Origin of the sequence: Fangia hongkongensis FSC776 = DSM 21703, from assembly GCF_000379445.1 — a bacterium.
GTDB lineage: Bacteria > Pseudomonadota > Gammaproteobacteria > Francisellales > Francisellaceae > Fangia > Fangia hongkongensis.
In genome coordinates, this window is record NZ_KB902273.1 from 1 (window position 1) to 57,671 (window position 57,671).

The following is a 57,671-nucleotide window of genomic DNA, read 5'->3' on the forward strand; positions in this document are numbered from 1 at the left end:
TTAAAACATTACAGCATTTTAAGGTAAAGTGCTTTTTCAGTGATGACTGGGGCAGCTACACGAAATATATTCCTGAGAGATATCATGAGATAGGGAAGCGAAATACACAAAAGATTGAGCGTAAGTTTCTAACCTTTAGGACAAGGATTAAAAGGCTTGCTAGAAAGAGCATTTGTTTTTCAAAAAGCGAGTTTATGCATGACGCTGTGATTGGTCTTTACATCAATCGAGTCGAATGGGGAAGAAACATATAAAAGACAAAGGGAAACACCACCAATAGTGGGAACATTCTTGTGTTAGGGATTACTTTCACAATGTTATCTCGTATAGTGACTGTTGCATACCCAGAAGAAAATAATGAATATGCAAATGCTACAAAAAGAAATATAGGCATACATCTTTTCATCTGACTGCTCTATCTAGAATTGAGTGAGATAATTGATTTTGCAAGCCTTGGATCCATAAAATCAATATAAATGATATTTGGGCGCTGTTCTCTTGCCTTACCTTGAAGCTGATGAATCTCCTCGGGTAAATGAGCATTTACCCTCACCGCATTTTGCTCAATATCTCCTTGATTTGCAAGGACTTCATTTAAATTAGGGGTCAAAGTCCATGACAGTAAAAATAGCCAATCTTTTTTTAATCCACCATGTTGTGAAAGCTTATTTTCCTGATCGTTTTTCATTCTTGAAAAGTTAAGAGTGTTACTATAACTGTTATACACAGGAAGCCCCCCATATGCTTTATCGGTTTCCCAATACTCAAATATTCCCTTTTTGACATTGATAAATTTTTGATATTCATAGCCAAAAGTTGCTATCATTTTCCCTCGTACCTCTCCTAGTGTTACCGAAGGCAAACTAACGTTTGAAGTTGCTTTGAATAGGTCAGACTGATAGCGAGAAATTAAATTAATCACTTTTTGAGCAATTTCACTTTCATGATGACCATGATCATCTCTTGTGTGAGTAAAGCTTAATATAACCGTCTCACTTGGATGAGCATGCAGGAATTTACTTAAACCATTTAACACTGATTTTAATGGCTCACCACCACACCCAACACCACTTGAGCTATCTCTGTGATATGTTACAAGCTCACCGTGATCATAATCAATCCTCAGATCAAAAAATCGAGAACCTGCTTCTGCTTGCTTTTCAACATTGAACATTTGTGTCTTTGTTTCATAGCCATCTGCAATAAAAGTACAATGATTTGTCTGTGACATCCCTGCATCATGACTGCCTGGCACAATGATATTATTAAGTGTGATATAGTAGGGAACAAATGCCATCCAAGAGCTCATTGTATTCATAATATCAGCACCTGATTCATGAGCGTCATATAAAGTATAAAAATTACTTCCATAGCCTGACCTAACATCATAGTCCAGAGACTCGCTTACTTGAATTGCTGAGTTTGCCCTTTTTTGATTACTTTTATTTTGCTCAATATTAATACTTCCCTGAACTGGCGAAATAACTTGTACATTAAGGTTTAAACGCTTATCCATATATTCACAATATGAAGCTAAGCTTGGAATATGAAGTCGTTTACTCACAACTCCTTGCCATAAAATATTCATATCTTGGAAGTAAGCCTCATTATAAAGACACAACTGACTATCTGGTTTTGCAACCGTAATACTATAAACATTAAGCGAATTATCACCACGATAGAAGGTCAGATGCACTACTTTACCATTTTTATCTTTTCCCTCGCAATCTACTCCATTACTGCCAGATAGTTTTTTACAGGTTTTGCCTCCAAACCACCAATTGTTTGATGTACCTGAATGCCCTTGAGCTAAAAAGATATCGGGAAAAGTATAAGGGGAAACATACCCTAAAAAATCTTCTGCATCAAGGCGAAGTACTCCTTCAAATGCAAAGTTTAGAGCACCTGCATTGTGGCCAAATGTGCTTCTATCAGATGGGCTTAACATCCCATTAAACCAATCTGCTACCTGCCCTGAATGATGACGTCCGACATGAAAAGTGAATTTCCCACCACCATATTTTTGGTTAATATCATAAAGATATTTAGTAAGCCCTCTATAGATATCACCGTGAGGATCTTGGCCGTTAGTAACACTGAAGTCTTTAACGATAAAAGCTCCACCCTTTATATAAAGATTTTGCCCACCAAATTCAACACTATTATCATGATACTCCATAGCGTAAAGTGAGCCTATACTCCCCAAACCTACTATCATATATTTGTACAGATTCATTTATTCTTCTCTCTTATCTTCTCTACCACGCTTATTAAGCCATTATGGTAAGGGAAAAAATTCGAAAATATTACTGCCAAAATAGCAGTAGACAAATCAATACTGCTACTATTAGCGCTTTGTTAACCAATGTTTAAATGTCGGAGATATTCAACCCACAAATTGATGACTCCAAAACAATTTAGGTTTAAAATGTAAAGTGAAAAATAAGTGTCCCAAAAAATGTAGGGGGAACTCAGAAAAATGAAACTTAATACCAACACTACAAATAAGAGCACCACTGATTACAAGTTATTTAGAGAAATATGCCCCACTATATTCGCTGATGTGAAGCCCACTGTTCAGGCGATGGCATTTGATATTCGTCCTATCGTCCCGAAAATTGATAGAATTGCAGGTCCTGCGTTTCCAGTACAATGTTCAGATGGTGATATCTTATCATTACACAAAGCAGTTTACCTCGCTAAACCTGGGGATGTATTGGTAGTTAAATCCGACGCCAATAATTATGCAGTTCTGGGTGGAAACTTTGCAATGTTAGCAAAAAAGCGTGGCATTGCAGCAATCATTGTTGATGGGGTTATTCGTGATCTTGATGAGGTTCGCGCGAGCGGTATTGCTGTGTTTAGTAAAGGAATTTTCCCAATTGCCGGAACCAGAAAGCATGCCAGTGAGTTTCCAACCTCAGTCGTATGTGGCGGAATTACAGTTAATCGCGGTGATGTCATCGTTGCTGATGAGGAAGGAGTTATTGTCATTGCACAGAGTAAAGCACAAGAAGTATTACAACAAGCGCAAATGCGAGCAGAAAAAGAACAGCAACAATCATTTGAAGCATGGGAAAGCGCACACAGACAATTAGTAGAGTCCGCTTGGAATCAGTAGTTATATCTTACAATGATTACCTATTAAAAAGACTGTGATCTTGGCCTCACAGCTATGCTATGGCTAGAGAGTCTTTGAGGCCTTTTTCTCTCATGTAGTGATTTGAATATATAGCACTTATCACACACATCATGACTCCTATCTAACATTGGCTCAGGCGGTGGCAGAGGGATAGAGTTCATTGGTGGTGCAGGGTATCTAACTTCCTTCCCTTTTCGCCTAAAGAGTTTACTATCTGGCTTCTTGGGTGGTGTTTGTTGATACTGGGCAAACAGCTTTTGATTCCTTGCTTTTAGATCTTCAGTACCCGTTTGTGGTAAGATCGGTGATTTCAGGTGCATACTCATTGTTGAACACTGCTGACAAACAAGATCACCACAACTTTTACAATGTATTAGATTATTGCTCGCAGAGAACTTTTCTGTACAAATATGACAGTTTGCGACATAAGATTCTAACTGCCATGATCTTTTCATTTGCATCGGCTGATCAGAAAGTTTATCAATAAAATTTTCATGTTTAATCTCATCAAAATATGGTGAGGGAGATGACCATACCTGTAATTGATATTTTTTGATTTTCTGTATTGCTTCTCTACACACTTTACTATTTTCTTGAGTAGATAGATTATAATGAATGGTACCTGACAAACAAAATATCAGCGATTTAATGGCAATAAATGCTGGGGGATAAGGAGGAGGAAACTCATCGAGAGCGTCAATTGTGCGTATTAAATTACCAAAGCTTCCTTTTCGAACACAATATACTCCAAATAGAATATCTTCTGGTGGAACCACTTTTGCTGCCACTTCTTCAGCAAATGCATTAGGGCTTTCTCTTGATCTTTGTACTTCATTAACCTTAGATGAATACTCAAGTTTAACAGCATAGATATACATGTTTGACCACAGCGAAGATGGATTAAGAGGGAAAATAGGACAAACTGAGGGTTTTAAGCTTAAACAGACAGCGGTAGAAGGTTTTACATCATTGTTATACTCACGATATTCTGGCGTATCAAATAGATCAAGAGCTGCTTGACCATCAATCCCAAAATTCATTACTTTATCGTGATCTTTTGGGTGAAATCCTTCTTTAAAAACTATCTCTGGAGGCCTTGTATCACTTCGAAATGCTACAATATCTTCTTTTTTAAGGGGTAATCTTGGCATAGTTCTCCTTTACACATGACTTTATTAATAATCCCTTATTTTGTCAGAGAGGATATAAGATCCACATGAGCTGTCAAATGAAATATTTAAAAAGATAATATCTGGTACTTATTTAATCAGCAATATAAAAAGTCTCAATGACAACATTCAAGCCAGCTACATAATTTGCTAACCAGCTTGAATATCAAAACACCCAAACAGAATTAGTGTTTGAAATACAACCACTTACTCATCACAACATTCATATGTGAGTAACTGGAGTTATAACCACCAACATCTGAGCTAACCAAATGATCATATGCCATATCATAAAGCGGCAAAATTGCATAATCTTCCATTGCTGAATGGATGGCTTTTGTCATATAAGGAATAGATGCCTTTTCAGTCGGCTGACTCACCGCCTTTTCAAAATATTTTGTTGTTTTCATATTACAAGACTGACCATAGTTATTGCCACTGCCACAGGTAACAAGTTCCACCCAGTCGCTGGCATCATTATAATCCGCTTTCCAGTCCAAAAGCCCCATCTGGAACTGGTGATTATCCATGCTTTGTAAGAAAACTTTCCATTCTTGGTTCATGATAGAGACATTAATCATCTTACCAAATGCCTTTTGCCACATGCCAATCACAGATAAAACAAGTCGTTTTTTCCACGGCTGTGTATCATATAAAATGGTAAAGGTTAATGGATGTGCGCTGGAGTAGCCTGCCTCATGAAGAAGCGCTCTTGCCTCTTTTGCTCTTTGCTTCATAGATTGATCTACCCACTGATAGCCCTTTGCTCCTTGATAGACATCCTTATAAAGTCCGCCTTGCACCCCTGCTGGCAGCACAGTATATGAAGGCATTTGCCCCATTCTTAAAACGTTATTGACAATCGCTTTTCGATCAACTGTCATTGTAAGCGCTTTTCTGACCTTTAGCTTGGCAAAGTTTGGATCTTTAAAGTTAAACCAGAAATACTCATTGCCAAGCTGAGTGTTACTATGAAACTCATCCCCAAATTTTTTCATATAATGGCTTGCACTTTCCCCTAAAGGAACTGCCCATGTGAAATCCAAACTGCCTGCTTCAAAGTTATTCAACTCTGCTGAAGGTTTGACAATCGGCAAGTATTTCACCTCATTAATTCTGACATCTTTTGCATCCCAATAATATGGATTTTTCTTCACCAAGATATGCCCATTTGGAATCCACTCTACAAGCTCATAAGCACCATTTGATATCATATGTCCAGCCTGAGCCCATGTATCTTTATATTTATCCAAATCTGGTTTATAAAGCGGATAAGATGATGGCATAAACATCAGCTGCAAGAAATACGGCTGAGGGTGTGAGAGTTTAAATTGCAGTGTCCATTTATCAATCGCTTTCACACCAAGAACTTTTGCTGGCAGTTTGCCTTTCATCACCTCAGGGGCATTGACAATTGACTTATAAAACGTATTAAATAAATTTGGTGTTGTTGGCGTTAAATTTCGTCTAAAGGCATAAACAAAGTCATGAGCAGTCACAGGCTTCCCATTTGACCACTTGGCATTATGCCTTAAATGAAAAGTATAGGTTTTACCATCTTTTGAAATATCCCAAGACTTCGCTACCGCTGGAATGATCTCATCATTTTGATTAATCGTGACAAGACCCTCAAAAAGATCATAAGCGACCCTCGCAGAGCTTACATCTGATAAAATGCCCGGATCGAGTTTTGGAACAGCTGCCCCTACACCAACTGTAAGGACTTTTTGGTGCTCTTTACTGGTATTATCTGAGGCATGCGATTTTGAACACGCCGTTAGCGCGTAGCCTGTAAGCGCCATCAGTGAAGCCAAAGATAAGACTTTAAGTTTATTATTCATTATATCCTCCCCCTGTTTATTTGTCGGATCTAGTTTCGTATTCTCCTTTTATCATTAAACATAACTTGCCTCCTTGTTAACTCTTAAAATAAAGCCATTTTGAATAGATATGATCTAAGTGATTTCCGCTGTAGTCATACCCCCCAACATAAGGCTTAACCAAACGGAAGTAAGAATAATTATATACCGGCAAGGTATAATAGTTATTCATTGCCACTTCCATTGCTTTTGCCATATTTTCATCATAGACCTTTGTATTGGTTGCAGCCATTCCCGCATAATAATATTGATCAAGCTTTTTGTTACAGAACTGCCCACGATTACTGGAGCTGCCACAAACATACATACTGACAAAGTTGCTCGCTGTGTTGTAATCTGCAATCCACCCCTGTCTTGCAATTTCAAAGTTACCTTTGTTCAGTGTTTGCAGATAAACCTTCCACTCTTCATTTAACATCTTCACCTTTACTGCACCATCAAAGGCACTATTCCACATTTGAGCAATTGCTTGCACGATTAATAGATGCGTTGGATCAGTATTGTAAGAGATGGTAATCTCAAGTAGATTGTCTTTAGAGTAGCCAGCCTTTTCTAATAGTTTTCGCGCCTCTTGATCACGCTTATCCATTGACCATGAAACCCAATTATAACTTGGCAATTTTTTATATAAATCAGCATAAATACCATCTTGAATGCCATCTGGCACAATTCCATAAAGTGGTGTTTGTCCCATCTGCAAGATATGATTCACAATCGCTTTTCGATCAATACTCATCGTCAACGCTTTTCTGACATCAAGCTTATCAAGTCCAGGCCTTTTAACATTCATCCAATAGAAATAAGTACCCAACTGCGTCACATTGACAAATTGATCGCCATATTGTTTTTTATAATGCTCACTGGTGGTATTTTGTGGCAAAGTATACGTCATATCCAAACGGCCAGAGCGATATTGGTTATAGGCATCTGACGGCGATGCAATCGGATAGAAGTGAACCGTTTCAATCTTGACGTTTTTGGCATCCCAGTAATATGGGTTTTTAACCACAGTCATCACGCCGTTTGTCACCCATGTTTTAAGCTTATAAGCACCATTTGTGACAATATGCTCTGGTAAAATCCAAGATTTCCCATACTTTTTCACTACTGGCGGATAGACAGGATAGGCAATTGATTGCGCCATCACGGACAAGAAAAATGGCTGCGGATGAGCAAGTGTAATCTCTAAAGTTGTCTTGTTAATTGCTTTAACCCCTAGCGTGCTCGGATCCTTTTTACCGGCAAGAATCTCCGTTGCATTTTTAATCGCATTTAAATACACCCCCATCACTGCAGTTGTCTTTGGCGTCACTGAGCGCTCTAAGGCAAAAACAAAATCTTCAGCGGTCACAGGTTTGCCATTTGACCACTTGGCATCCTCTCTTAGAAAAAAGGTGTACACAAGTCCATCATCAGATATCTTCCAAGATTTGGCAACGCCCGGAACCGGATTGTTATTTTGATCTTCAGAGATAAGTCCCTCAAATAAATCATACGCCACACGCGCTGAAGTTGTATCACTAATAAGCGCAGGGTCAATCGTCGGGATATTCTCACCCAAAGCAACATTCAGTGCACTTTTCCCTGCTGGTAACGTGCTAGCACTTGAGCTTGAGCTGCCCTCTTTATTGCCGCTGCCACAGGCTACAAGCGACAGTGCCAGAGCAACACCTGCTCCAATACGCAATATATTTTTGACGCAATTCATCTTTTCTCCTTCTCTATCCAATAAAAATCAATAAGTCCCCCTGTTTGACTCATTCATTAATCTATCATATAAACACACATTTTCAAAACGCGCTTGTCAGCAATTACTTAAAGTAAAACCACTTACTATAGGTATCATCCATATAGTTTTCTTTTGGATGATAACCGCCAACATAACGCTTAACCAGCCGGCTATAGGTATAACTGTAAATTGGCAAGGTAACATAATCACCCATTGAAATTTCCAGTGCTTTTTTCATGTAGTCATCTGCTTCTTTTGCTTTTAGGGAATGCATCGATTGCAGATAATACTGATCAAGCTTTTTGTTACAGTAACCACCATAATTCCCCGCATTATGGCACAGATAACTCTCAACAAAATTGCCCGCAGTATTTAAAGTTGCAATCCCACCCATGCGACCAACTTGGTAATTTCCCCTTTGTAACGTTTGCAGATATACTTTCCACTCTTCATTCAAAAGCGTGACTTCAATGAGTGATCCAAAAGCTTTTTTCCACATCTCAGAGATTGCCTCAGCAATCAGCTTATGACCATCTTGGGTGTTAAAACTGATGGTGATTTGTAAGGGGTTTTCTTGAGAATATCCGGCCTTTTTTAACATCTCTTTTGCTACTTGAATTCGCTTAGAGATGGACCAATCAACCCAAGCATACCCTGCTACATCCTTATAAAGATCCTTAAATGCACCTTCTTGAATTTGTGGCGGTACTTGACCATAAAGTGGCGTTTGTCCGAGCTTTAAAATTTTATCAACAATAAGCTTACGATCTACGCTCATTGTTAATGCCTTTCTTACTTCAAGCTTATCCACCCCTTTTGCTTGCATATTAAACCAATAAAAATAGGTACCAAGCATTGGAACATTATAAAACTCATCACCAAATTGTGCTTTTAACTGCTCTTTTGATATTCCTGTCGGCACGGTGTAGGTCATATCAATCTGATTTGCCATAAACTGACTATATTCTGCTTGTGGCGTCATGGGCATAAACTTTACATTCTGAATTTTTACTTTGTCTTTTTGCCAATAGTATGGACTCTTACTCACCAGAATATGACCATTTGGAATCCACTGTTTTAACTCATAAGGTCCATTGGATACCATCTTCCCAACTTGTATCCAACCATTTCCCCACTTTTCTATAGCAGGCTGATAAAGTGGATAGGTAATTGGGTTTAAAAGTGATGGAATAAAATAAGGATATGGATAGGCCAGCTTAATTTCCAAGGTGTTTTTATTCAGCGCCTTAATGGCTAATGTATCAGCGGATTTCTTACCAGCAATAATGGCATTTGCATTCACAATCGGACGAAAGACATCTAGCTGCTGGGCACCGGTTTTAGGGTTAATATTGCGCTTAAAGGCATAAACAAAATCTTGAGCAGTTACAGATTTGCCATTTGACCACTTGGCATCATCTCTTAAATGGAAGATATAGGTTTTTCCATCTTTTGAAATATCCCAAGATTTAGCAATTCCCGGCAATACTTCATCTTTTTGATTTTCAAAAACAAGCCCTTCAAATAAATCATGCAAAACGCGAAGTGATGTAGTATCACTCCACTTGCCAGGATCAAGCGTCGGCACTTCTCCCGCGCCATTACCGATAACAAGCGTGTTTTTTCTTTGATCTACTTTATTAGTACTATGATTGCCACAGGCATTTAGCCCTATAATGAATAAAGCATATACTACTGGCATAAAAAGGCGCTTTAGCCACTTAAGTTGCATCCTTAAAAGGTATTTTCCCATCTTATCTTCTATTCCCTAATCTGTCTTGAAAAACAAACTATACGAGATTTTAAAGAAGTTGAGAAGGGGTGTTATTCTGGTTACTTTTAGTGTTTAAAATGCATCCATTTTGTATATACCACATTTAACGAGTTATGCTTAGGATCATAACCACCTATGTAGCCCTGCATTAAAAATGAATAGGTATAACTATAAACTGGTAAAATGTAATAGTTTAGCATTGAAATGCGAAGCGCCTCTTTCATATAATGCCGATAGGTTTTGATATCTGGCGCTTTTACACCTAAGTGATACGCCCGATCAAGGTTTTTATCACAAATATTGGCATCATTATTACTGCTATTACAGACCAGGTTCTGTAAAAAATCGCTGGCTTCATTAAAATCTGCTGTCCAACCCGCATAGGAAAAATCAAACTCTTTAGATTGCATTGTTTGAATATATACCTTAAATTCCTCATTATCTAACTTAACATCAATTAAACCACCGAAAGCTTCCTGCCATTGACCTATAATCGCTTCATTCAATATCAAGGATATACCAGTGCCTCCACCACCTGAAGTTGGGTATAAGATATTAAACCTCAAGGGGTTTTCCGCATTATATCCTGCCTGTATCAAAAGCTTTTTGGCTACTTTTTGGCGTTTTTCAAGAGGCCAGTTTACCCAGTCATATTCAGATAATGTTGTATAAAAGTTTTTATAGGCACCATCCTCAATATTATTTGGCAGGATGTTATAGCTTGGCGTCTCTCCCATCCGAAGAATATCAGTGGTAATTTCCTCTCTACCCAAGACCATTGTCAGTGCTTTTCTGACACGCATATCACTAAATGCGCTATTTTTCATGTTATACCAATAGTAGTAAGATGCTAATAACGGCACATTGTAAAATGATCTACCAAAGGTTTTTTGATACTCTTTTTTGCCCACCCCTGCAGGCACTGTAAAGGTAATATCAATCTCGCCTGAGCGAAATTGATTAAACTCAGCGGTTGCATCGCCAATTGGCAAGTACTTTACTTTGCTGATTTTGACACTTTCTTGACCCCAGTACTGGGAATTTTTTGTCGCACTAATATAGCCATTCTCCACCCACTCATCTAAATTGTAGGCCCCATTTGAGACAATTTTCCCAGAAGTTGCCCAATTCTCCGCATATCTCTCAACCGTTTTTTTATGAACTGGAACAAAGGTTATTATTGCTAAGATATCAAGAAAATAAATCTGCGGATGCTTTAGGGTAATCATAAGTGTTTTATCATTTATTGCTTTTATACCTAAGTGATCTTTTGGCAATTTCCCTGTAATAATTGCCTCAGCATTGACAATGGCATCAAGAAAAATAGCGCCAAATGGTGAAGCAGTTTTAGGATCGACAATTCGCTGGAAACTATAAACAAAATCATCCGCTGTTACAGGTTCACCATTTGACCACTTGGCATTTTCCCTTAAATGAAAAGTATAAGTCAGCCCATCTTTTGAAATATCCCAATAAGAAGCAACGCCGGGAGAAACTTTGTTATTTTGATCCAACACCGTTAAGCCTTCAAATAAATCAGAAGCCACACGCATCGAAACTGCATCTGCAATTAATGCCGGATCAAGTGTTGCCACTTCAGCACCAACACCAATATTAATTGTAGTTTTACCTTCTGGAACCTTTGTAATAACCTCGTGCTTTTCATCAGCACAAGAGGTAATAAGTAAACCTACTACTGCCAAGGAAAATATATAAAAATACTTTTGAATATATAAAAGATATTGCATCTAAATTCTCATCATTCACCGTATTTTGAGTATAGATTAGATGCAACAAAAGTCTAAATTTTAATACAAGCTGCCTCGCGTGTATCAAACAAATGATGAAGCTTCGGTTTATCCTCAGCACAACTTCCATCTGCAATTGGGCAGCGTGTACGAAAAACACAGCCAGAGGGTGGATTAATCGGAGACGGTAAATCCCCCTCTAGAATTTGAATTTTCTTGTTACGCTCGAGCTCAGGATCAGGCAAAGGCACAGCAGACAGAAGCGCCTTTGTATAAGGGTGGGAGGGATTATCACAAAGCGATTTTGATTCTCCAACCTCCATGACATTACCTAAGTACATCACCATAATGCGATCCGAAATATGCTTTACCACACTTAAATTATGTGCAATAAACAAAATGGTTAAGCCAAGGGTTTGCTGTAGCTCTTTTAATAAGTTGACTACCTGCGCCTGAATTGAGACATCAAGTGCACTGACTGGCTCATCACAAACAAGAATGGAGGGGCGCAAAATCAGCGCCCTTGCAATACCAACGCGCTGACATTGTCCACCTGAAAACTGATGTGGATAGCGGTTGATGTGCTTAGGCGATAAGCCCACCATTTTCATCATCTCCTCAACCCGTTTTCTCCTCTCACTTGCTGAGAGTTTTGGCTCATGTACTTTTAATGGCTCTGCAATAATATTGCCAATGGTAATTCTTGGATTTAATGAGGCAAATGGATCCTGAAATACCATTTGTATGTCTTTTCTAACAGGCTGCCACGATTTTTTGTTTTTAAGTGCAGTTAGATCTTTTCCAGCCCAAATAACTCGTCCCTCTGTTGCGCCAACAAGTCCAACAATGGCTCGAATGAGCGTTGATTTGCCACAACCAGACTCTCCCACAATACCAAGCGTCTCACCTTTTTTCACTTCAAAGGAAACACCATCAACTGCTTTGACATACTTAGTTTGTTGCCATGGCCATGATTTTTTAAGTGGAAAATGAACCTTTAAATCGCTGATACTTAATAATGCACCTTCACTCATGGCTGAACTCCCTCATTTGCAGTTTCTTTAGCATGAAAGCAAGCAACATAGTGAGGATGCTTATCATGCATATCTTCAAGAACAGGCTTTTTCTCCGTACACTTTTCCGTTGCTCTTGGACATCTTGGCGAAAAAGCACAACCTACTGGCAAATGGGATAGATCAGGCGGCTCACCCGGAATAGCCTGCAATTTTGCTGTAGGCAAGTCAACTCTTGGCGTCGCGGCCATGAGTCCTGAGGTATAAGGATGGTAGTAATTGGCAAATAAATCATCAATGTCTGCAGATTCAACTGGAGAGCCACCATACATCACCATCACACGATCACAAGCCCCTGCAACCACACCAATATCATGGGTAATTAAAATCGTTGCCATCTTAAACTCATTCTGAAGCTCTTTTAACAGCTTCAGAATTTGTGCCTGCACTGTCACATCAAGCGCGGTCGTTGGCTCATCTGCAACCAATAGCTTCGGCTTACACATAAGTGCCATCGCAATCATCACACGTTGTCGCATTCCCCCTGAAAACTCATGAGGATAAAGCTTCACACGATTCGCTGCATCAGGAATATGTACCGCATCCAGCATTTCAATGGCATGCTTTCTTGCCTCGGCTTTAGAGCAGTTTTGATGGATCATCATGGTCTCAGACAGCTGAGCTTCAACCGTGATATAAGGATTAAGAGAAGTCATCGGATCTTGAAAGATCATCGATACTTCATCTCCACGTATTTGATTGAGTGCCTTTGTTGGCATTCCGATAAGCTCTTTGCCATTTAGTTTTACTGAACCTGATACAACGGCATTGGAAGCTGATAGCCCCATAAGTGCAAGTACAGTTTGACTTTTTCCAGAGCCTGACTCACCCACAATGCCCAAGGTTTCACCTTCATTTAAAGTAAAATTAATCTGATTAACTGCGCTGATCAAGCCATCATTTGTTTTAAATTGTACATTTAAATCTTTAACTTCTAATAGTGACATAACTTTCCCCCTTAACGATGTTCACGTGGATCTAAGGCATCGCGTAACCCGTTGCCGACAAAGTTAAAACACAAAAGTGTTACCGTTAGGAAGATAGAAGGAATCACTAAAAGCCACCAGTAATTAAATGCAATCACCTGCACACCATCACTGATTAACCCTCCCCAATCTGTCATTGGTGGTTGAACCCCAAGTCCTAAAAAGCTTAAAAATGCAGCTGTCATAATCACAACAGGAACAGTCAGTGTAATATATACAGCAATAATACCAATTAAGTTTCTCACAATGTGGCGCGTAATAATGGTGCTCTCTTTCACACCACACACATACGCCGCTTCAATAAACTCTTTGTTCTTAAGCCCAAGGGTCTGCCCGCGCACAACACGCGCCATATCAAGCCAACTTACCGCACCAATCGCAATAAAGACCAAAATAAAGTTGCGCCCAAATAATGTCACCAATAAGATCGCAAAAAACATAAATGGCAACCCATAAAGCACATCGACTATGCGCATCAGGATATTATCAATTTTGCCACCGAAAAAGCCTGCTGTTGCGCCAACTAACGTGCCGATCACCACACTGACAAGCGTCGCGACAAAGCCTATCTCTAGGGTAATTCTACCGCCGACCATGACACGGGTAAATACATCCCGCCCTAAAGAATCGGTTCCAAACCAATGCTCTGAGCTTGGTGCTTGATAGACTTGAAGTAAATTTTGATGTGCATAAGTATAAGGTGAAAACCAAGGCAACACAATCACTGCCAAAACGATCAAAAATAAAACAACAAGACTGATCATAGCTACTTTATTTTTCTTAAAGCGAAGCCATGCATCATAGTATAAGCTTCGCCCCTTAAATGCCTTTTCATGTGAGCCATTTGCAACTTTCTCTAGAAAATCTGCATTTTTCTTTTTTTGATTTAATGTAAAACTTTTTGCCATTGAACCGCCTCCTAGTATCGAATTTTTGGATCTAAAAAGGCGTAGATAATATCAACGACCAAGTTGAAAATAATCACCAAAAGGCTGTAGATAATTGTCAGTGCTAATACGAGGTTATAATCTCGGTTGGTTGCACCTTGAACCACCTGAACACCAATCCCCGGGATAGTGAATACGGTTTCAACCACCACCGAACCTGTTAAAATTCCAGCAACAGCTGGACCTAAGAACGATACAACTGGCATAAGTGATGGCTTGAGTGCGTGCTTCCATACAATCCTTGGCATTGATAAACCTTTGGCCTTTGCCGTACGGATAAATGGTGAGCTCATAATCTCAATCAAACTACTTCTGGTAATTTGCGTGATAATGGCAATATAAGGGATAGCAAGGACAATAACAGGCAAAACAAGATCACTCCAAGATCCCCAACCACCGGCTGGAAACCAGCCAAGTAACACGGCAAAAATAAGTACAGCTAAAGGCGCGGTTACAACAATTGGTGTTGAAATAAATAGCATGGCAATAATGCTAATAGCATGATCAATAAAGCCTACTTTCGTATTGCGTGTTAGCGCTGAGAAAATACCAAAAATAACACCAAAGATACTCGCAACAATAATACTGAACACACCAAGTTGAACAGACACCCAAAATCCACCTTGGCCACCTGTTGGAAAGACCAAATGATTAATCGACTGGCCTTGATATTTAAATGAATACCCTAGATTTCCATGGATTAAATCATTTAAATAATACAAAAACTGCTGCCACAATGGTAAATCTAAATGATATTGATGATGAAGCTGTTTTAACACTTCAGGTGGGAGTGCTCTCTCCGTGGCAAAGGGATCCCCGGGTGTCATATGCACCATCAGAAAACTAATTAAAATGACTGCAAAAAGCGTTGGAATTGCCCCTCCCAGTCGCCGTAATATATAACTAAACATAGACTTTCCTCATCTTAAACCCTCAAACACTTTATACGATTAGTCATAGACAAGCCAGCGTAACATACCAATCTATCTTGGCATGTTATCAAAGCATATTATAAAATGAGCCTGCCATTCTTTTATATCATGCAGATATCTCGGGCACAACTATTTATTTAATATCAAGACTGTTTTTTGTACTCAAATGAGAACCATTTATCATAAACATGATCCAAATGATTCGTTTCCATTTGGTAGTTTTGTACATAAGGTTTGACAAGATGAACAACTGCATTTGAAAAAAGTGGAACAATTGGATAGTCCTTCATCGCAATTTCCATTGCTTCAGTGTAATAAGGTTTTGCAGCTTCTGGAGATCTTTGCTTTTGCCCTTCAGCAATCAGCTTATCATACTCAGGATTACAGTACCCTGCGTTATTTTGTGGATTATTACAAGTCCACATAGAGGCAAAGTTATCAATTGCATTGAAATCAGCTACCCATCCATCACGGGCAACACCTTGAAAGTCATGTGACTGTCTGACTTTTAAAAACACTTTAAACTCAGAGTTTGCAAGCGTAGAGTCCACACCCAGAGTCTGCTTCCACATCTGAGCAATCGCCTCCATCACTTTTTTGTGGGTGATATCTGTATTATATTCAATCGAAATTTCAAGCGGGTTTTCTTTAGAATAACCGGCTTCTTTATAAAGCTTCTTGGCAAGTTCAATGCGCTTTTGCATTGGCCAAGTGCTCCATTTGTATTGAACATCGCTATAAATGCCATTTTCAATACTACTTGGGAAGAAACTATAAAGTGGAATATCTCCTGCTTGAGTGACATATTTCACTAAATCTTGTCGGTTAATCACCAGCGAAAGCGCTTTTCTCAGTTTCACATTATCTTTAAACGGTGGTTTTAATAAATTGAAGTCTAAATACTCCATATCCAACCACTCGGTTGATTTCAATTGCGTGCCAAATTTCCTTTTGATTGACGGAAGGTTCCCTGTTGGTACATACATCACATAATCAAGCTGACCCGATGCATAGGCATTATAAGCAGACATTCTATCGACAATTGGCAAGAATTTTACATTTTTAATATGAACATTCTTTGCATCCCAATAATATGGGTTTTTAGTGACGGTAATATGGCCATTTTGAATCCATTCTTTTAGATAATATGCACCATTAGAGACATAATGCTCTGGGGTAAAGAAACTGGCACCGTATTTTTTCACGCCTTTGATGTAAACAGGATAGGAAACAGGATCAGTCATAATACTTAAAAAGTAATATACCGGATGATCTAGTTTAATCTCTAACGTATGGCTATTAAGCGCTTTGACACCCAAAGATGATACCGGTTTTTTGCTATCCATAATGGCTTGAGCATTTTCAATTGGGGCAAGTTTATAACCCATTTCGGCAGCATTTTTTGGATTGACTGCTCGCTTGAATGCATAAACAAAATCCGCTGCTGTGACCGGTTCACCATTAGACCATTTTGCATCTTCACGAAGATGAAAAGTATAGACAAGACCATCATCTGAGACTTTCCATGATTTTGCCACACCCGGTACAGGTTTGTTGCTTTGATCCTCTGATAAAAGTCCCTCACCAATATCATATAATATACTTGCTGACACATTTGTTTGTGCATGAATTGGATCAAGCGAATCAGGCTCTGAGCCATTACCGCGCACAAGTGTATCTTTACCTGCTGGTGCATATGTATTTGCAGATGATTTTGCACTATTTTGATCTGATTGGTTTGAGCCACACCCTGCAAGCGTTAACGACAGTGCCCCTGCGCCTAGCATAATTAAAGCTGTTTTTTTCATTCCCATAATCCCTTCCCCTGTTTTTAATGTTTAATTGTTTTACTTTCTGCATGAAATCGCACACATCCCCCGTTTAGCCTTCTTCCATAGGAGTCTAAATCTTCAATATGGCGCAAAATATCCCTATATCTAAGCCTCATAATCCCTTATACCAACCACAAAATCACGATTGGAATATTCACACAGTCCCTCTGCCTTGAAAACCAGTAAGTAAACTGGTAATAACACAAAGCAGCTTCATTCATCACCCAATTAGATTATGAGTTTCTTTTGAGTTTGTCACGAAAAATTTTTATTTGCTGATAAGAAAATGTAATTAAACTACTTACTCATTTAATGATTCTTTTAGCTTATTAATCATCTCATAGGGCATATCAGGAAATACCGGTGGAATAGTCACCTTCATGCTTTTTGGCAATGTGGATAAATTAAGTGGATATAAATATAAGCGCCCATCTTCAGCCCCATCAACTTCACTCTTCCCGGGGGGAATATCACACCAAAAGCTTTGATACTCATGGCTACTATTATTCATACAAACGACCTGATTTCCTCCCCAAGCTTCAGCATTCACTTTAATGCCACCGCCCACTACATTGAAAGCCGAAGCAGTTGTATCCATGCTGACACCAGCGATCATGCTAAAAGCACTTTTTGGGGTATGGGTTGTCAATGTATAGTTGGCTGTTGAGTAATTCCATAAATCAACGCCTGACACAAAATAATCACCATAGCGCTCATAAAAAATCACTGAATAGCTTGGATCTTTTTTTACCTTCTCAACATCAGATTTAAAGCGCTCGAGCATCATACTTTCAAGCTCACTGGGAGAAGTGCTTGCAGCTTTAAAAGAAAGTTTTATCCCATCTGAAATACGGCTAAATGTTCCTTTCAAACCAAGGTTTGCACCAGAGATTTTATGAGCCAGCTTTGTACTAAAACCAAAAGTAGCCTTGAGAAAAATATACTGAAAGCTTGTATTGATATCAATATTTGTCCCACCTGAGCGCGCAAATGAGTCAAAATTTGAATTTAACTCATTGACAATAAAAGTAGAGCCTGATGCGTCTTGACGTAAAAATGAACCCATTTTGTCAGTATCAAAAGTTAAATTATCAATTTTAAACTGACCTGTCTTTGCATAATATCCCGTCCCAGGCACCACAGCATAATATGGCAAATCACTCTGCTCCATAGTACTTTCAATCGCAAAACTGGAGCCTGACAGTCCCATAAGTGCCATCACTGATAATATTCTTTTACTATTCGTTAACATTCCACCTTCCTAATTTTTAGTGGATTTGTTGTTAACCCCCTTGTACAACTGCCACCTGGTCTTAAGAATATTTTCAATACTTATAATGATTCATATTTTTACTATTTAAAATAAAATTACAGCAAAAACTGAATAAAATATGACTTTTTGTTATTTCTGAAATCCTATTAATTTGCCACAACTTTGCGCTATACCACTCGCGAATCATTTTGCGATGTTTAATGTTGAAGAAGTTTTTGATAGTTTTGAGTCATTGGGTTGCAGGTAATAGCTCGGACTATTAGCAATATCTGATGACTCAAAAGAACAAGAAATTCAATGGCAGAAATAGGGTAAAATGGTTTGCGGGTGGTATATATCAAATTTTGCCACCAATTTTTCCTTCTTTGAGCTGCTTCGTATATAATGCTTGCATTTAGATTGATCCATAGAATTCATGTCTACCAATGCCTTACAAAGAAAATCTGCACGCCTGTGGCTAAGAGCGCTTGCAAAACCCGCTAAACGATGGATTCAGCTGACGGTAATTATCAGCTTTATCAGCGGTCTTCTACTGATCTTACAGCTCTATTTGCTGGCTCATATTTCCTATAGTGCATATATTGAGAAAATCACAAAATGGCAGCTTATTAGCTATTTTATTGCTATTGGGATTATTGTTATTGTTAGAGCATTACTTGCCTGGGTTAGAGAAATCGTCAGCTTTCAAGCTGCGGCAAAGGTAAAGCTTGAGCTTAGAGACAAAATTATCCAACATATAAATACACTTGGACCGATCACATTATCAAAAGAATCCTCTGGCGATATTATCAGCGCTGCTATGGAACAAGTTGAAGGGGTGAACAATTTTCTAACGCGCTTTTTACCGCAAATTTCACTTGCCGCTTTAATGCCCATTGCTATTTTGGTATTTATCTTCCCACAAAGCATCGTCAGTGGCATTATTTTGCTTGTTTGTGCACCTTTAATTCCACTTTTTATGATGCTTGTTGGCTGGGGCGCTGAAAGTGAAAACCAAAAACATTTTAAAACACTCGCACGCATGAGCTCTGGCTTTTTGGATACCTTGCAGGGTCTTAGCACATTAAAGCTCTTTAACCGTGGAAAGCCCCACGCAAAGGCCATTTTTAATTACTCTGATCAATACCGAATTAAAACAATGAAAGTCCTTCGCATTGCTTTTTTATCCTCAGCAGTGTTAGAGGTGTTTTCAGCGGCATCCATTGCTCTTGTTGCTATCTACTTAGGGATGGGCTTTATTAATGCAGGTGCTGACAACTCTTTATGGTGGAGTTTAGATAACATCACACTTCAAGGTGGGCTTTTTATACTGCTTTTGGCACCTGAGTTTTTTCTGCCGCTAAGAGAGCTTAGCACACACTATCATGCCAAAGCTGAAGCAGTAGGCGCGGCAATTGAACTAGAAAAACTATTCGCTTTAACCCCACAAAAAACCAATGACAATCTCACGCTTGATAATACGCATATTGAGCGCATCGATTGCCAGCATCTGAGTTTTTCTTATCATAAAGATACGTCAGCTGTTTTAAAAGATATCAATCTATCTATCTCCCGTGGACAAAAAGTTGCCATCATAGGACCAAGCGGCGCAGGGAAAACCACACTTTTAAATTTACTTCTAAAGTTTATTCACGCCGAAAATAATGCTATCTCTATCAATCACAAAATAGCTTTAAATGACATTAACGAGAAAGAGTGGCTAAAGCACATCAGCTGGCTTGGACAAACAACGGGCTTATTTAAAGGAACGATCCGCTCAAATTTACTTTTGGCAAACCCAGAGGCAGATGATAATACCCTTTTTGATGCCATTAAAATGGCTAAGTTAGAGCAGTTTATCTCCACACTTCCAATGGGACTTGATACCGAAATTGGTGAGCAAAGCTTGGGGCTCTCAGGCGGACAAGCACAAAGGCTTGGACTTGCTCGTGCTTATCTCAAGCCTTGTAATTTACTGCTTTTAGATGAACCTACAGCATCACTTGACAAAAAAACAGAAAAAGAAATTTTAAACGCACTATATAGCATTTGGAAAAATAAAACCGTTATCATGCTGACACACCGCTTTGAGTGCTTGGCGCATATGGACAACATTATTGTGATGGATAATGGCAAAATTGTCCAACAAGGCACTTTAAACGAGCTTTGCCATGACAAAAATTCGCTTTTTTATAAGCTCTATGCCTATCATCAAACGGAGGGGGAAAAATGCGCGCATTAATCCCATTCTTAAAGCTGTTTCGAAGACAACTCAAGTGGATGACCATCGGCACATTGCTTGCTTTTTTAGCGATCTTAGCCAGCATTGGTCTTTTGTCACTCTCTGGCTGGTTTATCTCGGCTACAGGCTTTGTTGCAACCGCTAGCATCATCGTGGCTCATCAGTTTAATTATTTCTACCCTGCCGCCGGTGTTCGTGCATTTTCGGTACTTCGCATCGTGACACGTTATGGTGAGCGCGTGTTCACGCACGAGGCTACTTTTAAGCTCTTAACAGATGTTCGCCTGTGGATTTATAACCGCTTATTACCACTTGCCCCCTCACATTTAATGGAATATAAAAGTGGTGATCTACTCTCACGTCTTGTCAATGATGTAAATCAACTGGATAATTTATATATTCGCATTATCTCGCCAACTATCGTGCTTCTGCTATCGATTTTGTTAATTGGTGTATTTTTTAGTTTTCTAAGTCTATCTATTGCACTTTTCACTATGGGATTTGCTGCCTTTGCAGGCTTTGTTGTGCCGCTTATAAGTGCACAGCTTGCGAAAAAGAATGCCAATCAATTAGCACAAGAAACAGCAATACTTAAAACTGCGATTACCCAACATATACACTCTATGGCTGAGCTGAAAATATTTAATGCCGATCACAGCCATGCCAAAGAAATTCATATGCAAAGTAAAGCACTTATTCACTCACAACAAAAAATGGCCTTTTTTTCAGGGTTTGGCAGTTTTTTAATGACCTTATCTCTTGGTGCTGCTATTTGGGTGTCATTATGGATTAGCGTTTCTCTGGTGGAAACTGGCAAGTTAAATGGCGCTTTTGTTGCACTTTTTGCCCTTGGAATAATGGGCTTATTTGAAGCGATTATGCCACTTCCTGTTGCTTATCAGTACTTAGGACAAACCCTAAAATCCGCAAAGCGAATCCTTACACTCACCCAACAAAAACCCTCCGTTGTATTTCCTCAGTCAGCCGATAAGCTTGAGCTTATTAGCAAAGATAATGCAAGCATTACATTTAATCATGTGTGCTTTGGTTATTCCCCTCACACAAAAGTGCTGCAAGATTTCAATTTAGTGATTCAAGCAAAAGAAAAAATAGCACTTTTTGGCCCGACAGGCTCAGGAAAAAGCACCATTGTGAATCTTCTTGCACGATTTTGGGATCCTGAAAGTGGGGAAATTCTCATCGGCAAAAATAATATTACGCACTTTGATGAGAAAAGCCTTTACCAAAACATTACGATTATTTCTCAACATGCTCACATTTTTAATAACACCATTAAAGAGAATTTGAAAATTGCCAAAGAAGACGCTACAGATGATGAGCTATACCATGCACTTGATCTTGTGGATTTGAAAGACTTTGTTAAATCACTGCCAAATCAACTGAATAGCTGGACAGGTGAGCTTGGAAAGCATCTCTCAAAAGGTCAAATGAGACGTCTTACACTTGCTCGCATGTTATTATCAGATGCGCCGATTATCGTGTTAGATGAGCCAACTGAAGGCTTTGATAAAATCACTGAAGCCAAAGTGATGAACTCAATTTGGACACACTTACAAGATAGAACCCTGATTTTAATTACCCACAATCAAACCTTGCTGAACAAAGTAGATCGCGTGGTTTATTTTGGCTCATAGACACTAAAATGTAGTAGCTCAAAATTGTCCCCCTACGCCAAGCCCTTTCATATATCTACATGGAGGCACTCGCTGCTCTGCATTTACTGTTGTCTCTTGATCAAATCTAACAAGATTGATAGGCAACTGAAAATAATTATTTTCATCTTTACTTTTTCTTACATAATTGCTCTTTCTACATACGATACCATGATCTATCAGCCGGCTTTGCTCTCCAATGCGACCTTTTTGCAATTTATATTTAAGCTTACAATGATAGTTTAATGCCTTTAACAAGGCTCTAATATCATCCTTATCATTTTCAACAACCTGATTGCCAGAAAACCTAAACACTATAGTAGGTGTAAAACTAAAAATATGACTGTATATTGTTATTTTAAACACATGCCTGGTGTCATATAGCAAATCTGGATCATCCCAGTGTATCCAATACGCCCGATCACTTGCATTGACTCCATAATCAATCGGCGTATCTGTCAATAAAGTTAAAATATCAGTATATGTTATTTCTCTGTTTCGTATTATGTTAGAAAACCTATTCCTGTGGCTAAGAAACTGGCCACGTATATCATGCCCCCTTTTTTCTACCATATTATCATATGTTATTCCGCTAGTTTTTGCCCAGTTTATCCTGAGTGTAGTTAGACATTGTGCTACGTTCTCCATAATGTCCTTATATAGCTCTTCATAAGGATTATGTTGATACGCTATCACCTCTAGTAGACCAAGATTAAAACGTAAAATCTCCGCATAAAATGCCAAAGCATGGAAAGCTTTTGTCTGATCAATATCTAAACGGGGTGGTCTATTTCTTTGTATCTGACACATTTTTTCTGTCCATTTAGTCAACCCCTCACATGTATGTAGATCCAGATCAATTTTACTCCCCGCATATTGAGGATCATATAGATTCTTGGGGATGAGCGCTGGTTGAATTTCTCTAGTCACTATTTCTTGCTGAGTTACACACATAGCCAGTTGTAAACCTTCGCCCACAGGAGTCACGCCATCTCCATATGTTCGAGATTTACTTCTATTGCTAAAATGTAATATCACCGCTTGATCTTCATTATTGGAATTACGATTAACTCGAAGCATTTGAGGGAAGTTCTCAAGCCTATTGATTGCTATAAATTCATTTAAGCTTTGATCTGAAGGCTCTCGGCAAGGTGTTTTAAGTGGTATAGTAAGTGGCATTTTCTATCCTTTATCATTAGTAAATTCAAAATTTATGGTTCACATTGACATAAACCGTATTAGAGATTAACAGACCTTACTTCTATAGAATGACAACCCCTTGTTTCTAAAAAGTAAAGTTTCTATTATCTTCAATGCGCGTTAATAGGCAGGATGCCGTATGGATAAATTATCTGTTGTTTTACTAAACACCGTACGTTGTCCCTCAGGAACATTAAATAAAGCTATCGAAGTTAAATAGGGCAGTGTGAATGCTTCTCTTGTAACTGGATCAATAAGGGCACCGCCCCTACTTTGAATCCAGGCAATAAGTCCTGATCGATCGTATGGTATAGAAGTATTTTGTTGCGGATCATTTATGTATACGCAGTTATATTTTCTTGCAAGACTGATATAACAATAATTAAAGGCATTATTTTTAGGGAGATCCCTGATATAATTTATGAAATTTTGACCCGCTTGTATGCCATTTAGACAATTCGCAATTTCATTTCGAAATCCACGCGCCTCTTGCCATAACTCATGGATTCGTTCTTGCTGAGCACCTCCATTTGGATGTGTCCAAGGTTGACTTGCTGAAGAAATTACCATACAAAACAGTACACTTGCCGCTTGGTAGCAGTCATAGTCAGAAGGCCTATTTGCAAAATTCATCTGTTGTAAGTGTTGTAATGCCTGACCCGCTCGCTGTGGCAAGACTGCACCCATGTTTCTCGCTTGCAGGTATACTGCATTTAAATTTGCAATTTGTTGTTGAATGGTATTTAACATTATCTGACTTGGCATAAAATAATTTCATTAATTTAAAATTTCGGGTATTTTAAGCGCTTAACCTAAACTTGTTAATATTTATTATGCTTAATTTATCAATTTATTTCTTTGAGTTAAATAGATAATAAAATATTGATTTAATCATTAATAGATTTATTGTAAATAGACGCTGAATTATAAATGGAATGCCTCTTTTAGTGAATAATAAATACACTTGTCTACATAAAAACATTAAAAAGCTTTCTGCCTTAGAGAATTTTCAAAATTACTATGACTTCCTCGGCAAAGATGAAGGTTATTGCTATGGATTAAGCGCATGCTGGGGACAGGCTGCATTATGCAATGAACTATCAACCTACTATGAGCGTTTAGATTACCTTACAAGGGATTATAAACTGCATCCTGTATCCTTTATGAGAAAGTCCTTCACATCACTAACTGAACTAATAGAGGCTTACTGTGATGCTAAAAAACTTTGCCGTAATAATCTTATTACTAGTCAGCTATATTACAAAAATGAGCTTGGCCGGCTAGAAATACTTGACTCTATTAATGCATTTTTGCAGACACTCATTGTTTATCACACACCTTGCTCTCTACAAATCTCGCCTAAACATATTAGCCAGAATATTGAAGCATTCTCGACACTTGTCGCTAATAAAAAAATCCATGCCTATAATGCAAATAATTCCAATACACTCACACCACAAATATCTGAGTATGCAAGTGTTGTCTTTTGGGGGGATAAAAAAGCATATGCAACGCTTTTCTCAGCTATCAAACTTCTGCCAGTTATTAAGAATAATGCCTATTTTATTAGCGTTTCAGGTTATGGCCATAGTATTGGGCTTAGAAAGCATCAATATCACTGGCAGGTTTACGATGCAAATTTCATGACTGAAAATATATATATCAAACCTCTTTTTAGTGATGATGCATTGGTCAATCAGCTGTATCAAAGCTTTGCTGTTACATCAAAAGAGATCTCTTTGAGTATAAAGCTGTATGTGATGGCAAAAGATAACCAGCAAGCTGCTGATACAAGAGACTTAATATTACTTGCCTATCACTATCTTAATATCAATACTAAGTTGCAACATTATATTCAAAAGCACCGCCCTTTTTGCTGGAATAAAGAATATGTTGCCCGCGCTATGCTCTTATCACAACAGCTAAAATCCGAGCGATCTCTACAAAAAGTCTTATCTCTACTTGAACAGGAGGAACAGTTTTGTATTAGTCATCGCAATATAGTCAGTGGAAATAAAGACACAAAAACATTTTGGCTAGGAAGCAACTACTTTTTGTTGTTAAATTCGCTTAAATGCCAGTCAGAAGCATCTCTTAGCAAAGATGAACAGAAAATTTATGCCGCGACTTTTCTTCATGAACGCTTATATGCAAAGCAAAAAATGTGTCCTCATTATTTTTATCTTTTATGTGCTGAGGGCAAGCTTGGGGTTATTAAAGCCTGCTTTGATCAGCGCTACTTTGATCTTAAATCAATGTGCACAGAGCAGTATAGTCCGCTTGTTATTGCCTGTCAGAACTCACATACAAACACTGCCCTTTTCCTTATAGAGAAGCTGCCATATGAAATGGTCAACCGTCCAAACTCAAGTGGTGTTCATGCTTTTTGGTCAGCCTGTCAATCTGGGGCAGCAAAATTAGTGCAGGCTATGGTGCATGATCCTAAAGTTTCTACAACGACATTGTTTAAAAATACAAATGCACTATATATTGCCTGTCAAAATGGACACGATAAAGTTGTCGAAATACTCATAAAACATACCTCACTCTTTTTACATCCACAAAAACATGAAATGCTGTTATTTTTAGCGTGTCAAGGAGAGCATGAAAAGGTTGTAGCGACTTTACTTAAGTATGTTGACCGCTACTGTATTAATGAATATGTGACTCTACACACACCACTTATGGTTGCTTGTAAAAAGGGAAATTTAGCCATTGTCACAATGTTGCTTCTGTGTCGAGAAACCGATATTAATGAGATTAACCTTTTGGGCGATAGTGCATTTTCAATTGCAGCTAAAGAAGGCTATCAGGATATCATGCGACTTTTTATCAAAACAAGAAAACTTGATAAAAAGACTATTGCGCGCACCGTTTATCAAGCCTGTAAAGAGTACAATCACAATGCACTTAAAGTACTGATTCAATACTACGGAAAGTGGCTACATCAGAAAGAGTACTATCACTATTTAACCTTAGAGCAAATAAAACAAGTCCGTGCTATTGTGAAGCACTGTAAAATTGCTTAGAGCTATAGTAAATGACATTGATTTACACTTGCCATAAAAACATATCTAATCCCGCCTGATTTTTTTAGAATTATTTTACCCATAAATGTCTGCAAGTATAGAAATGTTGTCAAAAAGTGAACTTATCCGTGCAGCGGCTATTTTTATTGTAATCGCTTTAACCCTTGGCACTGTCACAGGACTTTGGAGCAACCCTTTATTTACCCGTAAGATAGAAGTAAACCTTTGGGACTATCTTATATTTATTCCCTATGCACTACTTATTGGGCTTTATTTTGGCATGAAAACGACCAGTTGTCGCTTGCATAAAAACAAACTGGGTATCGTCCTTGGCTTTTTGGGTTTCGCCTGTCCCACTTGCAATGCACTGTTATTAGCGGTGTTTGGCTCAGGCGCACTTATCAGCTACTTTGAACCTATTCGCGCCTATATAGGTCTTGCTGGGGTCATTATTATGGCGTATGCACTGTGGCAGAAATATAGGCTTAGAGCCAGTCAGCCCTCATATGCATCCAGATAAATTTCTAATAATAAAAGTAATAATAAACGATGTTTCACGTTCTCATTTTTTTGGAAAAGCTCACTTGCAAACCTTTGTAAAGAGCCATTATTTTCCTGAAGAAAAACATTATCAAGCTGATAGCCATCAAGCTTTGAATAGTGTGAAATAAAGCCCGCTAACCCCATAGCTAAATACTGAGTAAGTGATGTTTCTTTTTTGCCAGAGTTCATAAGAAACACAAATAACCCATCGATAAACTCCCGTATCTGACTCTCAAAGTTAGGAAAGTTGTCATAATTAAATGATATTGTTAACGCGTAGCGCTTAATAGTATCTGCAAAGAAAAGTACATCATATGCTCTTAGCAAACCAAGGTTTGTATGACCATCTCCTCTTAGCGCATCCCCATAATACATTGCACCTGAGAGCTTTAAGAGTTTAAAGTCTTGTGAAAATTGAGGATTAGCCGCTGATGCTAAAAGCCCACTTGCCAACTTTGTGGCAGAAAATGGGTCATTCAAACCATATTTAAGGTAAATATCAACCCCAGCAATATATGGAAATAAGTTCGGGCTTAGTTTCTGACGTTCAAGATAAATTTTCACACAACTTATAATGGCATCACAAAAATCGATTATCCGTGAGATACGTTTTGCTGTCTCATCTTTTGCGCCTTGATTCTCATTGCCCAAGCCTTTTATATGTGCAATGATTTCCTGATAACAACCATTAGCTCTTATATCTCCTATATCTGACATAACCATTGCCGTTAACTTTAGATTGGGCAAAATTAACTTAATTTCATCAGCATCATAACGCTGTAACATCTCTCGAGTCGCTCTTCTAGATTCCACTTCATTTAGTCTACAGCTACTCCAATAATGCAAGCCAGAAATATCATTAAGCTCAATATTTCCTCTATTTTGTTGACTGCCTGATTGTTCTAATAATCTGCCAACTATAGCGGAAAATGAATACATAAATGAGATTTTTTTTAGATTGAAATTGAGCTTTAGTGCTACATTCCTATCGGCGTGTTTCGTAAACATACCATTAAGCTGGATTGACTTTATCTGATGCTGAAAAAATAGTGGCTCATTGAGTGATAAGCAAGGTAAGTTTTGATTCTTTAAGTTCTTTAATGTGATATTACCCATATCAATTTTATGCTTGCTAGCTACCGTTACTAAAGCATATGACAGATAACATAATAAAATAGTCTTGAGTGAAAAAAGCTTCTCACCTGATTTCTCCTCAAGGACTTCATCTATTTTCTTTAATACTTGCTCTACGGAAACTGAATGTCCTAGTGTTTCAATAAATGATTTGAGATTATACGCTCTTCTGATACCTGAGTTGCCATGCGAAGAGAAGTTAATTTTATACCCTGTGAAATTATCTATTGACTTGGATGTGGCAATTTGATGGTGTACTTTATACATATCAATTGCCGCGAGAATTTCCTCTTTTATAATCAGAAACAATTTTTCATTTGAAACAGCCAACTCACCTACTCTCCAGATATATCGCTTGCTTTATACACCACCCTCAACTGCATTTATGGAATAATAAAACACAATTAAGAAATAAAATATATACAAATTATGGTGTGGCTGCAATATATGAAATGCAGTTATGGAAAATGATGTAAATTTGCATGAAACATTCCAGTCGTGCCAACAACTGGCGCACCTATGTTAAAGCTGGATATTGCCTACCACCTCCACAGCTGTAGTATAGTCATGTCCCTGGCGCAGCAAATATTGTATCCGCTTTTGTTTGTCTTTGATATCTTTAATATCGCTATGATACTTGTTTTCATAGCATTGAGATGCCTGATGAAACCAATCAATAGCTTGCTCAGAAAGGACGCTCTCAACAATCACTTTATCAACCTGCTTCTCATAAACAAGCTTCTGTATGATGCGCCCTTTACCATAGTGCTTATTCAAATATGAGGCAACTAACATCTCGGTCAAGCGCCGATCAGATTGCCAGTTTTGATCACTGAACTCTGTTAATAGTGCTTCAATTTCATCATGCGAGAGCTTATTTCTTGCTTTGAGTTTAGATTTAAGCTCAAAGCGAGAGTACTCTTTTTTAGATAAGAGAAAAAAAAGATAATTACGCTCAGCTTGCAGCATCTGTACCATTGTCTGATACTTGCTCTTTGGCGCCTGTGCGCGCAGGCAGAAGCTTTTCTAATATTGCCCTATGAAGACCTGTTTTTACTTCTTCATGTTCTTTTAAATACTGGCGAACATTGTCTTTACCTTGTGCGATACGTGTCCCATTATAGCTATACCATGCACCTGCTTTATCAACAAGACCATGCTTGACACCTAAGTCAATAAGCTCGCCCTCTAAAGAAGTTCCTTCACCATATAAAATATCAAACTCTGCCTGTTTAAAAGGAGGTGAAACCTTGTTTTTGACAACTTTAACCTTGGTCTCATTACCCAGAATTTCATCTGCTTTTTTAATCGGGCTCCCTCGGCGAATCTCCAGACGAACAGAGGCATAAAACTTAAGTGCATTTCCACCTGTTGTTGTCTCAGGGTTGCCAAACATCACCCCTATTTTCATACGGATTTGGTTAATAAACACCACTAAGGTATTTGAGCGTTTGATATTTGCAGTAAGCTTTCGTAGCGCCTGTGACATCAGCCTTGCTTGAAGACCCATATGAGAGTCTCCCATATCACCCTCAATTTCGGCTCTTGGTGTTAATGCAGCAACAGAATCAACTACGACAATATCAACTGCACCTGATCTGACCAGCATATCTGTAATCTCCAGCGCCTGTTCACCGGTATCAGGCTGTGAAAGAATCAAATCATCAACATTCACGCCCAATGCCTTTGCATAGGTAGGATCAAGCGCATGCTCTGCATCAATAAATGCCGCTGTGCCTCCTTTTTTCTGGCACTCAGCAATAGCTTGAAGCGTTAGCGTTGTTTTTCCAGAGGACTCAGAACCATAAATCTCAACAACTCGCCCCATAGGTAAGCCCCCAATACCAAGGGCAACATCAAGCCCAATACTTCCAGTTGATATCACCTCAATATCTTGCATAAGTGGCTGGTCACCCATGCGCATAATAGAGCCTTTTCCAAACTGCCTTTCAATTTGTGATAATGCTGATGATAATGCCTGTTCTTTATTACTCATAACCCATCTCAAATAACATTTTTTCCTAGCCAATAATGTATCACCTATGGCGCTTTAACTAAAGGAAAATCCATTACATGTTAAACATTATCTGACTCAAGAAGAATTTTTTATTATCAAAAGCCCTTGACCTCAAGTTAACTTGAGGATTTAACATCAAATACAGAAAGTTCAACTAGCGAAAGCTGAATCAATTTACCGTTGGAGATAGACATGCATCTAGAACACATCAATCTTGTTGTTAAGAATTTAGAACAGTCACTTTTGTTTTATAAAGCGACTTTTCCTCATTGGAAAATACGATCACTGGGGGAGTCAAACTGGTATCAATACAAGCGAAAATGGTTACATTTTGGTGATGATTATCAATATATTGCGCTTAGTGATCATGGTGCAGGCGACAATCGTGACTTAAAAGGCAACCAAGTAGGATTGGCACATTTTGCATATGTTGTACACGACATTCAAGCATTAGAAAAACGCATGCTTAACGCTGGATTTAAGTGTAGCATTTCCATCACAGCGGATAAATTTAGAAAAAAAACTTACTACATAGACCCTGATGGATTTGAAATTGAATTTGTTCAATATACAAGTGATCTTCCTGATGAAAGAAATGCAGATTGATGCGTGCTGATTAAGCTCCCAGTTACACCTGTAAATGTATTGGCAATGCCAATTTCAATGCGCTTATCTTTAGCATATTGAATGGCCTTTTCCTGCACAATACCAGCACCACATCTGGCAAGTTGAAGCATCTGATCATAGCTTAATGTATTGATCAAGAGCGCATCTTTTTTCTCCGGATGCTTATTAAATACCCCATCAACATCTTTATATAATGTGCATTTTTCAAGTGCAAGAAGATCTGCCAATGCTACAGCGGTCAAATCGGACCCGCCACGTGATAATAGGGTGATTTCCCCCTTTGCATTCACGCCCTGAAAACCAGGGATAACACAAACATCAACGCTTTCAAATTGCTGATATATGAAATCTTTATTAATACTAAACGCCAGTGGCTTATGTTTATTTTCATGCACCATAAAGGGAATTTGCCAAACTTGTAGCGCACTTACTGTCACATGCTGATTCATTAAACCGGCGCTTAAAAGGCTTGCTGATTTCATCTCACCTGTTGCAACAATTAACGCTATTTCAGCTTGAGTGGTAATATATTGTGCTTTAGCAAAAGAATATAATCTGTCCGTTTCTCCCGCTTCAGCTGAGACAACAGCAATGACTTTTTTACCTGATTTAATATGTGATTTAATCACTGAAATAACAGCTTGACGTGTGACTGTACTTTGCATTGAAGTGCCGCCAAATTTGATCACAGAAATGGCTTTTGTATCTGTAAACATGCTCTTTATCTATCCTTTACTACGCCGCCAATACCGCACTATTATGCACTTTTTGCTTATGAGATGCATTTAACTTCCTTAGGAAATAAAGAGCGCCTAAAGCACCGGGGATAGATAAAATCCCACCCAATGTAAAGAGCATACCATAACCTAAATATGCAGCAAGATAGCCACTTATTGACATGCCAGAGATATAAATCAGTAACTCCGCACAAATTAAAATAGTAAAATCCGTACCGGCTTGTTTTTTTGAGCAATGCTGCATAAAAATTGTATAGAGCACCACCATTTCCATTAATCTTGAGGCCATATTGAGCAGCACAACACTAAAGACAAGCACACTATTGCCTATACCAAGAAGGGCAATTGCACCCAAAGAGAAATAACAAAACCCACGAATGCAAGCAAGCAATATAATCATTTTATTACCACCTAATGGCTTAAATAAATAGCTTGCAACTGTTGCACCAAGCAGCCCAATAACGGCGCTGCCAATACCCATAACAACACCAATGGTGCTAAGAGGAATGGATAAGTCGACCAGAAATGCCGATTGCATCCCCATCACCAAGCCCTCACAAGCACGATAAATCAAACACATTGCTAATAACATCCGTGTCTCTGGGCGCTTTAAAAAGCTTTTAATCGATGGTTGATGCTTTTTACTGGCATCATCAGGGATGTTATCTTCTTTAATAAAAATCATATAAAGCGCAATCACAATACAAACAACAGATAATAAAAGCGTGATTGCTTGCCAGCCAAGCACTTTATACAGCGCAATTAAAAGGGCCCCTCCTAGCATGCTACCAAGTGTTGTTCCTGCAACTCGTGCCAAATTTCCCCAACGAAAATCATCACGTTTTAACTGTTCCAATGAGAACCCATCAATGGCAATATCCTGCGTTGCTGCGACCGATGACAATAGAAACGCCATGAAGAAAATGGCGCCCCAATATTCATGAGGACTCATCAATGAAAAAATCCCCAAGAGCACAATAGTGACAACTTGCATGCCAAGGAACCAGCTTTTTCGCTTGCCAATGCTTACTGTATAATATTTATCAACAAAAGGCGCCCATAAAAACTTTATCACCCATGGCAATAATAAAAGCCCTAAAAGACCAATTTTTTGTAAAGACACCCCCTCTGCACGCAAAATTGTCGGCAGCGCAAAGGTACAAAAATAAAGTGGAATGGCTTGGGCCAAATACAGTATTCCTAAATTAATAAATCGTCTATTCATGTGTCTCGCTCAGCTTTTTATCCCATGGAGATGGTAAGTTACATTTTGTTAAAAGCTCATGTGCTTGAAGCTCTGCTTTTTTTACATCTTCAACGACAATACATTGAAAAGGCATACCCTTTGACATTGCTGGGGCATTGATCTTCTTAATAATCACAGGATCCTGTGTCACACGAAACATGCCAAGACACCACTTTGATAGCTCATTTTTAACTGATTTGAACCAAATTGCCTGTTTTTTTCTCGCCCTGTGTTCAAATTGATAATGCTCATCAAAGGTACTAATAAGCACAAATTCTCGCTTTTCTTTCAAAATCCGATCACAATCAGACAGCCAGTTAATGACTTCTTCATAACTTGGATAACTATGAAAATGCATCCTCACCACTGGCCAGTCATTTATATTACATCGAATCATATTGCCTCACCTTCTTTGTTTATGCTATCTGCCAACTTCGCTAAAAACTGTGATTTTTCACAGGAAAAAAGATAGGCATTTTTCTCTGGTAAAATAAGTTTTCCTTCATTTTGATAGCCTAATCTAGGGGCTACTTTTTGAAAAGCAATCACCCGAACATCTGGCTCAAATAACACACGCTGAGCGTTAAGAATATCAAAGCAATATGCGCTAAGTACACTAATTAACGCTTCACTATGACCCTTATTCAGTGCAGATCTCTCCCCAATTAATAAATGCCAACCATAATCCCCCACTTGAGTAGGATAATATGCTGACAGACGATCTTCTTGTGCATTATAAATCTCAGCATAGCCAATTTCTCTGCCATGAATCGATAAGATAAAAAGCTGTTGATGCATATCAGATAATGCTTGAGAGAAATGTGCTTTTAACCTCTCTTTTGATTGATTCAAATGCCAAAACTGAGCAACATGCTCCTCATTCATCCACTTGTGCAAGTTATCAATATCGCGCTCGAGCTCAACTGCACGCATCTTAACATGTCCACAATCAAACTCATTGACTCTTCGATTGGCAAGATAGCCTAAATATAAAGGGTTCTTTAGTGTATCTGTTGGTAACACTTTTGGCCTTTCAGGGGCATCGTTATACCCCACCTCAAGCACCCTTAAGCGATTAAGACACAATTTCCCAAAGCGCTTTTTATATAAATTAAAGCGTTCAAAGCGCGTGCTTAATTGAGGGTGAGAGGTTTGATAGCGTGTTATACAGTCATCTAACTTCTGATAAAATTTGATTTCAGGAAAATCATGTTTTTTGGCCAAAATTGCAGATAAATAGCGATAATGAACAACAAATAAACCCGTGTGAATAAATTGTAAAAGATAATCATCCTCTACACGCGGAATGGCACTTTTAACTTCTTCAGCCAAGTCCTCTAACTCTTTTAGCTCATCTTTACAAATATTAATATCATCAACAAAATCTTTCATTGCAAGCCCAACAGGGCGGCCATTTTCAAGCAAAAGAATACTGTTCTCTCCATGTGGGGAGAACACCATGCCATAGCGATATAGAAAATGTAGAAGTGGCGGCAATGTATTGTCAAAAAACCTCTCAAGCCAAAGATCAAGCGTTAATCCTGAGCTTTTAATCAACTCGCCCACCACGGTATTCCCGTTCTTATCAACATGCACCAAAGCGGCCATTGTCATGGCCTTTTCATTATGCTCTAGTGTGCTTTGAATACTTTGGCGCCAAATGACACCCAGCTGTTCGGTGAACTGATAGGGTGCTCCGGAGAAGGATGCTTGGTGTGGCGGATGATAATACATACTGGCAAGCTCGCCTAATAAAATGAATCGACAGTTTTTTAGAAACTGATCGTTTTTAGCAATAGACTGAACCCACTCAGTTAAAAGAGGTGCTGCTTTTGTTTGCGCCTCTGGTAACCCTCGATATACAGCCGTATTAAAAATGCTAAGCGGCAGTTTGACGCTATATTTCTCTGGAAATGAAATATTAGAAAATGTCCGGATAGACTGCATTGGCAAAAACTGATCTGTGCTTTGACCTAGATAGATAAGATTCCTTTGGGCAATATCACTTAAAAACTGTTGTTGCAGCACATTATCCCACTGCCACGGGTGGCAAGGAAGATAATAATATGTATCTGATTTGGCACCTGCTAATCTTAATATATCATCAAAGTGAGTTAAGCTCTCTTCATCCAGCTCATGGTGAATCACTTTATCATAACAAAGCGTTGACAGTGACTGAAAGCTCGTTAATGTCTTACTGACTGCAAGCCAGATAAGTTTTTGCTCTTTTTGCATCTCAGGCGCGTAGTGCTGATATTCACTGGCAGAAAAACCAATTCGCCCCTTGTTAATAACAAACCATGGGTGCCCTGTCATAACCCCTTCAATCTTTGCATATGGAAGCTGAATAATTTCATCTGCCAGAGTGTTATTTTTAGCCAAAATCATACTATCAGCGTATAGCGTATTGTTAAGCTCACGGATAAAATGCGCCATTGTATGTGAGTCAATTTGAGTGATTGCTTTTGTTTCAATCACAAAATCTATTGCATCAACGGCCTTTGTTATCTGATTGTTGTGATGACGCATTACAGAGCCCTTCTCAACCATCAAGTTGCCATAGATACCCTTAATGGCATCAAATGAATAAACAATATGATTTGATACCTTGAGTATATATTTATTGGGTTTAATAGGGTCAGCTTTCGGGGTAAAAATTCCCTCATAACTAAATTCGGCTATTATTTTCTCTAAAAGTCTCGTGCTTGCATTTAAATAGAGCTCTAAATGGTTATCTCTCATTCTTTTTTCCTTTCTCATCTTCCAAGTTATGCCATATAAAATACTGCACTATGCTTCTAATGCTTCCTCTGAGACAATATCCGCGCTTTTATGAACATTGTTAACATAATCATTTTTATCTTCAGCTAAGAGGTAATTATCTGGCACACCAAACGCTGTCAGTGCACTTTTATCAGGAAATTGGTAAACATTTTCACCCATAAGCTGATTGGCAATCATTCCACTTCGATAAGCTCCCAAGGTTAAATCAGGTGCGCCAACACCGTGGGTATGCATCTCAGCATTTTGAACAAAAATATTTGCCTGTAACTTTCTATTCTTTGGCTTAAGTCCATAGTGTCTTGTAATTTGAAATTGACCACTTTCATCCATAGCAAAGTGTGATTTGATATTATCCATGAGACTTAAAGAGGCACTTTGATATCCTGTTGCTGCAATAATGAAATCAGTCGGAATACAAAATCGCTTATTTTGCTCTTGATGAAGATAACTACTTTGTATCTTTTTGGTTTGATCATCATAACTTAATTGATAAAGCTGACTGTTAGCAATGAGCTCAGCTGTTTTTTTCCCAAAAGCCTTTTCTTGGTAAAGTAAATCATAGATATCAGCAATGCTCTTTGCGCTAATCCCTTTGTATAATAGATCCTGATCTTTAATCAATCTTGTCTTCACTTTCTCATCTAAGTGATAGAAATAATCAATATAATCGCTGCTAAAGTGCTCTAAACCAAGCTTGGAATACTCCATTGGGAAAAAGCCTTTACTTCTGGTCAACCAGCTTATTTTTGTTGCCCTTTTCTTAGATTGCATAAGATCAATAAAAACCTCTGCTGCACTTTGCCCAGAGCCAATAATACTGATGTGCTCTGAGTTCAGTGCTTGATCTTTAATGTTCAAATAGGAACTACTATGATGCACCTTTGTTTTCATGTGATCATTGATCGATGTCAGTGCATGTGGCAAAGATGGACTCGATCCCACACCGAGGACGATATTTTTAGCTAACACTCTTTCTTTTTTTCCATCAAGATCCTCTTTGATCACCTCCCAATAAGGAGCTTTATAATCAATAGAAAGAACTTTATAACCAAAGTGACAGCTGGATAAACGCTCTGACACCCAGCGGCAATAATCATTATACTCTTTGCGTAAAATCAAAAAGTCTTCTTTAAAGAAAAAAGGATACAGCCGGCCTTTTTCCTTTAAATAATTTAAAAAGCTAAAGCGACTTGTTGGGTCTGCCATCGTAACCAAATCTGCTAAAAAAGGCACTTGTAAGGTTGTCCAGTCCATCATAAGGCCAGGGTGCCAATCAAATTTGTCCTTTTGATCAAAGAAAATACTCTTGATCGGCTTATCTTCTAACAACGCTGCCAATGATAAATTAAAAGGGCCAATACCCACCCCAATTACATCATACACATTCATGCATCACCTCAAATGGATTTTTTATCTCTACATAGACTGATTGTTGAGTTAAAGGGGCTTGTAGCTCATCAAGGCCACTTAAACGCGTCATTAAATTTGCCTTTGCTGGCAGTGTTTTATCCTCAAGAAGCTTTTTGGAAAACCTCTCTGATGTCTGATAACTCTTTGCAAAATGCATGAAGAAACTTTGCGTCATCTCCAAAAGCACTTTCTCACAGATATACTCTGTTGCCGCAAGTGCCTCGATGACTGACAAAAGATGATTGACAATAAAATAATAACAAAAATGATGATCGACAAATTCCAAAGTCCCATCACACAGAAACTCAAGTTCTCTATCTGTTGCAATGTTTTTAAGATTTGGGTGATCTTTGACATAATAATACCCTTGAGAATCTCGATATAGCCCAGCAACAGGAAGTGCATTTTCCAGTTTGACCAGCAGATTTTGTTGATGTGCTTCAAGGGCAATACCATATTCACTATACAGCCACAAAACAGGCGCCACAACAACAGTTAAATAGCGTTTATACCAATATCTGGCCGCTTGCTCATAGGAAAGTTGTTGCATTCTTGAGACTTGTAAAATAAGTGTTTGCAAACGTGTTGTGTTATCAAAGGGATTTATCTCTGTTAAAGCGGCAATGGCACTGATATCTTCATGTGCTTGAAATGGTGCCTCACGGATAATGCAAATACTAGAATCAAGCACCTTTTCATTTACTTTCAGAGCTATGAAAGCAGGGTCAGTGACAAGCCTAAAATCTGGGAACTTCTTAGTGAGCACCTCGCCAAGTTGATTTTGATTTAGCTCATGCACGGCCTTAGCTCGGTAACACTCTTTCTCAAGGTTAACTCGAACAGAGTTGGTAATCGCGATATTTAAAGAAAACTTCAGCATAATATTTGCTGTTGGTGAGTAGACAGTGCGAACCGAACTTGTTGGATAAAACCAAAGCCCTGTTGTCCCTATATCAATGATTTCTTTGGTTTTTAAACAAGCCTCTATCTCCGGCATCTCCAATAAATAAAGTGCCTGCCAAGGATGTAAAACAAATAAATGATATCTCTCACTTGGTTTTTGGAGCCCATCTTTTTCATCACCCATAAAACTTATCAGCAATGCTTCAAGTGTTTGATCCATTGCAGTTTCTGTGCTCAATAATGTTTTTTTCACCCATAGATAATGTAGCTGAAATTTCCCTTCAGTCTCTGGTGAATATTCATGAAATTCCGCATCAGAGAAGCCTTCTCTACTTTTTGCATCTGGCTGAAACCTGTGACCTGACAACAGCATTTGCTCCGATTGAATAAAATGACTTTCTACTGTTTTAAATGCTTGGCTAATGTTAGATTTCCTATAGCTCAGTATTTTCTCCAAATGACACGCTGAGTTCATCACACGCCTGATTACTTCAGCGCCTGTAAAAGACCCAACATCCCCTGAGAGCACATCAACAATCAGTTCAATCACTTGAAGCGGTGCTAGTGGGTGTTTTTTATTACCCTCAACTAAGAATACCGGTAACAACCATTTTGGTGATTGCAGCACACCTGATAATATCAGCTTAATCTCAAGCTTTCTTTGTTTACTCTGTGCACCCAACAGTGGCACCTCTAGATAGTAGCTATTACGCTCTACACTAATTGAATGCAATGTGTAATTATCCGCTTCACGAAAAAAGCAATTTAGAAAATGCCTCAGTGTTATTTCATAGGCATGTGTGATCATGTTCTCTTTCCTCCCTTAAAGCCATCACAAGCTTCTGACCTTGCTCTTTAATTGCTTGTACTGCCTCTTTGATCAGATCAAAGCTTACCTCTGGATGCATAAAAGTGAATTTTAAATAGACTTTGCCTTTCACCTTGGTGCGTGCAATAAGGTAGTTCCCCTGTAGCAACATGTTTTTATAAACACTTTGGTTGATCTTATTTAACGCTTGCTCCGAGCACCTATGATCAATATAACGAAAGACAATTGTATTCAAACGCGCCTCGGCATGAATACTTTCTTGATAGGCAAGCTCAAATTCATCGCTTTCACGCAATAAACAATCTGCTTTTACTGTCATATTAATAATATGATCTATCCAACTACCAAAGCGTGCCTCCCCAGCATGCTTAAGAGCACAAAATAACTTAAGCGCATCAAAGCGCCTTGTAGTCTGTAGGGATTTATCAACTAAATTCAACGCATCAAAAGCATCTTCTTCGGGGTTTAGATAATCCGCATGATAAGAGAGAAGCTGTATATTTTGTTTATTTTTACAAAAAAAAGCGCCACAGCTAATCGGTTGAAAAAAGAGTTTATGAAAATCAATTGTCACTGAATCTGCCTGATCAAGTCCTTCTAAACGTGTTTTATGCTTACTTGAAAGAAGTAGTGCACCACCCACCGCAGCATCAACATGAAGCCATATATCATAAGAGCTTGCCACCTTGGAGAGTTCATCAACAGCATCAATTTGTCCAAAATCAGTGCCTCCTGCTGTTGCAACAACGCCAATAGGCAATAGCCCTTCATGCCTTAGCTTTTCTATTTGATGTGCTAGATGGATAGGGCACATTCTTTGCTTATCATCAACCTTGACAGTACAAATAGCCTCCCTGCCAAGCCCAAGCAGCATTAATGATTTGTGCACGGAGAAATGAGTATACTCTGTACATAATATACGAAATTTTGACGCCTCGGGAGGTAAGCCCAATTGAGTAATATCATGCTTTAGTTTATCGATACAATAATAATCTCTCGCTAATAAAAGCCCCATTAAGTTTGATTGCGTCCCACCGCTTGTAAAGACGCCGTCGGCATTAGTTATATGCTTTGGGTAAATCTTGGCTGAAAATAAATCAATCATTGCCTGTTCAAGATAGGTTGCTATCGGGCTTTGATCCCAAGAGTCCATGGATTGATTCAACACAGAAATCATCATTTCTGCAACTAACGATGCCTGCATAATAGGACAATGTAAGTGCGCCATACTGTGTGCGCTGTTAATATTAACTGAATGTGCTAACACTGGCTTTAGATAGTGCGATAACAGCTGATCAAAAGTTTCTCCTTGAAAGCCCTGTGTTAGACTCTTTGCTAAGGATTGACTCTTTTCAGGCGAAATACCACTATAGGCCTTTTCATTTGCTAGATGCGCGCCAATATACTCACTCACCTTTAACATTAAGGCTTGATAGTGCTTGATCGATGCATCATCAGTTAAAAAATAAGCTTCTTTTTCCATATTTAGCTATACTTCCTTGAGTGACTCATCCACAATCTGAATGATTTTATCAACATCTTCTTTTGTTAAAATAAGCGGCGGTAAAAAACGAAGTGTCGCAGAATGACGACCACCGAGTTCAATAATAAGCCCCTTTTGAAAACATAATTTTTTAATGCTCATGGCCTTTTGTCCATCAGCAGGAAAACTGCCAATACCATCTGCCTTTTGCTTATAATCGATAACTTCCATGCCAAGCATAAGTCCTTCTCCTCGCACATCACCGATTAGTTTATGCTTTGATTTAAGCTCAATAAGCTTTGATTTAAAATAACAACCAACTGATCTCACTTGTGCTAGAAACTCAGGTTTTCGCACTTCTTTTAATGTTGCAAGCCCTGCTGCCATAGCAAGTGTATTGCCTCTAAAGGTGCCTGCATGCGCACCCGGCTGCCAAAGATCAAGCTTCTTTTTATAAATCACAACCGATATCGGTAAACCGCCGCCTATCGCTTTGGATAGCACAATCACATCTGGTGTGATGTTGGCTCTTTCAAAAGCATACAAATACCCTGTTCTGCCAATACCCGTTTGCACTTCATCAACAACAAGCGGAATATCATGTGCCTTTGCGAGATTCGCTATTGCTTGAAGCCAGCTGATCGGTGGGACAATAACACCGCCCTCACCTTGAATGGGTTCTAAGATAATTGCTGCAGGTTTAACAATGCCACTTTCTGGATCTGATAACATCCGTGAAATCATTTCAATATTGACAGCGATGCTATTATCACCTTGCAGCCCAAATGGGCAGCGATAAGCATAAGGATAAGGCAAAAAGTGCACAGATGGCATAAGCGCAGATAGATTCTGCTTAGGCGCAATATTACCCATCATTGCCAATGTTCCATGTGTCATGCCATGATAAGCACCGTGAAAAGCAAGAATATTCTCTCTGTTTGTTGCTGTCTTACAAAGCTTAATTGCCGCCTCAACAGCATCTGCTCCTGTTGGTGAGCAAAACTGTATCTTTACATCACCATGGTAAGCCTCTGGCAAGCTATCTAATAGCTCTAGCATAAAAGCATGTTTTTCATAAGTGAGTAAATCTAGAGTATGAAGCGGTGTGCTTTTTTGTAAGACACTTTCAATAGCTTCTAATACTTTTGGATGATTATGCCCTAGCGCTAAAGAGCCTGCACCGCCTAAGGCATCGATATATTTTTTGCCTGTGATATCAGTCAGATAAATGCCCTTTGCCTTATCAATAACAAATGGATTTTTGCGTGGATAACTTCTCGCATTGGACTCCCAGCTTGCCTGATCTCCCAATAATAGCTTCATCATATCCGCTTTTGCTGAGATGCTATCTGTCAAATCATTCCTTGGTTTTGTATCTTCCATTACCTATTCCTAGTCAATGTACTTAACCTAAGCTCAATTTTGAAAAGCCCGGGTTAGTTAATGTTCATGATGACAAAATTACACTTGTGCTTATAAGCACATATAAACAAAATACGCTCATAAATGACCGATATAACTTAAAGTTTAATATTAATCATCACACCCTCTACCTAATGAACAATATGATATTGATAATTAATATCATTATCAATAGTTTATGACAATTAATTTATCCTGAATGATTAGAAACGTTGGAAAATAATCCCTGATTGATATACATTCAAATCAACAAAGTGTCACAATCTATAAGGATTAACATGTACAAAGTCTATTTGCTAGAGCAATCACGAGGTTATCGCATTCCTTGGGTTCTCTCACTATTGAACCTTGAATATGAAGTAGAGGAAATTAAAAGAACCCCTGAGTTTCAAGCACCTGAGTCTTTAAAAGAGGTTCACCCACTGGGAAAATCGCCAATTTTGGAGCATCAGAATAAAGCATATGTCGAAAGTGGTGCGGTGATTGAGTTTTTAACAAATAATCATGATAAAGAAGATCACTATAGCAGTAGCGCCTATGATTATCTTTTCTGGCTTCACTACGCTGAAGGCTCGCTTATGTCACTGTTGCTATCAAAGTATCTTTTTATCAAACTCAAATCACAAAAAGTGCCTTTCTTTGTAAAACCAATTATTAAAGCCATTTGTCAAAAGATGGATAGCCGATTCTTCAACAAAAACTTTGCAGCTCACCTTGGCTTTATCAATGATTCACTAGAAGGTAAGCGGTATATTTTTGAAGACAGGTTCACGGCTGCTGACATTCAAATGCATATGCCTTTAAAACTAATAAGCTCAAGGTTTGATGCAAGTATGAACTATCAAAATATTACTGACTATGTCGCTCAAATTGAAGCGCATCCAAGCTTTAGCAGAATGAAAGAAAAATTAGGGGATTTTAATTTTATTTAACAAGCTTCTGTGCAAAAACTATTGCTCAATCACATCTTTATAAATGCCAGAAGAAGCTGTTTTTTTCTGACTTGCTTGCATATTACTACTTGATTGCTTTGAAGTATGCATTGTTGTTAACCACTTATTGATTGCATCAACATCCTGATAAGATAAAACACCTGCAACCTGCTTCAGTGTCAATAAGTCATTAATATAAGCATATTTTGCTTGTGAATACTGCTGCTGTGCTTCAAATAATTGCTGCTGCTGTCTTAGTAAATCAACAATGGTACTGGTTCCAACTTCATAGCTTGCTTTCATTGCATCGACGGAAGCTTGTGCTGAAATCACCGCCTGCTTATAGGCTTCAACTTGCGAAATATCTGTAATCACATTCAAATAAGCGGTTTTAAGTGAGCTTTCAGTTGCACGCTCAGCCTCAAGTAGATTATAACGAGCCGCCTCTTTGTTATACTGAGACTGCTTCACTGTTGCATAATCAGCGCCACCATTTAATACATTCCAAGCTACCGTCACATTGGCATATGCCGTATTTGAGCCTGCTGTATTATTTGGATTTTGATAATTGAGCGTTCTTGTTGCATTGGCGTTCAGTGTCGCATTTGGAATAAATAAACCCCATGCTGCACTAACTCCTGCCTCAGAAGACTGTAGTAGATACTGGCTTTGCACAACAGATAGGTTTTGTTTTAAGGCAATATTTAACCACTCTTTCATGCTGGCTGGTTTTGGCTTATCAAAAGGAAACTTATCACTTAACTTTTGCACACTAGAGATTTTTTGACCTGTAATCTGTGCCAAACTAGCATATGCCGTTGCTAAATCATTTTCAGCTTGCACCGTAGATGCAACCGACTGTTCATACTGCGCTTTAGTTGCTTGCACATCGGTAATAGCGGCTAAACCAACTTTATATTTCTCTTCATTTTGGTTTAAAAGCTCTTTGTTCCAAGACTCATTGGCACGTGCATAAGCTAAGTTATCCTGCTGCTGTAAGATCTCAAAATACGCCTGTGATGTATTTAATATTAAATTTTGTTGTGCTTCAGCAAAGCTAATTGCATCTGCTTTTGCTTGATACACAGAATAGCTATACCCACCCCAAGCAGACCAGTTAAATAAAGCCTGAGCGACAGTAACACTTGGCGCTTGAGTAAAGTATTTTGTGCGTTTTTCAAGTCCGGTTGTTGAATCAGTCCCAGGTGCTGAGGTATAGTTTCCTTGACCCACATAGCCCACATCAACAATTGGCAATAGTTGACCCAACGCAATAGGTACATTTTGCTGTGTTGATTGGAATGTTGCCTCTGAAGCCATATAACTTGCGTTATTTTTCTTAGCAAGCTGATAGACATCTGAGAGATTTTGTGCACTTTGAGCGCTTTTCTCAACTGGCGTATGAGCATAGGCACTGATCCCAAATGCCATGCTGATGATAACCGTTGCTAACTTTTTCATATATCTTCCTAAGTTTTCAATATTAAAATGCAAATGCTTCAGGTGTTTGAGCGACTTTATTTACCTTCGTATAAAGATCAAAAATACACTTTTTCTCCAAGGTAGCACCTTGTTTTTTTGTGACCAATACAGCAGTAATATAATCTACCTTATCAACAAAATATAACAGTCGACCATTAGGCGACAACTGATCAATATACGCATCTGGTGAACTCAATTGTGTCTCTCTAAGCACAATAACATCATAGTGTGCTTTTGATTCAATTTCTTTGGCGTGCTGATACTTGATATTATAAATAGCCAATGACTTTAAACGATGCTTTACATGGTTGATCATATCCTCATGGATATCATATAGCTCAATCATCGATGCAAGTTTGGCCATAAGTGCAGTCAAATAACCACATCCAATGCCAACCTGTAACACTGTATCTGAGTGTTTAAGCGCTACCGCTTGCAGGATTTGCGTCACTGTTTTTGGCGTGAAGGCATATCGGCCATGATTCACAGGAATATCCAGCTCAGAATATGCCAGTGCCTTCATATCTTTTGGCACAAAAAGCTCTCTTGGTATCTGAATCATCGCATCCAGCATCTTGCCATAAGGCACACCCAATATACGAACCTGCTGCTTGATCATGTTTTCCTTTGCGTATTCTAAATCTACAGCCTCTGTCAAAGTCTCACTCATTTGCTTCTCTAAAATTTTATTTACTCATAAGCCGTATCGAGCATAAAAATACCCGTACTCACTCTAATATCACCACATTATGCTCAGCTACAGCTAAAATTGCCATCTCTTTTTATATCGCAAAATGATTACGATTGGCATTAAAACAATTTGAACAAGCCTTGTTCATCATTCTAAACCCTAATGTCAGGATATTCAAATACTGTCAAAGCAGTTACAGAAAAAACATTGCTGTTCTTGCAAAACTTTAGGTGCTCTAACTACAATGAAATGAAAAGTAGCTATTGATATAACCGACACGCCATGTTTAAAAACACCAACATTTATGGTGTATAGCTGTCATCAAAGCAAGCAAATTAAAGTACATGAAGGTAAGTATGATTAATTTAAGCGAAGTGTAAAAAGGAGAGAGCCATGCATAGTCAACTTAAAATTATTGTTAATAAAGATAAGCCAGTTTATAGCGTTTCAGACAGTGATACATTAATTACTGCGGCAAAGAAAATGGCCGAGCACCGAGTCGGATCACTACTGGTTATCTCACAAGGAAAGCTTCAAGGAATTATCACCGAGCGTGATTTTTTATTTAAAGCCTCAGCAAAGCTTAAAGATTTAACGACAACAACGGTTAAAGAAATCATGAGTGATCATATTATTAGCATGAAAGATAGCCATACTGCACAAGAGGCATTGCAGCTGATGACTGAAAAGCGGATTCGACATTTGCCTGTTTATGATGACAAAAATAAATTTCTAGGGCTTCTATCCATTGGGGATTTAACGAAATGGGCAAGTTCACGCTATCATGAAAAGCATGATGAAGTTGAAAATTTAGTGAATTATATTCAACAGTGAAACCTTATGCATCATTTTGAGATACGCAAGGCTCTTGAGCCTTTAAAAATGCCCTCACACGTTTCACAAGCAATAAAATAATTGATGTAATGATCAAAGACGACAAAAATGGATAGCTTTGTACTAGTAATGGAATAATAGCAAGTCCTGTAGCAGTATGTTCATTCAAGGCAATGATTTTTATCGAACTTTCACTATAGCTCACAACAGGTAATATACCGCTTAAAGCAAATGTGAATAATAAACAAACATGTCGCAATTTTCTACTCCCTGAACACCAAACCAACACTAACTACATGGCAATTATAGCAAATAATTGTAGGATATTAACTATATATATTTGTATTTTTTCCTATATATTTCATTTATATCTCTATAGAAATATGTCTTTTTCCTACGCAGTGCTGCTGATAATTGATCCTAACAACCAATTTGTGATACCCTTGGCAAAATTTTTAGCGCATTAAACTAACACTTACATGAAAGAAAACTGGGAATCTGCAGAACATATTAGCGCACCTCCGCCAAGTGACTCAATATATTGGCTTACAGAGGTAAAAAAACTGGGCAATGCGCTGAGCAATTACTTTTGCGATCTAAAGCTAAAGAAATTAGCACACCTGCATACACAACTTAAAGCACATGAGCAAACGCTACTTGATACAACAGAAACTGAAGCCTTTGTGCGTTTAATCTCACACCATCAAAATTATCGAAATATTGTCCTCGGACGAACAGTTATTCCTGAGTCAACCTATAGGCAATACAAATCTACTTTTGACAATTTAGATAATGTTTCTATTGGTGATAGCTTTTTATTTCAAAAAGAAGGGGTCAATAGAAGTGACTTTTATCTTCGCCAATATAGTGCCGATGAAGTAAATGCGCTTTTTCAAGATACCAGTAAAGTTTCCAGTTGCGTATGGGCGCGCGCTTCCGTATTTTGTATTGATCAAAAGTATAAACTTATTATTGAGGAGTTTTTCCTTGAATTTCCACCCAAAAGAGACGATTAAATGAAGGCATATTGGTATTTAATGCGCCTTCACAGACCCATTCCTATTCTCATTATCCTTTGGCCTACCCTCTGGGCTTTATTTGCAGCTACTCAAACGCATCTGCCAAGCATTAAACACTTGATTATCTTTGTTGTTGGTGTTGTTTTGATGCGCACCGCAGGCTGTGTATTTAATGACATTCTGGATAAGGATTTTGATTTTAAAGTAAAGCGAACAAGCACAAGGCCCATTACCACAGGGGAGGTTTCTGTTAAATCTGCCTTAACGCTTGGCATTATATTATTGGTTATTGCCTTTATTTTGGTGCTCTTTCTAAATCTACTGACTATCTTGCTATCGTTTGTGGCGCTCATACTCGCGCTCACTTATCCGCTTTTTAAGCGCTTTTTTGCCCTACCACAACTTGCACTTGGCCTTGCCTTTAATTTTGGTGTCATTATGGCATATAGTGCCGAGTTAAACACTGTGCCAACCGCCGCTTGGCTTATGTATATTGCTTGTATTTTCTGGACGCTTTCCTATGACACAATGTATGCACTGGCCGATAAAATCTATGATCAAGAGCTGGGGCTTCACTCATCAGCACTTAGCTTTGGTAAACATGTAACCCTCGCTATTACAATCTGCCAAACTATGATGCTTATTTTTCTTGTAAGCTTTGCTTACACTCAAAGCTATAATCTTATTTTTTATCTGGCGCTAATTCTATGTATCTACTTTTTTTATTACCAATATAAGCTTTGGAAACAAGATACGATTAAAGATTGTATTTCTGCCTTTTCCCATAATCACTGGGTGGGTCTTGTGATATTTATTGCCATCTTGCTGCAGTGACTATTTTTTAAATAAATCAGAATGCGAACCTGTTCTAGCTAACCTCGAAAGCCCAAATTGGACCAGAGTTGAGGTACGTACACTGAGGGGCTACATCTAAATTGGAAATGATTTTATCTGTTGTTCATACTCTTGCTGACAATCGTTGAGTGATAGCTTTGAGTATATTTCTAAAGATTTTCTGCTTTCATGCCCTGAGTAAGGTTGTATTAAGGCATCATCTACACCTTTTTTCTTCATCCAAGTAAACAAGAAATGTCTCAATTTATGAGGAGATATTGCATGCTCAAGTCCTGCCTCATCTGAATATTTTTCTAAAATCTTACGTATTCCTCTGTCTGAATACGGTTTTTTCCAGTTTGATTCGAATAAATAAACTGCCTTTTCCTTACGCACACTATCAATATGTACAGCTAATACTTCAGTAAAATGCTTAGGGAAAGGCACAACTCTGTCTTTGTTTCCTTTTCCTTGATTAACCCTAATTTGACAACGATCCAAGTCTACATCTGATATCTTTATGTTAATTAATTCAGATACTCGAACGCCTGTATATAATAGTGTTTTCACTATAACAACGTATTTCATGTTCTTAGACTGCCAAACAACCTTATAGTACTGACTAATTTCTTCTTCAGTAGGCACATAAGGCAATCTTTTTGGCTCCGATTTATTAACTTTTATATTTAACTCTTGACGAATGTGTCTAAAAAGCTCTTTTAGGTAGTTATAATCTGGATTATCTTTTTTAAGCTGTTTTGAGAACTGTTTTGCTCTTTCTCTTACAGGTGTTCGTTGATTGTTCATTATGCACTGCCTCATCCAATATATTGTTGTCAAAATTAATGCGCTTATCAAAATTAATTAGAAATAAACCACATGGATGGATATGTGTTAAATTACAGGCAACTGTTGCTGCCTCTCCCCAAACTTCGAGGTCTCTGATTTCTAATACTTTATCGACTACTGTACGAATCGCATTTCTAACATTTATCTTGTTGATCAATCTTGCCTTCACATAGCCTAAATATCTTGGAATGTTCGGCTCACTTGCACTTGTAAATCTTATGTAGGTTTTAAAGTAACCTAACATAACTGCAAATAGCAGCAGGTTTCTATCACCTTTTTTTGATCGACATGACATACTATCATCATCAGACAAAAGCTTATCTTTGTTCATCAAATAAGTTCCTATTATTACGGGTGTCGGTAGCAAATATATGCGAGATTCTGCAATATCAGGCAAATTCTATATCAGGAAACAAGCTATAACAATAAAAAGTACAAATAAATATTTTTTAGGAACTTATATCTTTAGTGCCTCTTTCATGTTATGGTGTGACCGCTATATAGCAATATCGCTGTATACTTACAAATCAATTTAAGAGATATAAAATTATGAATACTAAACTACAAGGTACTGTAAAATTCTTCAATGATTCAAAAGGTTTTGGTTTTATTAAGCCTGATAATGGTGATAGAGATGTGTTTGTACACTCATCAAAGCTAAATGCCACTGGAGGAACATTGCAGGAAGATCAAACGGTACTATTTGAAACTCAACAAGGACAAAAAGGATTAGAAGCTTTTAATGTTGAGTTGTTATAATGCCTCGCATTAGAATTGATGATCGCAAACCTTTTGATATCTCCTTAAGGCAATTTAAACGAGCATGTGAAAAGGCTGGAATTGTCAAAGAAATGCGTGAAAGACAACATTATGTCAAACCTACAGAACAAAGAAAAATAGCTAAAAGAGCTGCGATTAAACGCGCTAGAAAGAATGCACGAAATGTATTTTCTAGAGCATTTCGCTAAATGCATAATCGCTTTTTTCATCCGCGCTATTATAGTGGCTGGCTACTGGTTTTTTGTTTAAAGTCCTTTGTTCGATTGCCCTATAAATGGCAAATGAAGGCAGGAAGATTCATCGGCAGAAAATTTTATAAGCTTGCCAAGCGCCGTTATAAAATAACCTATCGTAACCTTCAATTATGCTTTCCAGAGAAATCGACAATAGAGCTCCAAAAATTATGCCAGCAATCATTTGAAGCTCTTTGTATGTCCGGAATTGAAACTGTTATTGCATGGTTTATGCCCGATAAAAAGTTTCAGAAAATTTATTTAGAGAAGCAATTTTCTCAGGATTTTATTAATCATGACCCTAGTCAGGCCATGATATTACTTGGTAGCCATTTCAGCTGTATGGAGATAATGGGCAGGTTAATGGCAACTAACCTAAATAACTTCAATGTAAGCTTTATTTACCAAAAGCATAAATCTGATTTTTTTGAGTACATCATGACTTCTTCCCGCAGCCGTTATGCCAAGCTCTGTATTCAGCGTAAAAATGTGTTCTCTATTATTAAGAACCTGTTAAGAGGTGAGACCATTTGGTATGCACCTGACCAGGACTTTGGTAACGAAAGAACCTTGTTTGTTCCCTTTTTTAAAATTCCTTGTGCAACGCTAACTGCTACAAGCTGGTTAGCAAAAAACGGTAAGAGTGATGTGATACCATGCTATTACTTAAGAAAGAAAGATTTGTCAGGTTATGAAATCCATATGATGTCAAAATGGCATAACTTTCCATCAGGCAATGACTATGATGACGCTGAACGATATAATCAATTTCTAGAAAAGATAATTTTAAGCAACCCAGATCAATATTTATGGCAGCATAGAAGATTTAAAACTAGACCCAATGGGGAAGAAAACCTTTATCAGTAAGGTATGTTTAAATGTAGCTCTTCAGCGTATGTATCTTAATACTAGCCCTCAATCACCTTTTTTAAATCTTTCTTAAACTATGGAGAAACCTCCAATTTAAGCCCCGCTTATGTCAATATGTTTACATTGAAATTGTAAAACAAATGCATTACATTTTTAACTTAATATGAATATTTGCCATAAACCACTTTTGAAAATCTAGCTTATTGACTACATTGTGTAATATCAAATTTTTGGAGAGAAAGTATGCTTGATGCCGTTATTTTAGTTTTAAGTAGTTGGAAAGATATTAGCCAACAAGTTGATCACTTTGCCAAAACGCAAAAACAAGTTTGTGTTGCGCTTGAGCACCATGACATGTCACTGAACCCACTAAATCGCCCCTATATTGATAGCATGATGTCAAAATACCAGTTCATTAATATGGATCAAAATGATCATAAGTACAGCGAATATCGTAAGCAAACAGCGAAGTTTGATTACAAGTGCGAAAGTATGGTGATTATTAGTGGTGATAAAAAATGGGTAGAACACGCGGTTAAATACCCAATTGATAAAATGCCAACTATTGGCATCGTTATTAAGCAAACATCTCCAGCAAAACATTCTTGATTTTGCTCTGCGTTGATTGATGCATTGCACCTAGTTTTTTTATCATCCTTAATTGATCGAGAATAATAAACCCTTCCTTTTTATTAAACTGACATCTAATTCTTGTTGGTGCATCAAACCCATTTGAGGTTAAAGGTGCAATGACCACTGTAAAAAGCCTATATGCTGGTATACAATAAGGCAAAATTAAGGTAATTCTTTGTAAGGAACTATAATGAATAACGAATTTTATACACATTTAGAAAGTCAAATTGAAGCCATTAAAGAGGCTGGAACCTATAAAGCTGAACGCATTATCAACTCACCACAATCCTCTGATATCACACTTAAAAATGGCGAACATGTCATTAATTTTTGTGCCAATAATTACCTTGGGCTTGCTGATAATACTGACCTTGTTGCCTCTGCAAAAAATGCCCTTGATCAATATGGTTATGGCGCTGCTTCTGTTCGTTTTATCTGTGGCACACAAACACCTCACAGAGAATTGGAAGCGTTAATCAGTCAATATTTAAAAATGGAAGAAACGATTGTATTTCCATCATGTTTTGATGCCAATGGTGGTGTGTTTGAGTCAATCTTAACTGCCGAAGATGCAGTGATTAGTGATCAGCTGAACCACGCCAGTATCATCGATGGCGTGCGCTTATGTAAAGCCATGCGTTTTCGCTATAAAAATAATGATATGACAGATTTAGAAACACAGCTTAAAGCCGCCGATCAGAAAGGGGCTAGATTTAAGCTTATTGTCACAGATGGTGTCTTTTCGATGGATGGCATTATTGCAAACTTAGAAGGAGTTTGTGATTTAGCAGATAAATATAATGCACTTGTTATGGTGGATGATTCTCACGCCACTGGATTTATTGGTGAACAAGGTCGTGGAACCCCTAGTTTTTGCGGTGTTGAAGGACGTGTGGATATTATCACAAGCACACTTGGAAAAGCGCTTGGCGGTGCATCAGGTGGATTTGTGGCTGCGCGGTCACCTGTTGCTGAAATGCTAAAACAAAAGGCGCGCCCTTATTTGTTTTCAAATGCTTTAGCACCGATGATCGCAGCAACCTCAATGGAAGCAATTAAACTTGCAATGCAATCTGATGATAGGCGTCAAAGGCTCCAAGAGAATCAAAAACACTTTCGATCTGAAATGACAAAAGCAGGGTTTGATTTGATTCCGGGCGAACACCCCATTATTCCTGTGATGCTATATGATGAAAAAACTGCCTCTATCATGGCAGATAAGCTTTTAGAGAAAGGCATTTATGTGATTGCATTTTCTTACCCAGTTGTCCCTAAAGGCTTAGCACGTATTCGTACACAAATGTCAGCGGCACATACCAAAGCGCAAATTGATCAAACAGTGAAAGCCTTTATCGACGTTGGTAAAGAAATGAATATTATTTAGGTTTGACAGAATGAAAGCACTATCCAAGCTAAAAAGAGAGCCTGGCATTTGGATGAATGAGATTCCAAAGCCAACAATCGGACATAATGATGTTCTTATTAAAATCAAAAAAACGGCAATTTGCGGCACTGATTTACATATTTACCTCTGGGATCAATGGGCACAAGACACTATTCCTGTTCCCATGGCAGTAGGACATGAGTTTGTTGGTGAAATCGTTGAGATAGGCTGTGAAGTCAAAGGCTTTCAAGTCGGTGACCGTGTGTCAGGTGAAGGGCATATTACTTGTGGGTTTTGCCGAAACTGCCGCGCTGGGACACGCCATCTTTGCAGAAACACTATTGGTGTGGGTGTGAATAGGCAAGGTGCCTTTGCTGAGTATCTATCACTGCCCGCTGAAAACACTTTTAAACTGCCTGATTATGTCTCTGATGATATTGCCAGTATGTTTGATCCATTTGGTAACGCAGTACACACAGCTTTGTCTTTTGATCTCATTGGGGAAGATGTTCTTATCACAGGCGCAGGCCCTATTGGTATTATGGCTGTTGCCATTGCAAAACATGTTGGTGCACACCGTGTTGTCATTAGTGATATTAACCCCTATCGATTAAATCTCGCCCAAAAAATGGGCGCAGATGTTGCCTTAAATGTCTCAAGCTGTAAAACCACTGAAGATCAGGTAGCGCTATTAAAAGAAACTATGAGTAGCCTTGGCATGAGCGAGGGTTTTGACGTTGGTATGGAGATGTCTGGTCATCCATCTGCCATCAGTGCCATGGTTAAAACCATGAATAATGGCGGGAAAATTGCCATGCTTGGCATCTCAGCGGGTGATATCAGTATTCCATGGAATGATATTGTCTTTAAAGGACTCCACTTAAAAGGCATCTATGGACGCGAGATTTATGAGACATGGTACAAGATGACCAGTATGGTAGGAAGCGGATTGGATGTTTCGCCTGTAATTACTCACAAACTCCCTGTAGATGAGTATCTAAAAGGATTTGAGCTGATGAAATCAGGTCAATGTGCTAAGGTTATTTTAGACTGGGAAAGTTAATCAAGCGGCGGCGGTTCATTGATTAACAACCAAAAAGCACCTATTTCTTTAATTGCTAAAGCAAACTGTGAAAAATCAACTGGCTTTACAACATAGGCATTAATTCCTAGATTATAAGCCTCATAGAGATCTTGCTCTTCTTTAGAGGAAGTTAGCATTACAACGGGCAAAAGACGAAATGGCTCTGATTTTTTAAGCTCCTTTAGCACATCTAACCCATTTAATTTAGGCATTTTAATATCTAAAATAATCAGTTCAGGCATCCCTTTTTCTCTATTTTGATATTCACCTTGGTAATGTAAATAATCCAATACTTCCGTACCATCTTTTACCCAATCAATCGTATTGAGAATATTATTCTCCTTTAGGCTTCTTATTGTTAGATCTGCATCACATGGATCATCTTCTGCCAATAAGATAGGTTTGATTTTTCTATCTTTCACTCACTCTCTCCTCTAAAATTAAATAGCATCACTGTCTAGATCACGAACCGGTAGTGTAAAATAAAACTCAGCACCCTTATTTTCCGACCCTTTTGCCCACACTCTACCACCATGTCTTGCAATGATTCTCTGTACATTTGCAAGTCCAATGCCAGTGCCTTCAAATTCATCAGCACCATGCAGTCTTTGAAAAACACCAAATATTTTATCAACATATTTTTGATCAAAGCCCACCCCATTATCCTTGATCATAAACTCATAAAAATTGCCCTTTTCTTGATAGCCTATCTGAATACAACTAATGCCATTTTTGCTACTGAATTTAAGTGCATTAGAGATAAGATTCTGCCAAACAAGATACATCATAGATCTATCACACTTGATAATTGGCAGATTAGCGATATCCCATAACACTGTACTTTTATTCTTATTTGATGAAAGCTCATCTTTAAGCTCATTAACCATTTGATTCAAATCAACCTCTTCTTTTTCAAGTGCAAAACGCCCTGCACGTGAAAAAGCCAAAAGCCCATCGATAAGATCCCCCATTTTCGTCGCCTCTAATTTGATAATATCCATGAACTTAAACACATCCCTTTCATCCAGATGAATACGCTCTAATGTTGTATTGAGTAAATTAATATAACCAATAATATGGCGAAGTGGCGCACGCAAATCATGCGATACAGAATAACTGAAACTCTCAAGCTCTTTATTAGAAACCTCTAGCTCATTGCTTTGTGCTTGCAGCACCTCTTGAGAGCGTTTTCTTTCACTCACATCCTTGAAGGTTATTAGCACACCTTGCACCTTAGATGTACCTTGCCAGATTGGACTAATCGTTACATCAGCAAAAAAGCTACTACCGTCTTTGCAAACAATCACCGTATCATCTTCACGTATTGTTTCCCCTTGATGCACCACACTTGCAATAAGCCTCTTTCTCTCCTCTTGCTGCTTTTGGCTGAGTGCAATCATTTCAATCAAATTTTGATTGATCATGCTTTTTTCTTTAATTTTTAATAACTCATGCGCTGCTTTATTAAAAAAGGTAAGCTTATGCTCTAGATCAATCGCACAAACGCCATCAGCAACCGCACTTAGAATTTCTTTTGCTGTTCGTTCATTTTGGAGCAATTTTTGCCATATATACATAAGAAGCGCAGCAAGAAAAGAGAGTAAAAATCCAGCAACCAAGGTAAAAACAGATGTATAAGAGCTTTCTCGTTTGATGGTTTCAGCTGAAGGCCAAAGTGTAAAGCTTAAATCAGCCCCTAAAGTTTTTATCGTTTCTTGCGCATAAATATCATCAAATTTCACACCATGATCGTATTTAAAACCTGATAATGCGCCTGAGAAGTTGTTATCATAATGTATTTGTATGTAATAATTATTTTTAATCAATGCTTGCACAAGTGGCGTAATATCCACAATAGCAATAAAAAAGCCATCGAATTTGCCATTAACATGTAAAGGAAGATAAATCGGCATATTCACAGTATTGGTATTAAGTGTTTCCCATTTGCCGAAAATAATTGACGCATTAGAGTCTAATGTATCTTTTGCCATGACAAAGGTTGTATACTTATCGATGCTCTTTGTTTGATTATGCCCTTTTTTAACAAACCACTTTTTTTTATCATCTGGGCTTATCCAGATAAGTGCACTTAGACTTTTAAAATCCTCTACATAACTTCTAGCATCTTGATACCAAAGTACCTTATCTGTCTTTGACTGCTGCCATCTTTGCTGCATACGAATAAGCGCCTGTTGCTGCAAGTCTAAATATTGCGTGATTTCCTCTCCAATAACCTCGCCTGATTGTTTTATATCCCTTTGTAGTATTTCATACTCTTTATTGGACTCTATTTGCCAGATTAAGGTGAAAATTACCACACCAATAAAGAAAATAATCAATGATTTTCTTGCACTTACTGCACTGATTTTTGCTTGTTGTTGTGCAGGGATTGAGCTTGCAATATAGGCTGCCAAACCAAAGATAATAAACCCCAAAGAGGTATGTACTGCCATCCTTGTCATTGCACCCCAACCATAAGCAAATGAAATGCCTATAAGATAACCAAAAAAAGCAATTGCCCCCAGCACGATAACTAAAAGCGCTAACATTGCACTTAAAATGCTTTTTTCAGCTGTGTCTAAACGGAGCGTACTTGCCATAAGAAGAAACAAGCTAGATAAGGTAAAACAAAGCGCTGTATTAGGTGCCATTCTACCTGGGTGGGACGTCTGTACATCAATATAGTGTGTCATAAAAATCTGGTCAATACCTAAGTTCACCTGAGCGATATATTCCACCAAAGTTAATAAGGCAATAATAAGTACAATGAGCGCAACAAGTGCTGAGATTCGCTCTCTGTGATATAACAAACACATCAAAGAGACCGCCAACAATAAAAAACAAAGTGCTGTATTGTACTGCATAGGTACAAAAAAAGGCATCACTTGAATCAATGTGATTGAATGCGAATACCAGCCGATAATAACAAAAATACCCAAAAGTAACACGATAAAAGAGAGCAAAAACACACTATAAAACTTTAATTTTACCCTTTTTTCCATGAAATTTATTTCATTAATACTTAATCAATGTATTAAGCATAGATAATTTTTATATTTTTTGATAAATCAATTTAAACTTCTATGCTTAAAGAACAACAAATAAAGCATTAATCTTGAAATATGGATAAACACCCACACCCCATCCTTCTTATTGAAGATGATAAGCTTGATGCCGATTTAGTTAAACTCACACTCTTACAGGCAAATATAAATAACGAGCTTTTATGGATAGATAAAGCACCCAAGGCACTTGAGTACCTTCAAGTCAGTGATAGCAATGCCCCTTGTCTTTTGATATTAGACAACAAAATGCCAAAAATGACCGGTATTGAGCTATTACAAACCATCAGAAAAGAAAATATTCATAATGAGCTGCCTATCATTATGCTGACTTCATTTAAAGAAGATGAGGCCATGTTTCAAGCTTATAATTTGGGTATCAGTGCTTATATCAACAAACCATTTGCTCTGGCTGATTTTAATAATGCAATCAAGGAAATTCCAAGCTTAAATTTTTATTTATTGTAGTTCACATTAGTCTCGATATAACTGAAAACTAACAAGCTTTTCATTAAGTGTTTTTAAATTCATGAGCAAACTTAAAATACGCTGATATTTTCGTGCCACTACCTCATCATGTTCTTTCATATTACCATTTTCAAACATCGGCTTGATTGAATACTCTATTTGTACAATCGATCGAAACATCTCACGCCCATGCTTTTTGGCAATCTCTACAAGTTGAGTGATGTAGCTTTTATTGAGCATCTTTTTCTTTTTAACATAGCCTTGCACTTCTTGTACTTCAACAGATAAGCGATTCACAACATCAATTGCACTTTCAATTGCTTTTTCAATTGCATTGATATGGTTGTCAATATTCTCGACATTTTTTAACTTAACCAACGTGATCTCAGAGTAACCCAACAAACCTGCAAGCTGGTTATTAATATCATGACCAAGTTTGCGAATCTTATTGCCATTTTCCATAATTTTGCCAGCTAAGCCTTCAGTATCTTCTACTTCTAGGCCATTATATTGCTCAATCACCTCCATAATTGCATCTTGTTTGAGAGGCTTAGAAAAATAATATCCCTGAGCATAGGTACACTTCCACTCTTTGAGCAAAGCCACTTCTTCTTCTTTTTCAACGCCTTCAGCAATAGCAACAATCCCAAGCTGCTTGGTCAACTCCAAAACCGCATGAACAATTTGCATTGCATTAGAATCTTCGATCATATTGACAATAAAAGCTCGGTCAATTTTAACACTATCAAAGCTCATCTCTCTTAATCGCGCCA

51 protein-coding genes (1 of these 51 running past the window's edge) are annotated in these 57,671 nt (G+C 38.1%); 18 read left to right on the forward strand and 33 right to left on the reverse strand.

Annotated features, from left to right (window positions below):
- A partial coding sequence (locus tag A37Q_RS0112280) for an IS1 family transposase (RefSeq protein ID WP_018300580.1) occupies positions 1-254 on the forward strand: 254 nt, incomplete at its 5' end.
- 161 nt (positions 255-415) lie between these two features.
- On the opposite strand, the gene A37Q_RS0112285 is transcribed toward A37Q_RS0112280, so the two are convergent.
- Positions 416-2,236, reverse strand: coding sequence for a PI-PLC domain-containing protein (locus A37Q_RS0112285; protein WP_154648701.1), 1,821 nt, complete (start codon positions 2,234-2,236; stop codon positions 416-418).
- A gap of 243 nt (positions 2,237-2,479) precedes the next feature.
- On the opposite strand from A37Q_RS0112285, the gene A37Q_RS0112290 reads away from it, so the two are divergent.
- Positions 2,480-3,121: an RraA family protein gene (locus A37Q_RS0112290; protein WP_018300582.1), complete on the forward strand. Its 642-nt coding sequence runs from the start codon at positions 2,480-2,482 to the stop codon at positions 3,119-3,121.
- A gap of 23 nt (positions 3,122-3,144) precedes the next feature.
- On the opposite strand, the gene A37Q_RS0112295 is transcribed toward A37Q_RS0112290, so the two are convergent.
- The 11 genes from A37Q_RS0112295 to A37Q_RS0112345 form a co-directional block, all read right to left on the reverse strand.
- Positions 3,145-4,293, reverse strand: coding sequence for an FYVE zinc finger domain-containing protein (locus A37Q_RS0112295; protein ID WP_018300583.1), 1,149 nt, complete (start codon positions 4,291-4,293; stop codon positions 3,145-3,147).
- Between the two features lie 203 nt (positions 4,294-4,496).
- Positions 4,497-6,152 (reverse strand): peptide ABC transporter substrate-binding protein, encoded by a 1,656-nt coding sequence (locus tag A37Q_RS15450; RefSeq protein WP_018300584.1) that lies wholly within the window; start codon positions 6,150-6,152, stop codon positions 4,497-4,499.
- A 76-nt stretch (positions 6,153-6,228) separates the two neighbouring features.
- Positions 6,229-7,899 (reverse strand): peptide ABC transporter substrate-binding protein, encoded by a 1,671-nt coding sequence (locus A37Q_RS15455; RefSeq protein ID WP_018300585.1) that lies wholly within the window; start codon positions 7,897-7,899, stop codon positions 6,229-6,231.
- 103 nt (positions 7,900-8,002) lie between these two features.
- A complete protein-coding gene (locus tag A37Q_RS15460; RefSeq protein ID WP_051074493.1) occupies positions 8,003-9,673 on the reverse strand; it encodes a peptide ABC transporter substrate-binding protein in 1,671 nt (556 codons plus the stop codon).
- A gap of 86 nt (positions 9,674-9,759) precedes the next feature.
- The gene (locus A37Q_RS0112315) at positions 9,760-11,442 is read right to left on the reverse strand and encodes a peptide ABC transporter substrate-binding protein (protein ID WP_018300587.1); all 1,683 of its coding nucleotides are present in this window, start codon (positions 11,440-11,442) and stop codon (positions 9,760-9,762) included.
- Positions 11,443-11,495: 53 nt separating this feature from the next.
- Positions 11,496-12,476 carry a murein tripeptide/oligopeptide ABC transporter ATP binding protein OppF gene (gene oppF / locus A37Q_RS0112320; RefSeq protein ID WP_018300588.1) on the reverse strand — a complete coding sequence of 327 codons (981 nt, stop codon included), beginning with the start codon at positions 12,474-12,476 and terminating at the stop codon, positions 11,496-11,498.
- A complete protein-coding gene (locus tag A37Q_RS0112325) occupies positions 12,473-13,462 on the reverse strand; it encodes an ABC transporter ATP-binding protein (RefSeq protein WP_018300589.1) in 990 nt (329 codons plus the stop codon). The genes oppF and A37Q_RS0112325 overlap by 4 nt, the downstream gene beginning before the upstream one ends.
- Positions 13,463-13,473: 11 nt before the next feature.
- Positions 13,474-14,409, reverse strand: a complete 936-nt coding sequence (locus A37Q_RS0112330) for an ABC transporter permease (RefSeq protein WP_018300590.1) — start codon at positions 14,407-14,409, stop codon at positions 13,474-13,476.
- Between the two features lie 11 nt (positions 14,410-14,420).
- The gene (locus A37Q_RS0112335; RefSeq protein WP_018300591.1) at positions 14,421-15,359 is read right to left on the reverse strand and encodes an ABC transporter permease; all 939 of its coding nucleotides are present in this window, start codon (positions 15,357-15,359) and stop codon (positions 14,421-14,423) included.
- A 164-nt stretch (positions 15,360-15,523) separates the two neighbouring features.
- Positions 15,524-17,194, reverse strand: a complete 1,671-nt coding sequence (locus A37Q_RS15465; protein ID WP_018300592.1) for a peptide ABC transporter substrate-binding protein — start codon at positions 17,192-17,194, stop codon at positions 15,524-15,526.
- Positions 17,195-17,513: 319 nt separating this feature from the next.
- Positions 17,514-18,464 carry a hypothetical protein gene (locus A37Q_RS0112345; RefSeq protein WP_018300593.1) on the reverse strand — a complete coding sequence of 317 codons (951 nt, stop codon included), beginning with the start codon at positions 18,462-18,464 and terminating at the stop codon, positions 17,514-17,516.
- A gap of 436 nt (positions 18,465-18,900) precedes the next feature.
- On the opposite strand from A37Q_RS0112345, the gene cydD reads away from it, so the two are divergent.
- The gene (gene cydD / locus A37Q_RS0112350) at positions 18,901-20,706 is read left to right on the forward strand and encodes a heme ABC transporter permease/ATP-binding protein CydD (protein ID WP_018300594.1); all 1,806 of its coding nucleotides are present in this window, start codon (positions 18,901-18,903) and stop codon (positions 20,704-20,706) included.
- Positions 20,694-22,361, forward strand: a complete 1,668-nt coding sequence (gene cydC / locus A37Q_RS0112355) for a heme ABC transporter ATP-binding protein/permease CydC (protein ID WP_018300595.1) — start codon at positions 20,694-20,696, stop codon at positions 22,359-22,361. The genes cydD and cydC overlap by 13 nt, the downstream gene beginning before the upstream one ends.
- Positions 22,362-22,379: 18 nt before the next feature.
- On the opposite strand, the gene A37Q_RS0112360 is transcribed toward cydC, so the two are convergent.
- Positions 22,380-23,558 carry a hypothetical protein gene (locus A37Q_RS0112360; protein ID WP_018300596.1) on the reverse strand — a complete coding sequence of 393 codons (1,179 nt, stop codon included), beginning with the start codon at positions 23,556-23,558 and terminating at the stop codon, positions 22,380-22,382.
- Positions 23,559-23,699: 141 nt separating this feature from the next.
- Positions 23,700-24,344, reverse strand: coding sequence for a hypothetical protein (locus tag A37Q_RS0112365; RefSeq protein WP_018300597.1), 645 nt, complete (start codon positions 24,342-24,344; stop codon positions 23,700-23,702).
- A gap of 182 nt (positions 24,345-24,526) precedes the next feature.
- Here A37Q_RS0112365 and A37Q_RS0112370 point away from each other — a divergent pair, with 182 nt between their 5' ends.
- Both A37Q_RS0112370 and A37Q_RS0112375 read left to right on the forward strand, forming a co-directional pair.
- Complete coding sequence (locus A37Q_RS0112370; RefSeq protein ID WP_018300598.1) at positions 24,527-26,608, forward strand: ankyrin repeat domain-containing protein; 2,082 nt, start codon at positions 24,527-24,529, stop codon at positions 26,606-26,608.
- Between the two features lie 103 nt (positions 26,609-26,711).
- Positions 26,712-27,128, forward strand: a complete 417-nt coding sequence (locus A37Q_RS0112375; protein ID WP_169710317.1) for a hypothetical protein — start codon at positions 26,712-26,714, stop codon at positions 27,126-27,128.
- Here the strand turns inward: A37Q_RS0112375 and A37Q_RS0112380 are convergent.
- From A37Q_RS0112380 to recA, 3 genes are all read right to left on the reverse strand, one after another.
- Positions 27,104-28,615, reverse strand: a complete 1,512-nt coding sequence (locus A37Q_RS0112380) for a hypothetical protein (protein WP_018300600.1) — start codon at positions 28,613-28,615, stop codon at positions 27,104-27,106. The two genes, A37Q_RS0112375 and A37Q_RS0112380, sit on opposite strands and share 25 nt — an antisense overlap.
- A gap of 192 nt (positions 28,616-28,807) precedes the next feature.
- Positions 28,808-29,263 carry a regulatory protein RecX gene (locus A37Q_RS15470; protein WP_083907068.1) on the reverse strand — a complete coding sequence of 152 codons (456 nt, stop codon included), beginning with the start codon at positions 29,261-29,263 and terminating at the stop codon, positions 28,808-28,810.
- Positions 29,241-30,281: a recombinase RecA gene (recA, locus tag A37Q_RS0112390; protein WP_018300602.1), complete on the reverse strand. Its 1,041-nt coding sequence runs from the start codon at positions 30,279-30,281 to the stop codon at positions 29,241-29,243. The genes A37Q_RS15470 and recA overlap by 23 nt, the downstream gene beginning before the upstream one ends.
- A 213-nt stretch (positions 30,282-30,494) precedes the next feature.
- On the opposite strand from recA, the gene A37Q_RS0112395 reads away from it, so the two are divergent.
- The gene (locus A37Q_RS0112395; protein ID WP_018300603.1) at positions 30,495-30,908 is read left to right on the forward strand and encodes a VOC family protein; all 414 of its coding nucleotides are present in this window, start codon (positions 30,495-30,497) and stop codon (positions 30,906-30,908) included.
- Here the strand turns inward: A37Q_RS0112395 and A37Q_RS0112400 are convergent.
- Genes A37Q_RS0112400 through A37Q_RS0112435 form a run of 8 tightly spaced genes read right to left on the reverse strand, consistent with a single transcriptional unit; the run spans position 30,866 to position 41,704 of the window.
- Positions 30,866-31,645 (reverse strand): amino acid kinase family protein, encoded by a 780-nt coding sequence (locus A37Q_RS0112400; protein ID WP_018300604.1) that lies wholly within the window; start codon positions 31,643-31,645, stop codon positions 30,866-30,868. The two genes, A37Q_RS0112395 and A37Q_RS0112400, sit on opposite strands and share 43 nt — an antisense overlap.
- Positions 31,646-31,664: 19 nt before the next feature.
- Complete coding sequence (locus tag A37Q_RS0112405) at positions 31,665-32,891, reverse strand: MFS transporter (RefSeq protein ID WP_018300605.1); 1,227 nt, start codon at positions 32,889-32,891, stop codon at positions 31,665-31,667.
- A complete protein-coding gene (locus tag A37Q_RS0112410; protein WP_018300606.1) occupies positions 32,884-33,309 on the reverse strand; it encodes a hypothetical protein in 426 nt (141 codons plus the stop codon). Before A37Q_RS0112410 ends, A37Q_RS0112405 begins: the two co-directional genes overlap by 8 nt.
- Positions 33,306-35,654 (reverse strand): GNAT family N-acetyltransferase, encoded by a 2,349-nt coding sequence (locus A37Q_RS0112415; RefSeq protein WP_018300607.1) that lies wholly within the window; start codon positions 35,652-35,654, stop codon positions 33,306-33,308. Before A37Q_RS0112415 ends, A37Q_RS0112410 begins: the two co-directional genes overlap by 4 nt.
- Before the next feature lie 48 nt (positions 35,655-35,702).
- Positions 35,703-37,085, reverse strand: a complete 1,383-nt coding sequence (locus A37Q_RS0112420) for a lysine N(6)-hydroxylase/L-ornithine N(5)-oxygenase family protein (protein WP_018300608.1) — start codon at positions 37,083-37,085, stop codon at positions 35,703-35,705.
- The gene (locus A37Q_RS0112425) at positions 37,072-38,817 is read right to left on the reverse strand and encodes an IucA/IucC family protein (RefSeq protein ID WP_018300609.1); all 1,746 of its coding nucleotides are present in this window, start codon (positions 38,815-38,817) and stop codon (positions 37,072-37,074) included. The genes A37Q_RS0112420 and A37Q_RS0112425 overlap by 14 nt, the downstream gene beginning before the upstream one ends.
- Entirely contained in the window at positions 38,798-40,321 is a 1,524-nt protein-coding gene (locus A37Q_RS0112430; protein WP_018300610.1) for a pyridoxal phosphate-dependent decarboxylase family protein, read from the reverse strand. Before A37Q_RS0112430 ends, A37Q_RS0112425 begins: the two co-directional genes overlap by 20 nt.
- A 6-nt stretch (positions 40,322-40,327) precedes the next feature.
- Positions 40,328-41,704 carry a diaminobutyrate--2-oxoglutarate transaminase family protein gene (locus tag A37Q_RS0112435; protein ID WP_018300611.1) on the reverse strand — a complete coding sequence of 459 codons (1,377 nt, stop codon included), beginning with the start codon at positions 41,702-41,704 and terminating at the stop codon, positions 40,328-40,330.
- A 317-nt stretch (positions 41,705-42,021) separates the two neighbouring features.
- On the opposite strand from A37Q_RS0112435, the gene A37Q_RS0112440 reads away from it, so the two are divergent.
- Positions 42,022-42,675 carry a glutathione S-transferase gene (locus A37Q_RS0112440; protein ID WP_018300612.1) on the forward strand — a complete coding sequence of 218 codons (654 nt, stop codon included), beginning with the start codon at positions 42,022-42,024 and terminating at the stop codon, positions 42,673-42,675.
- A gap of 18 nt (positions 42,676-42,693) precedes the next feature.
- On the opposite strand, the gene A37Q_RS0112445 is transcribed toward A37Q_RS0112440, so the two are convergent.
- Together A37Q_RS0112445 and A37Q_RS0112450 are read right to left on the reverse strand one after the other, a co-directional pair.
- The gene (locus A37Q_RS0112445) at positions 42,694-44,136 is read right to left on the reverse strand and encodes a TolC family outer membrane protein (RefSeq protein WP_018300613.1); all 1,443 of its coding nucleotides are present in this window, start codon (positions 44,134-44,136) and stop codon (positions 42,694-42,696) included.
- Between the two features lie 22 nt (positions 44,137-44,158).
- Positions 44,159-44,827, reverse strand: a complete 669-nt coding sequence (locus A37Q_RS0112450) for a protein-L-isoaspartate O-methyltransferase family protein (protein WP_018300614.1) — start codon at positions 44,825-44,827, stop codon at positions 44,159-44,161.
- A 414-nt stretch (positions 44,828-45,241) separates the two neighbouring features.
- Here A37Q_RS0112450 and A37Q_RS0112455 point away from each other — a divergent pair, with 414 nt between their 5' ends.
- The gene (locus tag A37Q_RS0112455; RefSeq protein WP_018300615.1) at positions 45,242-45,682 is read left to right on the forward strand and encodes a CBS domain-containing protein; all 441 of its coding nucleotides are present in this window, start codon (positions 45,242-45,244) and stop codon (positions 45,680-45,682) included.
- A gap of 4 nt (positions 45,683-45,686) precedes the next feature.
- Here the strand turns inward: A37Q_RS0112455 and A37Q_RS0112460 are convergent, their stop codons facing one another.
- Complete coding sequence (locus A37Q_RS0112460; protein ID WP_018300616.1) at positions 45,687-45,941, reverse strand: hypothetical protein; 255 nt, start codon at positions 45,939-45,941, stop codon at positions 45,687-45,689.
- 220 nt (positions 45,942-46,161) lie between these two features.
- Between A37Q_RS0112460 and A37Q_RS0112465 the strand changes: the two genes are divergently transcribed.
- Entirely contained in the window at positions 46,162-46,698 is a 537-nt protein-coding gene (locus A37Q_RS0112465; protein WP_018300617.1) for a chorismate--pyruvate lyase family protein, read from the forward strand.
- Positions 46,699-47,535: a 4-hydroxybenzoate octaprenyltransferase gene (ubiA, locus tag A37Q_RS0112470; protein ID WP_018300618.1), complete on the forward strand. Its 837-nt coding sequence runs from the start codon at positions 46,699-46,701 to the stop codon at positions 47,533-47,535. It abuts the gene before it with no gap.
- Positions 47,536-47,631: 96 nt separating this feature from the next.
- Here the strand turns inward: ubiA and A37Q_RS0112475 are convergent, their stop codons facing one another.
- Positions 47,632-48,342, reverse strand: a complete 711-nt coding sequence (locus tag A37Q_RS0112475; RefSeq protein WP_018300619.1) for a tyrosine-type recombinase/integrase — start codon at positions 48,340-48,342, stop codon at positions 47,632-47,634.
- Positions 48,284-48,715: a DUF4158 domain-containing protein gene (locus A37Q_RS0112480; protein WP_018300620.1), complete on the reverse strand. Its 432-nt coding sequence runs from the start codon at positions 48,713-48,715 to the stop codon at positions 48,284-48,286. The genes A37Q_RS0112475 and A37Q_RS0112480 overlap by 59 nt, the downstream gene beginning before the upstream one ends.
- A gap of 218 nt (positions 48,716-48,933) precedes the next feature.
- Here A37Q_RS0112480 and A37Q_RS0112485 point away from each other — a divergent pair, with 218 nt between their 5' ends.
- The 6 genes from A37Q_RS0112485 (at position 48,934) to tdh (ending at position 53,347) form a co-directional block, all read left to right on the forward strand.
- The gene (locus tag A37Q_RS0112485; RefSeq protein WP_018300621.1) at positions 48,934-49,143 is read left to right on the forward strand and encodes a cold-shock protein; all 210 of its coding nucleotides are present in this window, start codon (positions 48,934-48,936) and stop codon (positions 49,141-49,143) included.
- Positions 49,143-49,352 carry a 30S ribosomal protein S21 gene (gene rpsU / locus A37Q_RS0112490; protein WP_018300622.1) on the forward strand — a complete coding sequence of 70 codons (210 nt, stop codon included), beginning with the start codon at positions 49,143-49,145 and terminating at the stop codon, positions 49,350-49,352. The genes A37Q_RS0112485 and rpsU overlap by 1 nt, the downstream gene beginning before the upstream one ends.
- Positions 49,353-50,264: an LpxL/LpxP family acyltransferase gene (locus A37Q_RS0112495; RefSeq protein ID WP_018300623.1), complete on the forward strand. Its 912-nt coding sequence runs from the start codon at positions 49,353-49,355 to the stop codon at positions 50,262-50,264.
- A 246-nt stretch (positions 50,265-50,510) separates the two neighbouring features.
- Positions 50,511-50,876, forward strand: a complete 366-nt coding sequence (locus tag A37Q_RS0112500; RefSeq protein ID WP_018300624.1) for a hypothetical protein — start codon at positions 50,511-50,513, stop codon at positions 50,874-50,876.
- Between the two features lie 214 nt (positions 50,877-51,090).
- Positions 51,091-52,284 carry a glycine C-acetyltransferase gene (locus A37Q_RS0112510; protein WP_018300626.1) on the forward strand — a complete coding sequence of 398 codons (1,194 nt, stop codon included), beginning with the start codon at positions 51,091-51,093 and terminating at the stop codon, positions 52,282-52,284.
- A 10-nt stretch (positions 52,285-52,294) separates the two neighbouring features.
- Positions 52,295-53,347 (forward strand): L-threonine 3-dehydrogenase, encoded by a 1,053-nt coding sequence (tdh, locus tag A37Q_RS0112515; protein ID WP_018300627.1) that lies wholly within the window; start codon positions 52,295-52,297, stop codon positions 53,345-53,347.
- Here tdh and A37Q_RS0112520 read toward each other — a convergent pair.
- Both A37Q_RS0112520 and A37Q_RS15980 read right to left on the reverse strand, forming a co-directional pair.
- Complete coding sequence (locus A37Q_RS0112520) at positions 53,344-53,790, reverse strand: response regulator (protein ID WP_018300628.1); 447 nt, start codon at positions 53,788-53,790, stop codon at positions 53,344-53,346. The genes tdh and A37Q_RS0112520 overlap by 4 nt on opposite strands.
- Before the next feature lie 18 nt (positions 53,791-53,808).
- The gene (locus A37Q_RS15980) at positions 53,809-56,370 is read right to left on the reverse strand and encodes a sensor histidine kinase (protein WP_018300629.1); all 2,562 of its coding nucleotides are present in this window, start codon (positions 56,368-56,370) and stop codon (positions 53,809-53,811) included.
- A 120-nt stretch (positions 56,371-56,490) separates the two neighbouring features.
- On the opposite strand from A37Q_RS15980, the gene A37Q_RS0112530 reads away from it, so the two are divergent.
- Positions 56,491-56,898, forward strand: coding sequence for a response regulator (locus A37Q_RS0112530; protein ID WP_018300630.1), 408 nt, complete (start codon positions 56,491-56,493; stop codon positions 56,896-56,898).
- A 6-nt stretch (positions 56,899-56,904) separates the two neighbouring features.
- Here the strand turns inward: A37Q_RS0112530 and A37Q_RS15985 are convergent, their stop codons facing one another.
- Positions 56,905-57,671, reverse strand: partial view of a putative bifunctional diguanylate cyclase/phosphodiesterase gene (locus tag A37Q_RS15985; protein WP_018300631.1) — the 3' end only. Its footprint extends 1,600 nt past the window's final position; 767 of the gene's 2,367 nt are visible here — the last part of the coding sequence; its start codon lies beyond the right edge, outside the window; the stop codon is at positions 56,905-56,907.

What these genes read in the sequence shown, in the direction of transcription:
- A37Q_RS0112285 (WP_154648701.1), bottom strand. Translation starts at nt 2,236, where the DNA reads ATGAATCTGTACAAATATATGATAGTAGGTTTGGGGAGTATAGGCTCA.
- A37Q_RS0112290 (WP_018300582.1), top strand. Translation starts at nt 2,480, where the DNA reads ATGAAACTTAATACCAACACTACAAATAAGAGCACCACTGATTACAAG.
- A37Q_RS0112295 (WP_018300583.1), bottom strand. Translation starts at nt 4,293, where the DNA reads ATGCCAAGATTACCCCTTAAAAAAGAAGATATTGTAGCATTTCGAAGT.
- A37Q_RS15450 (WP_018300584.1), bottom strand. Translation starts at nt 6,152, where the DNA reads ATGAATAATAAACTTAAAGTCTTATCTTTGGCTTCACTGATGGCGCTT.
- A37Q_RS15455 (WP_018300585.1), bottom strand. Translation starts at nt 7,899, where the DNA reads ATGAATTGCGTCAAAAATATATTGCGTATTGGAGCAGGTGTTGCTCTG.
- A37Q_RS15460 (WP_051074493.1), bottom strand. Translation starts at nt 9,673, where the DNA reads ATGGGAAAATACCTTTTAAGGATGCAACTTAAGTGGCTAAAGCGCCTT.
- A37Q_RS0112315 (WP_018300587.1), bottom strand. Translation starts at nt 11,442, where the DNA reads ATGCAATATCTTTTATATATTCAAAAGTATTTTTATATATTTTCCTTG.
- oppF (WP_018300588.1), bottom strand. Translation starts at nt 12,476, where the DNA reads ATGAGTGAAGGTGCATTATTAAGTATCAGCGATTTAAAGGTTCATTTT.
- A37Q_RS0112325 (WP_018300589.1), bottom strand. Translation starts at nt 13,462, where the DNA reads ATGTCACTATTAGAAGTTAAAGATTTAAATGTACAATTTAAAACAAAT.
- A37Q_RS0112330 (WP_018300590.1), bottom strand. Translation starts at nt 14,409, where the DNA reads ATGGCAAAAAGTTTTACATTAAATCAAAAAAAGAAAAATGCAGATTTT.
- A37Q_RS0112335 (WP_018300591.1), bottom strand. Translation starts at nt 15,359, where the DNA reads ATGTTTAGTTATATATTACGGCGACTGGGAGGGGCAATTCCAACGCTT.
- A37Q_RS15465 (WP_018300592.1), bottom strand. Translation starts at nt 17,194, where the DNA reads ATGGGAATGAAAAAAACAGCTTTAATTATGCTAGGCGCAGGGGCACTG.
- A37Q_RS0112345 (WP_018300593.1), bottom strand. Translation starts at nt 18,464, where the DNA reads ATGTTAACGAATAGTAAAAGAATATTATCAGTGATGGCACTTATGGGA.
- cydD (WP_018300594.1), top strand. Translation starts at nt 18,901, where the DNA reads ATGTCTACCAATGCCTTACAAAGAAAATCTGCACGCCTGTGGCTAAGA.
- cydC (WP_018300595.1), top strand. Translation starts at nt 20,694, where the DNA reads ATGCGCGCATTAATCCCATTCTTAAAGCTGTTTCGAAGACAACTCAAG.
- A37Q_RS0112360 (WP_018300596.1), bottom strand. Translation starts at nt 23,558, where the DNA reads ATGCCACTTACTATACCACTTAAAACACCTTGCCGAGAGCCTTCAGAT.
- A37Q_RS0112365 (WP_018300597.1), bottom strand. Translation starts at nt 24,344, where the DNA reads ATGCCAAGTCAGATAATGTTAAATACCATTCAACAACAAATTGCAAAT.
- A37Q_RS0112375 (WP_169710317.1), top strand. Translation starts at nt 26,712, where the DNA reads ATGTTGTCAAAAAGTGAACTTATCCGTGCAGCGGCTATTTTTATTGTA.
- A37Q_RS15470 (WP_083907068.1), bottom strand. Translation starts at nt 29,263, where the DNA reads ATGGTACAGATGCTGCAAGCTGAGCGTAATTATCTTTTTTTTCTCTTA.
- recA (WP_018300602.1), bottom strand. Translation starts at nt 30,281, where the DNA reads ATGAGTAATAAAGAACAGGCATTATCATCAGCATTATCACAAATTGAA.
- A37Q_RS0112395 (WP_018300603.1), top strand. Translation starts at nt 30,495, where the DNA reads ATGCATCTAGAACACATCAATCTTGTTGTTAAGAATTTAGAACAGTCA.
- A37Q_RS0112400 (WP_018300604.1), bottom strand. Translation starts at nt 31,645, where the DNA reads ATGTTTACAGATACAAAAGCCATTTCTGTGATCAAATTTGGCGGCACT.
- A37Q_RS0112405 (WP_018300605.1), bottom strand. Translation starts at nt 32,891, where the DNA reads ATGAATAGACGATTTATTAATTTAGGAATACTGTATTTGGCCCAAGCC.
- A37Q_RS0112410 (WP_018300606.1), bottom strand. Translation starts at nt 33,309, where the DNA reads ATGATTCGATGTAATATAAATGACTGGCCAGTGGTGAGGATGCATTTT.
- A37Q_RS0112415 (WP_018300607.1), bottom strand. Translation starts at nt 35,654, where the DNA reads ATGAGAGATAACCATTTAGAGCTCTATTTAAATGCAAGCACGAGACTT.
- A37Q_RS0112420 (WP_018300608.1), bottom strand. Translation starts at nt 37,085, where the DNA reads ATGAATGTGTATGATGTAATTGGGGTGGGTATTGGCCCTTTTAATTTA.
- A37Q_RS0112425 (WP_018300609.1), bottom strand. Translation starts at nt 38,817, where the DNA reads ATGATCACACATGCCTATGAAATAACACTGAGGCATTTTCTAAATTGC.
- A37Q_RS0112430 (WP_018300610.1), bottom strand. Translation starts at nt 40,321, where the DNA reads ATGGAAAAAGAAGCTTATTTTTTAACTGATGATGCATCGATCAAGCAC.
- A37Q_RS0112435 (WP_018300611.1), bottom strand. Translation starts at nt 41,704, where the DNA reads ATGGAAGATACAAAACCAAGGAATGATTTGACAGATAGCATCTCAGCA.
- A37Q_RS0112440 (WP_018300612.1), top strand. Translation starts at nt 42,022, where the DNA reads ATGTACAAAGTCTATTTGCTAGAGCAATCACGAGGTTATCGCATTCCT.
- A37Q_RS0112445 (WP_018300613.1), bottom strand. Translation starts at nt 44,136, where the DNA reads ATGAAAAAGTTAGCAACGGTTATCATCAGCATGGCATTTGGGATCAGT.
- A37Q_RS0112450 (WP_018300614.1), bottom strand. Translation starts at nt 44,827, where the DNA reads ATGAGTGAGACTTTGACAGAGGCTGTAGATTTAGAATACGCAAAGGAA.
- A37Q_RS0112455 (WP_018300615.1), top strand. Translation starts at nt 45,242, where the DNA reads ATGCATAGTCAACTTAAAATTATTGTTAATAAAGATAAGCCAGTTTAT.
- A37Q_RS0112465 (WP_018300617.1), top strand. Translation starts at nt 46,162, where the DNA reads ATGAAAGAAAACTGGGAATCTGCAGAACATATTAGCGCACCTCCGCCA.
- ubiA (WP_018300618.1), top strand. Translation starts at nt 46,699, where the DNA reads ATGAAGGCATATTGGTATTTAATGCGCCTTCACAGACCCATTCCTATT.
- A37Q_RS0112475 (WP_018300619.1), bottom strand. Translation starts at nt 48,342, where the DNA reads ATGAACAATCAACGAACACCTGTAAGAGAAAGAGCAAAACAGTTCTCA.
- A37Q_RS0112480 (WP_018300620.1), bottom strand. Translation starts at nt 48,715, where the DNA reads ATGAACAAAGATAAGCTTTTGTCTGATGATGATAGTATGTCATGTCGA.
- A37Q_RS0112485 (WP_018300621.1), top strand. Translation starts at nt 48,934, where the DNA reads ATGAATACTAAACTACAAGGTACTGTAAAATTCTTCAATGATTCAAAA.
- rpsU (WP_018300622.1), top strand. Translation starts at nt 49,143, where the DNA reads ATGCCTCGCATTAGAATTGATGATCGCAAACCTTTTGATATCTCCTTA.
- A37Q_RS0112495 (WP_018300623.1), top strand. Translation starts at nt 49,353, where the DNA reads ATGCATAATCGCTTTTTTCATCCGCGCTATTATAGTGGCTGGCTACTG.
- A37Q_RS0112500 (WP_018300624.1), top strand. Translation starts at nt 50,511, where the DNA reads ATGCTTGATGCCGTTATTTTAGTTTTAAGTAGTTGGAAAGATATTAGC.
- A37Q_RS0112510 (WP_018300626.1), top strand. Translation starts at nt 51,091, where the DNA reads ATGAATAACGAATTTTATACACATTTAGAAAGTCAAATTGAAGCCATT.
- tdh (WP_018300627.1), top strand. Translation starts at nt 52,295, where the DNA reads ATGAAAGCACTATCCAAGCTAAAAAGAGAGCCTGGCATTTGGATGAAT.
- A37Q_RS15980 (WP_018300629.1), bottom strand. Translation starts at nt 56,370, where the DNA reads ATGGAAAAAAGGGTAAAATTAAAGTTTTATAGTGTGTTTTTGCTCTCT.
- A37Q_RS0112530 (WP_018300630.1), top strand. Translation starts at nt 56,491, where the DNA reads ATGGATAAACACCCACACCCCATCCTTCTTATTGAAGATGATAAGCTT.